This window comes from Pseudomonas lini (genome assembly GCF_030812475.1).
Taxonomy (GTDB): Bacteria; Pseudomonadota; Gammaproteobacteria; order Pseudomonadales; family Pseudomonadaceae; genus Aquipseudomonas; species Aquipseudomonas lini_A.
This window is the reverse complement of sequence record NZ_JAUSSR010000005.1, coordinates 1-56,293: the sequence shown is the minus strand read 5'-3', so window position 1 is coordinate 56,293 and position 56,293 is coordinate 1. Positions and strand designations below refer to the sequence as shown.

The following is a 56,293-nucleotide window of genomic DNA, read 5'->3' as shown; positions in this document are numbered from 1 at the left end:
GTTCGACGTCGGCCTCAGGCGCGGCGCTCAATGTTTTTATCTGGTGGCCGGGGACATTACCGCGCACAAACGCCGCGAGATCGCCTTGCAAGCCAGCCAGCGCAGCAGCATGAGCCTGCTGGACAGCATGCCCGGGCTGATCTACCGCGGCCGCAACAACCGCGACTGGACCATGGAATTCGTCAGTGCCGGTTGCCTGCAACTGACCGGCTATCCCCCGGAACGGCTGGTGGACAACCATGAGTTCACCTACAACAGCCTGATCCTGGCGCAGGATGCCGATTACGTCTGGCGCGAAGTGCAATATGCCTTGTCGCGACAGGAACCGTTCGAACTCGATTACCGGATTCGTTGCGCCGATCAGTCGATCAAGCATGTCTGGGAAAAAGGCGTCGGGATCTATGCCGACACCCGGGAAGTGCTGGGTATCGAAGGCGCGATTTTCGAACGCAGCCCCCGCCGCGAGTGACGAGGGCGGCTTGCCCCTGGTGACAGGGGGCCGCTGGCCTCAGGTTGCGTTGTGAGCATTGCACCCGGTGTGGTGGATGTTCAGGCAGTGATCACGACAGCTCGCCAACCCCCTGGGCGCGCTTACCGAGCTTCATCAGCCCGTAATAACTGATGGCCGGCACCAGCAATCCGACCACAATGCACCGGGGCATCGGAATCGACCCTGCACGTCAGTCAACCCCCTGGCTTCGCGTCCAGGGGGCCGGTGGCTGGACTCAGCGGAACGCCGGGACCACGTGTTTGATGAACAGCTCCAGGGATTTTTTCTTTTCCGCGTGGGGCAGGCTGTTATCGCACCAGAAGCTGAACTCGTCGACCCCCAGTTCCTGGTAGTACTTGATGCGCGGGATGATTTCTTCCGGGGTGCCGATCATCGCGGTCCTGTGCAGGCTGTCCAGCTGGAACTCCGGACGCTCGGCGAACTTCTCTTCCGGGCTCGGTTCCAGGAAGCCATTGACCGGCGTCGTCTTGTTGCCGAACCAGGCGTCGAAGGTGCGGTAGAAACGCGAGATGGCCTTGGCCCCGACTTTCCAGCCCTCTGGATCGTCGACCGCGTGGACGTGGGTGTGACGCAGCACCATCAATTGTGGGCGCGGCACGTCCGGGTTGTTGTCCAGGGCGGTCTGGAACTTGTTCTTCAGGTCGAGGACTTCTTCGTCGCCTTTCATCAGCGGCGTGACCATGACGTTGCAGCCGTTGGCCACCGCGAAGTTGTGCGAGTCCGGGTCGCGGGCGGCGATCCACATTGGCGGGTTGGGCTTCTGGATCGGCTTGGGCACGCTGGTGGACGTCGGGAATTTCCAGATATCGCCGTCGTGGGCGTAATCGCCTTGCCACAACGCGCGAACCACCGGAACCATTTCCCGCAGGGCCTGACCACCGGAGGACGCCGGCATGCCACCGGCCATGCGGTCGAACTCCACCTGGTAGGCGCCGCGGGCCAGGCCGACTTCCATGCGACCGTTACTGATCACGTCGAGCAGGGCGCATTCGCCGGCGACCCGTAGCGGGTGCCAGAACGGCGCGATAATGGTGCCGGCGCCAAGGTGAATGGTGGTGGTCTTGGCGGCCAGGTAGGCCAATAGCGGCATCGGGCTCGGCGAGATGGTGTATTCCATGGCGTGGTGTTCGCCGATCCAGACGGTGCTGAAACCACCGGCCTCGGCCATCAGGGTCAGTTCGGTCAAGTCTTCGAACAGCTGACGGTGGCTGACGCTTTCGTCCCAACGTTCCATGTGCACGAACAGGGAAAACTTCATGACGCTTACCTCGGATCTTTTGTTGTCGGCCGGTCGACTGCGGGCCTGTTGATTATTGGTATACCATAATACGAATTGACGGCAAAATGTTTCTTGCTAGAGGGAGCTTGCCTGTGGAAAGGGGGCCATAGTCAGGCCGGAACGGGCAGGGCGCCCATCTTGCCGTGGCAATACACCAGTGGCCCGGCGTTGTGCCGGGGCACCATCAGGTTCTTCACCGCGCCGACCATGATCGCGTGGTCGCCGCCTTCATATTCGCGCCACAGTTCGCACTCGATGACCGCCGTGGCGTTCGCCAGGATAGGGTTGCCCAGTTCGCTCAACGTCCATTCGATGCCCTGCGCCTTGTCCTTGCCTTTGCGCGCGAAGGCATAGGCTTCGCTCTGCTGGCCGCCGGACAGGACGTGGATGGCAAAGCGTTTGTTCTTGATCAATACGGGGTAGGAGTCGGAACTGTAGTTGGGGCAGAACAGCACCAGGGCCGGGTCCATGGACAGCGAACTGAAGGCGCTGGCGGTCAGGCCGACGATCTGGCCGTCGTCATCGAGCGTGGTGATCACGGTCACGCCGGACGGAAAAGAACCCATCACTTGTTTGTAGATGGCGGCATCGATCATGGGACGGTCCTCTGGCGGTGTGGTGCGGGTTTTTATGTGTTTGTAGGTATGATGGTATACCGTAATACATAGTTTGCAAGGGCTTTTTCGATGAGCCGATAAACGTGAGGATTAGGGCTTTAACCCAGTAAATACGGGCTTTGACGCCTGACGGAGCTTGCAGTCATCCGTCACAATGGCATATCAGATACTCGAGAAAAGTGCGGATCAGTCTTGTGCAAAGTTTGGAATACCATAATATGGTCGGCATCTGAGGGGTGGCCATGGAGCTCCCCCGGTTTGGCTTCGTACAACTATAAGATCAGACAAACTCGAGTTCATTCATATGTCCCAGACGTCCCGGCAAGACCCCTTGATCGAGAATCACACGGTCGATTACGTCCCACTCGCAGAGCGCCACGGGAAGGCCCGCGATCTATTCACCCTATGGTTCAGCACCAACATCGCACCGCTGCCCATCGTCACCGGCGCCATGGTGGTTCAGGTGTTTCACCTTGATCTGTTCTGGGGGCTGCTGGCGATTGCGCTGGGGCACATGATCGGCGGCCTGGTGATTGCCCTGGCGTCGGCCCAGGGACCGCGCATGGGGATTCCGCAGATGGTGCAGAGCCGCGGCCAGTTCGGTCGTTATGGCGCGCTGCTGATCGTGTTTTTTGCGGCGCTGATCTACATCGGTTTTTTCATCTCCAACATCGTCCTCGCGGGTAAATCGATCGTCGGTATCGCGCCGTCGGTGCCGGTGCCAGCGAGCATCCTCATCGGCGCCTTGAGCGCCACGGCGATCGGGGTGATCGGCTATCGTTTCATCCATACCCTCAACCGCATCGGCACCTGGGTCATGGGCAGCGCCTTGCTCGCCGGGTTCTTCTATATCTTCGCCCATGACCTGCCGGCGGACTTCTTCAGTCGCGGCGGTTTCAACCTGTCCGGCTGGCTGGCGACGGTGTCGTTGGGGATCATCTGGCAGATCAGTTTCTCGCCCTATGTGTCGGACTACTCGCGCTACCTGCCGGCGGATATCGGCATCGCCAAACCGTTCTGGGCCACTTACCTGGGCGCGACCCTGGGCACCATCCTGTCGTTCACCTTCGGTGCGGTAGCGGTATTGGCGACCCCGGAAGGCACCGAGGCGATGGCGGCGGTCAAGCAGTCCACCGGCTGGTTGGGTCCGATTCTGATGGTGCTGTTTTTGCTCAATATCATCAGCCACAACGCCTTGAATCTGTATGGCGCGGTGCTGTCGATCATCACTTCGATCCAGACCTTCGCCAGCCAATGGACGCCGAGCATCAAGGTGCGGGTGGTGTTGTCGAGCCTGGTACTGGCGGGCTGCTGCGTGGTGGCGCTGGGCGCTTCGGCGGACTTCATTTCGCAGTTCATCGGCTTGATTCTGGCGCTGTTGCTGGTGCTGGTGCCGTGGGCGTCGATCAACCTGATCGATTTTTACCTGATCAAGCGCGGCAGCTATGACATTGCCTCGATCTTCCGTGCAGATGGCGGGATTTACGGACGGTTCAATCTGCATGCGATTGTGGCGTACTTCATCGGGATTATCGTGCAGTTGCCGTTTGCCAACACCTCGTTGTATATCGGGCCGTATGCCAATTTGATCGAAGGGGCTGACTTGTCGTGGCTGGTGGGGTTGGTGGTGACTTGTCCGCTGTACTACTGCCTGGCGACGCGTGGGCAGACTCAAGATCTCAAGGCCGCCAGACTCGGTTATACCGACTGATCGAAGCTTGGCTGAAATGCTCTGGAACCATTAACCATCAACCATTAACCATTGTGGGAGCGAGCCTGCTCGCGAAGGCAGTCTGGCAGTCGACCTATGTTTTGCTGACCGAGTACATATCCGTTTCTGCGGGCATGGCGACTTAGGGTTCCGCCCTTACGGCGGGTCACTTGGAAAAGCCCCAAGTAACCAAGGGCTTGCCCCTGTCGTTCGGTGCCTCGCTAATGCTCGGCATGCCCTCGCTCCGGTCCTGCTCCGTGGGCCCGCCGCCATCGGCCATCCATGGCCGGGGGCGGCTAACCCGGCATCCATGCCGGGTTGCCCACTGCGCAGAACCTGCGCTCGGCCTCTCGATGGGGCGCACACCGCAAAAGCAAAAGCAAAAGCAAAAGCAAAAGCCAAAGCGAGGCGGCCTACGGGCCGACCCATCCCTCAAGCGCACACGTACCCCTGTAGGAGCCCGGCTTGCCGGCGAAGGCGCCCGTCCAGTGATAATTATGTCGACTGACCCACCGCTTTCGTTACGGTGCGGCGACCCGACAAGCCGGCTCCTACAGGTTTTGCATTTGCCTTGACGGTTTTTAAACCTTGGTAGAATCCATTTTGTAACCCGCCCCCGGCGCCCCTTCATGCAACGCCGACTGAATTTTTGAATACAAGGCATTGGCCTCGGCAGTCGTGATTGATCGCGAACAATCACGCAATACGACGCGTAGCAGCACATTTTCCTGTCCCGGCAGCAGTCCGAGGCGTTCAATGGCCTGCTCGGGTACTTCCGAGAATTCCCAACGTCCCTTGACTTGCATCTCCTCGATCCAGTCAGCACAGTCGCCAGCCGCTTGTAACATTCTTTCGGTCAACACTTCCTCGCTCAGCCCAGGCGTGACCGCCAACGAAATGTCACGGGCAATCGAAGGCAAGCGTGATACGGCGTTCCATGGGTTCAAATCATGCATCTGCGCCTGAACCCGTACGTTCTGATCGCGCAGCAAGCGAATATCCGGGATGCCTTTGCGTAGCATGGTCAGGCGGTCCAGACCCATTCCGAGCGCCAGCCCTCCATGCTGTAACGGGTCAATATCAAGTCGCTCCAGCAAAGACCGCGCTATACGACCGCACTCCAGGACTTCCACCGGTGCGCCGTCATTCAACACATTCACTTCAATTCCGCCTTCGGTGTAGTGATGCGGACTGTTGCTGTAGACCCAGGATTTATCCGGTACGGCTGATTCGAGGATATCGCTGACCAGGCGCAACAAGTGTTCATGCGTTGACGCCTCAGGATCACCGAGCACCCAGACGTCCATTTGATGCGGTTCTGCACAATGCCAACGATCCCGGCTATCCCGGCGAAAAGTGATGCCAGGCGCAGCCAGCAAAATCATCTCACCCGGCTGCCGTACACCCGCCGCACGCTGCAGCGCCGCCGGAATTTGACTGGTGGTTTGCGTTCGCAACAGAGAGTGCTCGTCGACCCAACGGGTGTGTTCACTGCCGAGGGTGATTTCTTTTGGGTCATAACCGAGCAAACCGTAGTTTTCTTCAGCGGAAACTATCCGCGGGCCTGTCTGGATTTTCGCCTGGGGCCAACCTTTCTCAGCGAGTCCCAGGAGAATTTCATTCAGCAATAGTCGGATGGCGTGATCGTGAGTGCTTGGCTCGGTAAGGTCATGCAGTAACAGGGCTTGATGGGCTGATGTATCTGTCAGATAGTTCTTTGGTGTTTGCACCCGCTAATCCTCTATTGACCGTTGGTTGTTGTTTTAAAGGGACTAAACGAACATAGCGACAACGGGTCAATGGTCACAACTCATAGTTGAGAAGTTTTGGATTTTCGGAAAAGTACTACAGACGCCACTTACAAAAGTGCTCGGCAGGGCTTTATCCAGCTCTATAAAATCTTCACTGCATAGATGCACCGACAAGCCTGGCTTACGCCAGGAACTGCTTAATACGACTTTGCATACAGGGCCCAGGTTTTTGTTGTCTGCCCTGTGAACAGGCACGTGGCGCAGGTCTTGGGTTGATCCAGCGGAATACAGCGAACGGTTACACCCAGTTCACCAATGGTTTTTTCAACTTTTTCATCCTCAACGAAAGGTGCCAAAACAAAAGCGTTGAGTTTGTTTTTCTCGTTGAAGGCCTGTTTGAAATCATTCAGCGTAGTGACCGCATGGGTGTTGTTCGACAGATTTGCTCTGGCGCTTTCAAGCATGTTTTTCTGCAAAGTCTGCAGGATCCTGGGTAGGTCTTTTACAAATGCGCCAATGTCAGCTTTCATCAGGTTCTTGCTGTCGTTTCGGCACGAGTACGAAACCACGTTCTGTTCCAGTTCCTTTATGCCGACTTCAACCCGAACGGGGACGCCACGCTTGATGTGATACCACTTCTTCTCGCCGCCATTCATGTCCCGCTTATCGACGTTGGCAGGAGAGTTTTCTGCCAGTTCAGAGTGGCTGATGACTTGTTGATACCATTCGGAAAAATTTTCATTTCTTGTCGGTGATATAGCGTTCTTCATAATGCCTCGGGGTTGAGAAGGCAGCGCTTACCTTTGAAATTGACGCTGTGCAGGTACCTGTATATTTATTGAGGTTTGAGATTTCAAGCGCTCATTGGTCTTGTGTTGTATTTCGGAAATTTCCTTCAGACAAAGCCGTTTTTATAAGGATAATTGGGTTATTCGATAAGCCAATTCCCACAGGTAATCGGGGTGCACACAAACCCCGAATCCGGCAAAGATCCAATGTGGGAAATCCAATGTGGGAGCGAGCCCGCTCGCGAAGGCGGTGTGTCATCCAAAGTGGATGTTGAATGTGCAGGCCTCTTCGCGAGCAGGCTCGCTCCCACAACGGATCGGCGTACAGCTTTTCGCTCTTCACCACTCAACAGGCCGAGCGTTAGCTCGCCTGCAGCTTTTGATCTTGATGCACCGCCCCCTCGAGAGGCCGAGTGGAGGTTCTGCGCAGTGGGCAACCCGGCATGGATGCCGGGTTAGCCGCCCCCGGCCATGGATGGCCGATGGCGGCGGGCCCACGGAGCAGGACCGGAGCGAGGGCATGCCGAGCCTAAGCGAGGCACCGAACGACAGGGGCAAGAGCGCTTTGGTTACTTTCGCGCTTTTCGAAAGTGACCCGCCGTAAGGGCGGAACCGCCAGCGGCCATCACCAAAAAAACGGATATGCCCACTAATCAAAAAGCAAAAAAAAGGCCGCCACAACCCGACGTTGCGGCGACCCGAGGGTGACACGTAGCGGCTGGCCCACTGGCATGGGCCAACGCTGAATCAATGAGCCCCGGCAGCCTTGTTCAAATCACTCTCAGCCCACTCGGTATAAACACAAGCATCCGCTGTAGCCCAACGCACACGCACCGGATCACCCGCTTTCAGCGGCATACCGGCCGCAGACAGCGCCTTGACCGTCATCGAAGTCCCCCCCGACGTCACCACGCTGCACGTCTGGCTCTCACCCAGGAACAACACCTCCACAACCTTGGCCGAGACCTCGTTCCAGCCCGCTGCCAAAGGTTCCTGAGCCGCTTGCTCGACACTCAATGCCAGGGCCTTTTCCGGACGCACCATCAGCAGCACATCCTGATCGGTTTGCAGCCCGGCGGTCAGGCGAATCGACAGCGACTGGCCTTCAAACGTAGCCACCGCATTGCCCTGGGCCTTGAGCTTGAGGAAGTTCGAGTTCCCCAGGAACGAAGCCACGAACGCATTCGGCGGATTCTGGTACAGGTCGAAGCCGCTGCCCAAACCGACGATCTTGCCATGGCTGAAAATCGCGATGCGCTGGGACAGGCGCATGGCTTCTTCCTGGTCGTGGGTCACGTAGACAATGGTGATGCCCAGCCGGCGATGCAGCTGGCGCAGTTCATCCTGCAGGTCTTCACGCAGTTTTTTGTCCAGCGCGCCGAGGGGTTCGTCCATCAGCAGGATGCGTGGTTCATAGACCAGCGCCCGGGCGATGGCGACCCGTTGCTGCTGGCCGCCGGAAAGCTGCGAGGGGCGGCGATGGGCAAACTGCTCCAACTGCACCAGCTTGAGCATGGCATCCACCCGCCGTTCGCGCTCGGCCGTGGCCAGTTTGCGAATCGCCAGGGGGAACGCAATGTTGTCGCGTACCGACAGGTGCGGGAATAGCGAGTAACGCTGGAACACCATGCCGATGTCGCGCTTGTGTGGCGGTACGTTGACCAGCGACTGGCCGTTGACCAGGATCTCGCCGCTGCTCGGAGTTTCGAAGCCGGCGAGCATCGACAGGGTGGTGCTTTTGCCGGAGCCGCTGGAGCCGAGGAAGGTGAGGAATTCACCGTCCTTGATGTCCAGCGAGATGTCGTCCACGGCGGCAAAGTCACCGTAGTATTTGTTCAGGTTACGCAGGCTGACCAGGGGCTTGTCGTTTTGCTGCGCGGCATCTTTGATCACGGCACTCATGTCGTACTCCTGGCGCTCAGGCGCTGATTGGGTTGCGCCGGCGAACGGCGGTGGCGATGACCATGACCAATATCGAGAGGCCGATCAGCAGCGTCGAAGCGACGGCGATCACAGGCGTCAGGTCCTGGCGCAGGGTGGTCCACATTTTCACGGGAAGGGTTTGCAGGGTCGGGCTGGCCATCATCACGCTCAGCACCACTTCATCCCAGGACACGAGGAAGGCGAACAGGGCACCGGCGACCATGCCCGGACGAATCGCCGGAAAGGTCACCTTGAACACCGCTTGCAGGCGCGAGGCTCCGCAGATCACCGCGGCATCCTCGATCGACTGATCGAACAGCTTCAGCGAGTTGATGATCGAAATGATGGTGAACGGCAGCGCGACGATCACGTGGCTGACCACGAAGGCGAACATGGTCCCGGTGTAGCCGAGCTTGAGAAACAGCGCGTACACCGCCACGGCGATGATCACCAGCGGCACGATCATCGGCAGGGTGAACAGGCCGTAGAGCATTTCCCGGCCGGGGAAGCGCCCGCGCACCAAGGCGAAAGCGGTCGGCAAGCCCAGGGCGACGGCACAGATCGTGGTCAGTACCGCGACCTTCAGGCTGGCCACCGCGGCGTTCATCCAGTCGGGGTTGGAGAAGAACTGGCCGTACCATTTCAGCGTCCAGCCCGGTGGCGGGAACACCAGCCACTGGGAGGAGCCGAAGGACAGCAACACGATGAACACGATCGGCAGCAGCAGGAACAGCGCAATCAGCCCGGTGGTGAAGTACAGGCCGAAGCGCATGCGCCGGCTCATGGCATTGGGGGTCAGGAGCATGACGGCTTACCTCGCGTTGCTGGCGCCGACCGGGGATTCCGGCTGGAGCTTCAGGTAGAAGTAGAACAACACCAGCGTGATGACGATCAGCAACGCGGCGCCGGCGCTGGCCAGGCCCCAGTTGAGGAACGACTGCACCTGCTGAATGATGAACTCGGGCAGCATCATGTTCTGCGCACCGCCCAGCAGTGCCGGGGTGACGTAGTAACCGAGGGACATCACGAACACCATCAGGCCGCCGGAGAACAGCCCCGGCCGGCACAGCGGCAGGAACACCCGGAAAAAGTTGGTCCAGGGACTGGCACCGCAGATCGAACCGGCCTGCAGGATCATCGGGTCGATGGCCTGCATGGTCGCCTGCAGCGGCAGCACGATGAACGGGATCATGATGTAGCTCATGCCGATCACCACGCCGGTGAGGTTATGCACCATCTCCAGCGGCTGATCGATGATGCCCATCGCCATCAGCGCCTTGTTGATCACCCCGGACGCCTGCAACAGCACCAGCCAGGAGTAGGTCCGGGCGAGGAGGCTGGTCCACATCGACAGCAGCACGATGTTGAGGATCCAGCGCCCCCAGCCTTTTGGCACCAGGGTGATGGCCCAGGCCAGCGGGAACCCCAGCAGCAGGCTGAACAGCGTCACCAGGCCCGCCACAGAGAAAGTGTTGAGCAAGACCCGGGCATAGGCCGAGTTGGCGAACAGTTGTTCGTAGTTGCCCAGCCCCGGCACCGGTTCCAGCACGCCTCGCAGCAACAGGCCGATCAACGGCGCGAGAAAGAACAGGCCAAGGAACAGCAGGGCGGGGATCAGGTTGCTCGAACCGCGCCAGCGCTGTGCCAGGGAAGGGGATTGGTTCATCGCAGCCGCCTTGTCGGCGGCGCCCATGGCGCCCCCGGTCTGGGTGGATGGACGGGACGTGGTTGCCGTCATTTTCATTTGACCAGCCATTCGTTCCACCGTGTCGCGATGGCCGGACCGTTTTTGGCCCAGTACGCGAAGTCAAGAGTGATCTGATCCTTGGCGTAGGCCGTCGGCAGGTTAGGTGCCAGCACCGAATCCAGGCGCGCCACGCTGTCGACGTTGACCGGTGCATAAGCGGTCAGGTTGGAGAAGTCGGCCTGTCCCTTGGCGCTGCTGGCGTTGGCCAGGAACTTCATCGCCGCGTCCTTGTTCTTGCTGCCCTTGGGGATGACCAGAATGTCGGCCATGACCAGGTTCTGTTTCCAGCTCACGCCGACCGGCGCGCCGTCTTCTTGCAGGGCGTGGATCCGGCCATTCCAGAACTGGCCCATGCTCGCTTCACCCGAGGCCAGCAACTGCTGCGACTGCGCGCCGCCGCCCCACCAGACGATGTCTTTCTTGATGGTGTCGAGCTTCTTGAAGGCGCGATCCAGGTCCAGCGGATAGAGCTTGTCGGCGGCTACGCCATCGGCCAGCAGCGCCAGTTCGAGCACGCCAGGGCTTGGCCATTTGTAAAGGGCGCGTTTGCCTGGGTAGGTCTTGGTATCGAACAGCGCGGACCAGTCCTGGGGTTTTTTCCCGCCGAGCTTGCCCTCGTTGTAGCCGAGGACGAAGGAGAAAAAGAACGAGCCGACGCCGTGATCGGTGACAAACCGCGGGTCGATCTTGTCGCGCTGGATGACAGAGAAATCGAGGGGTTCGAGCAGGCCTTCAGCGGCGGCGCGCAAGGCGAAATCGGCTTCGACATCGACCACGTCCCATTGCACGTTGCCGCTCTCGACCATGGCCTTGAGCTTGCCATAGTCGGTAGGGCCATCCTGGACCACGGTGATGCCGGTGGCCTTGCTGAACGGGTCGGCCCAGGCCTGCTTCTGCGCATCCTGGGTGCTGCCGCCCCAGCTGACGAAGTTGACGCTTTGAGCCGCCATTGCCACATGGCTGACCGTGGCCAGCAATCCCGCGAACAGTACAGCGGTTGCACCTTTGTTCAACACCATTTTCACGCCCTCATTTTGTTGTGTTTTTGAGCGGACTTGGTAATGCCCGCTTATCGGGAGCAGTAGGTCCATCTGGCCTCTAAAGGCGACCGTGCCAAGGACTGTTATTGGTGCTATCCCTGTCGGGGGCACTTGGCTGAAGCGACCGGTCTATGGAATATCATATTATGGTATTCCAAACTTTGTGCAAGCACTTTGCCTTACCGGCTATCCGCCAAAAGCGAGTTTTTTTGTGGCGCTCATGCCTTGCCCAGAGCAATCCGGTCAACGCAATCCCCTGTAGGAGCTGGCTTGCCAGCGAAGACGGCCTCGAGCCTTGCAGCGCTCACGCGAACGCCTTCGCCGGCAAGCCGGCTCCTACAGGGTTCAGCGTTGACCACAATTATCTGTACGCAGGTAATCGTGTAGGAGCTTGCTCGCGATGGACTCAAGAGTGCCGCGTTTAACCAGTCAACACGCGTTATCGTTAAAGACCATCGCGAGCAAGCTCGCTCCCACAGTGATTTGCGCCATCCCGGATGCTTGCGTATCACTGGGTGAAAGGAATGCTCTCCACCACCTCCAGGTCGTACCCGGTCAAGCCGGCATATTTCAACGGCGGACCGAGGTGACGCAGTTTGCCGACGCCAAGGTCCTGCAAAATCTGCGCGCCGGTACCCACTTCAGAATAGATGCGCGATTGCGACCGGCTGAATTGCCGCGGCGACTGGGTGAGCTGGGGTACCCGCTCCAGCAGCGCCTGCGACGACTCATGATTGGCCAGCACCACCACGACGCCGCGGCCTTCCTCGGCCACGCGCTGGAGTGCGGCCCACAGTGTCCAGTTCGCCGGCCCGCTGTATTCGGCACCGACCAGATCGCGTAACGGGTCGATCACGTGCACGCGCACCAGCGTCGGTTCGTCCCGGCGCAATTCACCCATCACCATTGCCATGTGGACACCGCCTTCGATGCGATCCTCAAAGGTGATCAGACGAAAGGTGCCATGCACCGTGGGCAATTCGCGTTCACCGATACGCACAACGGTGTGTTCGGTGCTGAGGCGGTAGTGGATCAGGTCGGCGATGGTGCCGATCTTGATCCCGTGCCGGCTGGCGAATACTTCCAGGTCCGGGCGACGGGCCATGGTGCCGTCATCGTTCATCACTTCGACGATCACCGAGGCCGGGGTGAAACCGGCAAGGCGGGCCAGATCGCAACCCGCTTCGGTATGCCCGGCACGGGTCAGCACGCCGCCTTCCCTGGCGCGCAAGGGGAAGATGTGGCCGGGTTGCACGATATCGGCTGGACCCGCCCCCTGGGCGACGGCGGCGGCGACTGTACGCGCCCGGTCCGCGGCGGAGATGCCGGTGGTCACGCCGACAGCGGCCTCGATGGACACGGTGAACGCAGTGCTGAACACGCTGCCGTTGCTCGGCACCATCTGCTCGAGACCGAGGCGCTGGCAGTGATCGTCGGTCAGGGTCAGGCAGATCAGCCCGCGGGCTTCCCGGGCCATGAAGCTGATGGCCTCGGCGGTGCAGCAGTCGGCGGCCAGCAGCAGGTCACCTTCGTTTTCCCTGTCTTCGTCGTCGACCAGCAGCACCATTTTGCCTTGGCGGTAGTCTTCGATGATTTCTTCGATGCTGTTGAAGGCCATATGAGGTTTCTCGGTGTTTGATGGAAATAAATTGTGGTATACCATAATACAAAATAAACCGAGAGGTCACTATGAAGGCGTACTGGATTGCTCATGTAGATGTCACCGATCCCGACCAATACAGCCAATACACCCAGCGGGCACCGAAGGCGTTTGCCGAATACGGTGGCCGGATATTGGCGCGTGGCGGGCGTAGCGAAGCGATGGAAGGTCGGCCGACGCCGCAACGCAGCGTGGTGATCGAGTTCGACTCGTATGAGCAGGCTGTTGCGTGTTATCGGTCCGATCTTTACCAGGAGGCAAAAGGGCACCGCGACGGCGTGGCGCGGGCCGAGGTGATCATTGTCGAGGGGGCGGCACCGGTGTGACAGGTACGCAGGTCCCCTGTAGGAGCTGGCTTGCCAGCGAAAGCGTCCGTTCAGGCGATGAATGTGTCGGCTGACCCACCGCCTTCGCTGGCAAGCCAGCTCCTACAGGGGGTTGGTGAGCGACGGGGAATCGCTAGCGAATGAAGTGAATCTTGCCGGTATCGTCGTTGCCGATGTAGATGCCATACACCCCGGCCTGCCGCTCCTCGATATAACGCTCGAGGATCTGCCGGATCGCCGGGTAGTAAATCTTGTCCCAGGGGATGTCCTCAGGCGCGAAGAATTTGTAGTCGAGGGTTTCCGGCCCGTACTGGCCGGTGATCTCCAGGGCGATGGCGCGGAAGATGATGTAGACCTCGCTGATCTTCGGCACGCTGAAGATCGAGTAGGGCGAGAGTATTTCCGCGCGCACGCCGCTCTCTTCCCAGACTTCACGCAGCGCCGCCTGCTCGGTGGTCTCGCCGCCTTCCATAAATCCCGCCGGCAGGGTCCAGGTGCCGGGGCGCGGCGGGATGGCGCGCTGGCACAGCAAGTACTTGCCGTCCTGCTCGATGATGCAGCCGGCGATGATTTTCGGATTGATGTAATGGATGTAGCCGCACCCGCGGCACATCAGGCGCTCGTGCGTATCGCCCGGTGGCAGCTGGGACCTGAGGTCATTGCCGCCGCACTTTGGACAAAAGCTCGGGCTGAACATGATCAGCGACCTATGCGCGGTTCTTTCAGCGCGATCGGCAGGGTGATCTCGGGGATCGCCCCGGTCTCTTCCTGCTTGCGCTTGAGGTATTCCAGGGCAACGGAGGCGGCGGCGCGGACGTGGTCGACGCAAGCCTGATGGGCCGCCAGCGGATCGCCGCTCTTGATCGCCTCGACCATGCGCTCCATCTCCTGATTGCTCGAGCCGCGACGGTTTTCCTGGGACACCGAGGTCGCGCGCAAGTAGCTGATACGGGCCTGCAACTGACGCAATTGCAGCGCCGCGACATGGTTGCCGGAGCCTTCGAGCAGCACGTCATAAAAGCCTTGTACCGAATCGATGACCTGTTGCAACTCGCCTTCCTTGAGGGCCTGGCGGTTTTCCTCGAGGGCTTTTTCCAGGGCCTTGATGTCCTTGGCCTTGGCCCGCAGGGTGAACAGCTGGACGATAAGGCCTTCGAGCACGCAACGCAGCTCATAGATATCGACGGCATCGGCCAGGGTGATGATCGCGACCCGTGGGCCCTTGGCGTCGGCGAACTCCACCAGGCCCTCGGATTCCAGGTGACGCAAGGCTTCGCGTACGGACGTGCGGCTGACGCCCAGGCGATCGCACAGATCGCGCTCGACCAGACGGTCTCCCGGCAGAAGCTGGAAGTTCATGATGGCGCTTCGCAGTTTATCCAGCACGATTTCGCGCAGGGTAACGGGGTTGCGATTGACCTTGAAGCTGTCGTCGAGTGGCAGGCGTTTCATGGGGTCCGCTCTGAGTGTGGCTGTCCATGCAAAAAGAGCACTGCGATCCGTGGACCAGCGGTGCTCGATCACAACAGCCAAGGGTTAACTGGAGGCCTCGGCGTCGGCTTCTGCGAAGGCTTCACGGGCGAGCCGGAAACTGTCCACGGCTGCGGGGACACCGCAATAAATACCGACCTGAAGCAGAATTTCGCGTATTTGTTCACGACTCAGCCCGTTACGCAAGGCGCCGCGTACATGCAGCTTGAGTTCGTGCGGCCGGTTGAGGGCCGAAATCATCGCCAAGTTTATCATGCTGCGTTCTTTAAGCGACAAACCCTCACGGCCCCAGACGTGGCCCCAGCAGTACTCGGTGACCATTTCCTGGAGGGGGCGGGTGAAGTCGTCGGCGTTCTCGATGGAGCGCTTCACATAGGCCTCGCCCAGTACCTGGGTGCGGATTTTCAGGCCTTGTTCGTACTTGTCATTACTCATATTCGTCCTCTCACCGCAGTTCCCCTGTAGGAGCGAGCTTGCTCGCGATGGTCGTAAACGATAACGCGTGTTTACTGGCAAAACGCGGCGCTCTCAAGTCCATCGCGAGCAAGCTCGCTCCTACAGGGGGTTTTGTGTTGTCCCGTCAGGCCAGTGTGGGCAGCGGGCCCAGCTTGCCTTTGTGGTAGATCATCGGCGTCACCGGCTGCTCGGGCAGGATCAGGTTCTTCACCGCGCCGACGATGATCGCGTGATCACCGCCGTCGTATTCGCGCCACAGTTCGCACTCGATGATCGCCGTCGCCTTGCCCAGCAACGGATTGCCCAGGGCGCTGAGGTGCCACTCGATATCCTTGGCCTTGTCCTTGCCTTTACTGGCAAAGGCATAGGCTTCGGCGGTCTGGTCGGCAGACAGCAGGTGGATTGCGAACTGCTTGCTGTCGCGCAGGATCGGGTACGTGTCGGAGGCGTAATTGGGGCAGAACAGCACCAGTGCCGGATCGATCGACAGCGCACTGAATGCACTGGCGGTAATGCCGACGATACCGCCGTCCGGGTCCAGGGTAGTCACCACCGTGACCCCGGAAGGGAACGAGCTCATGACGTCTTTGTAAATGCCGGGTTCGATCATTTCGCAAGTCTCCTAGCGCATCACAAACGGATCAGGCATGGGTGCCTGGGACAGGTTGATCCACACCGTCTTGAGCTCGGTGTAGGCCAGCACCGAATCGATGCCGCTTTCGCGTCCATAGCCGCTGTTCTTGAAACCGCCGATCGGCGCCATGGCCGATACCGCGCGGTAGGTGTTGACCCAGATGATCCCGGAGCGCACGTCCCGGGCCAGACGATGGGCGCGGCCCAGGTCGCGGGTCCAGATGCCGGCGGCGAGGCCGAACTGCGAGTCGTTGGCGATCGCCAACGCTTCGGCTTCGTCCTTGAAACGAATGACCGAGGCCACCGGACCGAAGACTTCTTCCTGCATGATCTTCATCGAGTTGCGGTCGCACTCGAACAGGGTCGGCTCGTAGAACCAGCCTTCGCCCAGATTCTCTGGGCGCTTGCCGCCCAGGCGCAGGCGCGCACCTTCGGCGATGGCATCGGCCACCAGGCCTTCGACCACCGCCAGTTGCTGCGCGGTCGCCATCGGCCCCATTTCGCTGCTGTCTTCCTGGGGGTTGCCGATGCGGATGCGTTTGGCGCGTTCGACCAGGCGCTCGACGAACTCATCGTAGATCTCGTCCTGTACCAGCAGCCGTGAGCCGGACACACAGCTCTGACCGGAAGCGGCATAAATCCCGGCGATGGCGCCGTTGATCGCGCTGTCGAGGTCGGCGTCGGCAAAGATAATGTTCGGTGATTTGCCGCCCAGTTCCAGGGACAACTTGGCGAAGTTTTCAGCGCTGCTGCGCACCACATGCCGGGCCGTGGCCGCGCCGCCGGTGAAGGCAATCTTGCGCACCAGCGGGTGACGGGTGAGGGCCGCGCCGGTGCTTGGGCCGTAGCCGGTGACCACGTTGACCACACCCGGCGGGATGCCGGCTTCCAGTGCCAGGCGCGCCAGCTCGAGAATGGTTGCCGAGGCGTGCTCCGACGGTTTGATCACGATGGTATTGCCCGCGGCTAAAGCCGGGGCCAGTTTGATCGCGGTCAGGTACAGCGGACTGTTCCAGGGAATGATCGCGGCGACCACGCCCATGGCTTCGTGCACGGTGTAGGCAAACAGGTCCGGCTTGTCCAGGGGCAGAGTGCCGCCTTCAAGCTTGTCGGCCAGCCCGGCGGTGTAGTGGAAGAATTCCGGCAGGTAGCCGACCTGTCCGCGGGTTTCGCGGATCAGCTTGCCGTTGTCACGGCTTTCCAGCTGCGCCAGTTGTTCCTTGTTTTCAGCGATCAGGTCACCCAGGCGCCGCAGCAGTTTGCCCCGGGCGGTGGCGGTCAGGCCTCGCCAGGCCGGGCTGTCGAAAGCGCTCTGCGCAGCCTGCACGGCGCGCTCGACATCGGCTTCGTCGGCATCGGGCAGTTGCGCCCAGGGTTCGGCCAGGGCCGGGTTCAGGCTGTCAAAGGTCTTGCCGGACAGGGCATCGACCCATTCACCGCCGATGCACATCTGGAAGGAGGCGAGTGTCATGCAACGATCCCCTTAATCTGGTTTTGTCGGGCGTGCGCGTTGTCGAGGAATTCCAGCAGCAGCTGGTTGACCAGGCGCGGCGATTCTACCGGCATCATATGCCGCTGCTCGGCGAGCACGGCAACCGTGGCCCCGGGAATTCGCTCGGCCAGTTGCCGGGCCATTTCCGGTGTCGAGCCTGGATCCAGTTCACCAGTGGCGACCAGGGTCGGCACCTGGATGCTCGCCAGGTCCTCGGCGCGGTACATGTCCTGGGTGGCGAACAGCTCGTAGGTGGTCAGGTAACCCTGCGGGTCATTGTCGGCCAGGGTCTGGCGCAAGGCGGCGATCTGCGCCGGGTTGGCCGCCTGGTATTCGCGGCTGAACCAGCGCGATAGCGCGGCTTCGGCGTTGGCATCCGGGCCGTGCTCGGCGGCCTGGGCGGTGCGGGCGATGACGCCGGCACGCTGTTCGGCGCTGCGATTGAAAACGCTATTGAGCACCACCAGGCCTTGCAGGCGTTGCGGGTAATGCAAGGCAAACGCCCGTGCCACCAGCCCGCCCATGGAAAAGCCGATCACTGTCGCCTGGGGCAACTGCAGGTGGTCGAGCAGCTCCAGCAACTGGTCGGCATAGCCGAGCAGGGGCGTGCCGCTGGCCGGACGCGGGCTGGCGCCATGGCCGAGCATGTCGTAGGCGATCACGCGGTATTGGGTGGCCAGGCCAACGACCTGGCCGCCCCACATTTCTTTGTTCAGGCCCACGCCGTGGATCAAGACCACGGGCTGGCCTTGGCCGGTCGCCAGGTAACTGGTGCCAGCCGGGGTACGTTCAGCGGTGAGCCGAATCATGGAGCGCTCCTGCATGCCTTTTTGTTGTAGTTAGGCTGACCGGGATTACCGGGCCTTTTCGGCCGCCAGTTCTTCCAGGTCGATGTAACGGTTGCCGATGCGCGGGTGCAGGCGGCCGCCGTCGGCGCAACCCAGGACCACGACGATTTCGTCGGCGCGCGGTGCATCTTCGATTTTCATTTCCAGGGTGATGTAGTGCGAACGCAGGCCTTCGTCGTCCTTGTGCATCATCGGAATCTGGATCGAGGTGCCCGGGCCGCCGCGCTTGTTGGTAAAGCTCAGGTAGCTCTTGGCTTTCACCGCTTCGCGGTAATGGTTGCCGAAGCGCAGGGTGTGAATGACCGCCGAGGCATGCTCGATTTCGCCGTCGGCGCCGACCACGGCCGCCTTGCCATAGGCTTCGATCTTCTCCGCGCCACCGATGATGCCGACCAGACGCTCGACCATCATCGCGCCGAGGTCGGAGCAGTTCTCGCGGATCTGTGGCTTCAGGTCTTCGACAAAACCGTTGCCCACCCAAGGGTTCTTCATGACGACGGCCAGGCCGACCATGGTCACCGGTTTGTCAGCGGCCTTGCCGCCTTCGATGAAGGTTTCTTCGACGTAGCTGACGATCTTGCGGATTTCGAAACTCATGAGCTGCTCCGTAGGAGGTTTTGGGTGTCTGTGCGTCTGATGGTATACCATAATACCGGAAGCACAAGTCCCTCGAATGAGTTTCTGGTCGAACGGTTTGAAAAAAGGGGATTTCAATGAACGCCAGGCCGGCGAACGCCACCGACCCCATGTAGGAGCAGGCTTGCCGGCGAAGAGGGCGGCACATTCAGCAGAGGTGTTGGCTGACAGGCCGCTTTCGCCGGCAAGCCGGCTCCTACAGGGGATCTTTGGCGAACACCCGATCGACGTATGGCCGGAGTTACTGTGGGAGCGGCGGTGCGGCGTCCCGACTTGCCGGCGAAGAGGGCGGCACATTCAGCAGAGGTGTTGGCTGACAGGCCGCTTTCGCTGGCAAGTTGCTCCTATAGGGATATTCAGTGGACGCCAGATCGGTGTATGACACCGATCAACTGTGGGAGCGTGCTTGCCCGCGAAGGCGTTGTATCAGGATTCGCTTCCTTGTTTACCAGCACATTGCGGATGCTGTCCGCTACATTGCTGTCCTTGATCACGTCGTTCGGCCAGCCTCAAGCGGCAGGTTGCCACATTTGATTGAACCTGGAAAATCTTCGCATCGATCTTGCCTTCGTCGAGGGGCAAGCCAGTGATTTTTTTATAAATAAGCCGAGATTAAGTTAGTCATATATCACCTCGACGCAACTTAAGTTGTGGTCAATTTTGTCGGGGTTTGAAATCTCTTTTCTTTTTAGTACAACGCCCGGCTGAATCGGGGTGTTCAATGGCTGATCTTTAAGTGTGCTCAGGTCGATGAGCGCTGTGCTGGTTTGCGCGTTGACGGTTCTCAGGTACATTGTAAAATTATGAGCATAGGTAGGATGGCAACCGCCCGGTCTGCCGCTTCGTAAGTAACTCCAGAGTCTGATAGTAGCGGCTGAGCGCACGCCGTCAAGTTTAATGTAGCGAATCTTGCTGACGGGGCAAGGACGAACCCCAGGCCCTCCACCGGCGTAATAACTAATTTCAAACATTTGTTCTGTTGCGTTGACGCCGCAAAGACTAATTTTATCATCGAAAACGAATGATATTCTTCCAGCATTTGTCTCGGCTTTGCTTTCTTCACCCGCCAATGATGGCATTGCCTGCAACAGCAGAGTGGATAAAAATGTATTGAAAGCAAATGATCTTAAATAATTCATGAGTGGCCTCGATAACAGGAATGTACAGGTCTAGCGAGTTGGCTGAGTCGTGATGCCGGCCGCGACTTGACGCGAGCGGCATCATTGGTTGTGCGAATCAAGTACAATTGGAGTGGGCGGTGGGCGATCGATGTTTCTTTTACAAACATTCATAAGTGAGCGTGGTTATTTATCCAGCTCTATCCTGATTTTCCAGATCCAATGACTATAGGGCGTATTTCCCACACCGTCATACCTAAGCCCGGGAAAGTAGGGCTTTCCGACCGCGGCACCCATCAGTTCCCTGTACGTCATGATTTCGGTGCTGACCTTGTCCTTGATGGTTCTGAGGTTAATGGCCCACGGGGCGTCGAGATTACTATGTGTGGTAATTCTAATCGAAACGGCTGAGCGAACCCCCACAAACCTGAAGGGGGTATCGATTGAAAATTCTTTGCAGTTTTTGTCGACGTGTCCATCCCTCATATTATATATGGTTTCTTTAATTGCGAGATGACACTTTCCATCACTGAAAAGCTCCAGGTGTCCAGCGTCAGGGTCGGAGCTGATATCTGGAGAGGCTAGTACTTGTCCTGCCATCAACAGACTCCATGCGAATATCACGCTGTGACCCCAGGCCTTGGTGATCTTCATCGGCTGCTCTCCTTGATAAATTGCACATGCGGCTCGTAATTCGAGCCCAATTGAAGACAACCATAGTGTGTTTTTCATGGTTGTAAACCTAGCAGTTCTGCTAGGTAGGCAAAGCCAGAATTCAGGCGTAAAAATGCTTCGGTTAAGGCATTTTATTTAGGGGGAATGAATAATTTCTTTGCTGTGGCACCGGGATCGGATTATCAAAGCAAGTATCAAGAACCTCCACGCGTTTTTTCTATAATTGTATGGGTGAATGTCATTTCTTTCTGGCTCGCTCTGTAGATCAGAGTTCACGTTAATTACGAATACGATCCGCTGAGCAACCTGGCCACCGGCCAGTCCGCCGAGAATCTCTACCGCGAAATAATCCCGTGATCGATCGCATACTTCACCAGTGCCGCCGGTTTATCGATGTTGAGTTTGCGCCGGATGCTCAGGCGATGGGTTTCCACGGTGCGCACACTGATATCCAGCTCGCGAGCCATTTCCTTGTTGTTCAGGCCTTGGGCCATTTTGTACAGCACCTGACTTTCGCGGGGCGTCAGTTCGTTGTCGGTGCTTTTATCTGCGATCAGTCGTTGGGCGATTTCGGCGCTGTAGAAGGTGCCGCCACTGGCGATGGCTTCGATTGCCGCGATGATTTCCCTGGACGGCGAGTTCTTCAGCACATAGCCGCTGGCCCCGGCGCGCACGGACTCGCTCACGTACTCGTTGTTGTCGTACATGCTCAGCATCAGCACCTTGAGCGACGGGTATTGGTTGCGCAGTACCCGGGTCAGTTCCAGCCCGTTCATGTCCTTGAGGCCGATGTCGACCAGCAACAGGTCCGGCTGGCAGCGGCCGACCATCTCGATCGCGTCCGCGCCGTTCTCGGCTTCGCCCACCACTTCCAAGGGGGCCATCACCGCCAGTAGCGCCTTGATCCCGTCGCGGACCAGGGCGTGATCGTCGACCAGGGCGACGCGGATCGGGTAAGGCAGGTTCATTGCAGGCATTCACTCTTGTTGTTGGGACGACTCAGCGTTGTGCGCCGGGCATTTTCATCGGCAGCAGCACGTCCAGTTCACTTCTTCCCGGCATCGAGGTCAGGGCGAACTGGCCGCCGAAATGTTCGACGCGTTCGCGGATATTACGCAGGCCGATGCCGGCGTGGCGACGTTCGACCTGGGTGACGTTGAAGCCGATACCGTCATCGACCACCGTCAGGCGCACGCCGTCTTCGGAGCCGTGCAGGGTAATGGAAACGTTGCGGGCCCGGGCGTGGCGTTCGATGTTGGTCAGGCCTTCCTGGACGATGCGAAACAGCGAGACCGCGGCGCCGTCGACCAGGTTGCAGGCGAATTCGTTGTCGTCGTAGGTGACCACCAGGCCGCTGCGCTGCTCGAATTCGGCGGCCAGTTGACCAATCGCGGCCGGCAGACCGAGGGTGTCGAGCAAGGATGAGCGCAGGTCGTGGGACAGGCTGCGAACTTCGCCGATTGCATCCCCCAGGCGTTGCGTGGCTTCTCTGAGGATGTCCAGGCCCTTGTCTTGTCCCTGGCCGTTCTCGAGCACATGGCTGGCCAGTTCGAACTGGAACTTGATGGAGACCAGGACCTGGCTGATGCCGTCGTGCAGTTCACGGGAGACCCGGGATCGCTCTTCTTCCTGCAGGCTGACGATGCGCTGGGTCAGGCGCTGCAGTTTCTTGTCGGCCAGCCGGTGTTCGCTGACGTTGAGGGTCATGCCGCTGGCGAACACGAACAGCACCGCCACCAGGGCCACGGCGGCAATCGCCAGCATGGTCTTGCGGATGCCCATGGCCACTTCGTCTCGTGCCTGTTGGGTGGCGCGTTCGACGTCTTCCAGATAGATGCCGGTGCCGAGCATCCAGCCCCAGCGATCCAGCATGACCACGTAGGCGAGCTTGTCGGTGACCTGGCCTGAGGAGGGTTTGTTCCAGGCGTAGCGCTGGAAGCCTTCGCCCGATTGCGCCGTGGTGAGCAAGGCCTGGATCACCGGCAGGCCGTGGGGATCTTTCATGTCCCACAAGTCTTTGCCGACCAGATCGGACTGGCGCGCGTGCATCAGGCTGCGGCCTTCGCGGTCGTAAACGAAGAAATAGCCGTTGACGCCAAAGCTGAGCTTGCGCAGTTCTTCCAGCACTTGCTGCTGGGCGCGCGCGTCACCGTGGCCGTCGTCGTAGAGCGGGTCGATCAGGCTTTGCGCCATGTCGACGTAGTTTTTCAGTTCGGCGCGCTTGCTGGCCAGGATGCTGTCTTCGATCAGCTGCGCCTGTTGATCGCCCAGTTGACGGTTCAGGGAGATGACCAGGACGCAGATGACGGCGATCGCCAGTACCAGCGGCAGGATGCCAAGCGCGACGATTTTGTGTTTGAGCTGCATCTGGGCTCCTGACCGGGCCGAAGGCGGGCGATGACGCTGATACTGTAGGAGCGAGCCTGCTCGCGATGGTCGTCAACGAAAACGCGTGCTTACCGGGTATACGCGGTGTTCTGAAGTCCATCGCGAGCGAGCTCGCTCCTACAGTTCCTGGGCGGGCATCATATGCCAAGGAGTGCGGGTCCAGTAGCGGTGGTGGACGGAATGACCTGCTGGTGGGATGTCAGTCAGTTGGAATGCTGAACCCTCAGTAGGAGCTGGCTTGCCAGCGAAAGCGGTGTGTCAGTCGCCATTGGTGTCGAATGTGCCGCCGTCTTCGCTGGCAAGCCAGCTCCTACAGGGGATTTGTGTTTCTCCGATAGATCGGGGTGTCTACGTAGAACTACGTAGAGGGCGCGTACGTAGTAACGCGGATTTATTTGTGGACGGCATGCGCGGATATTGGGCCAGCTCCGCTTCGCGGACACAATTATAAAAATTACCGCCGCAGCCACTGGCTGTCGGCAGGAGACACGCTATGCCCCGTCTGGCTAAACACCTCGCCTGGTTTGCCGTGGCTGTCCTGGGAGCGTTCGCGCTGAGTGTCGTGGCCCTGCGCCGCGGCGAAGCGATCAACGCCCTCTGGATCGTAGTCGCAGCAGTCGCCATCTACCTCGTTGCCTACCGCTACTACAGCCTGTTCATCGCCAATAAAGTGATGCAGCTCGACCCCAATCGCGCTACGCCCGCCGTGCTCAACAATGACGGCCTGGACTTCGTGCCGACCAACAAACACGTGCTCTTCGGTCACCATTTCGCGGCGATTGCCGGCGCAGGTCCCCTGGTCGGTCCGGTCCTGGCCGCACAGATGGGCTATCTGCCCGGCACGCTGTGGCTGATCGCCGGGGTGGTGCTGGCTGGCGCGGTGCAGGACTTCATGGTCCTGTTCCTGTCGACCCGGCGCAACGGTCGTTCCCTGGGCGACATGGTCCGCGAAGAAATGGGCCGCATCCCCGGCACCATCGCCTTGTTCGGCTGCTTCCTGATCATGATCATCATCCTCGCGGTGCTGGCGCTGATCGTGGTCAAGGCCCTGGCCGAAAGCCCGTGGGGCATGTTCACGGTGATGGCAACCATCCCGATCGCGATGTTCATGGGCATCTACATGCGCTACATCCGTCCGGGCCGCATCGGTGAAATCTCGGTGATCGGTGTCGCGCTGCTGCTCGGTTCGATCTGGCTCGGCGGGCAGATTGCCGCCGATCCGGTCTGGGCCAAGGCCTTCAGCTTCACCGGTGTGCAGATCACCTGGATGCTGATCGGCTACGGTTTCGTCGCGGCGGTGTTGCCGGTGTGGCTGATCCTGGCACCGCGTGACTACCTGTCGACCTTCCTCAAGATCGGTACCATCGTCGCCCTGGCGATCGGCATCCTGGTCACCATGCCCGAGCTGAAAATGCCGGCCCTGACCCAGTTCATCGACGGCACGGGCCCGGTGTGGAAGGGCGGTCTGTTCCCGTTCCTGTTCATCACCATTGCCTGTGGCGCGGTGTCGGGTTTCCACGCGCTGATCGCTTCGGGCACCACGCCCAAGTTGCTGGCCAGTGAAGGCCATGCCCGTTACATCGGTTATGGCGGCATGTTGATGGAGTCCTTCGTGGCGATTATGGCGATGGTGGCCGCTTCGGTGATCGAGCCGGGTGTGTACTTCGCCATGAACAGCCCGGCGGCGATCGTTGGCTCCGATGCTGTAACGGTGGCGCAGACCGTCAGCAGCTGGGGTTTTGCGATTACTCCGGAAGCCCTGCAAGCGGTGGCCAAGGACATCGGTGAAACCACCATCCTGGCCCGTGCCGGTGGTGCGCCGACCCTGGCGGTGGGTATTGCACAGATCCTGCACAGTGTCCTGCCGGGTGAAAACACCATGGCGTTCTGGTACCACTTCGCGATCCTGTTCGAAGCATTGTTCATCCTCACCGCAGTGGACGCCGGTACCCGTGCCGGTCGCTTCATGCTCCAGGATTTGCTCGGCTCCTTCGTGCCAGCGCTGAAACGCACCGAGTCCTGGACCGCCAACCTGATCGCCACCGCCGGTTGCGTGGCGATGTGGGGTTACCTGCTGTACCAAGGGGTGATCGATCCGCTGGGGGGCATCAACACCTTGTGGCCGCTGTTCGGTATCTCCAACCAGATGCTGGCCGGGATCGCGCTGATGCTGGCGACCGTGGTGCTGATCAAGATGAAGCGTCAACGCTACGTCTGGGTCACCATGTTGCCCGCGGTGTGGCTGCTGATCTGCACCACCACCGCCGGCTTCATCAAGCTGTTCGACGCCAACCCGGCGATCGGCTTCCTGGCGCTGGCGAAGAAATACAGCGATGCCCTGGCCAACGGTCAGGTGCTGGCACCGGCCAAGAACATCGACCAGATGCAGCACGTGATCTACAACGCCTACACCAATGCCACGCTGACGGCGTTGTTCCTGTTGGTGGTGTTCAGCATCCTGTTCTTTGCGCTCAAGGTCGGTATTGCCGCCTGGGGCACCAAGGAACGCACGGATAAAGAAGCACCGTTCCAGGCCGTGCCGGATGCGTGATCGAGGAGTGCAGCATGTTCAATGACCTGAGTCGCCTGGGTAAATACCTCGGTCAGGCCGCGCGCCTGATGGTTGGCATGCCCGACTACGACAACTACGTCGAGCACATGCAGAACAAACACCCGGACAAACCGGTGATGGACTACGAAATGTTTTTTCGCGAACGGCAGGAAGCCCGATACGGCAGCAAGAGCGGGCCGAAGTGTTGTTGATGGTCGACAAGGTTCTTTATTGAACTTGTTTTAATACGCTGCATCGAAAACGCCGCTCATTGAGCGGCGTTTTTCGTTTGCGCCAGATAAAAAAGTTCGCAACTAAACATATAGCCGCTCTATATCTCTCGTCATTGTCGACATCCTGTTGACGCCAAATATTTGTGCTGTTCGATTGCATCTAAAAGCGATTGACCCTAGTGCAAAACAGTTGTGCACGTCATTGAAGTGTCAGCCATAAATAAAAGCGAGTTCAGTCAAATCAATCGCTAAGCGGTTCTGCGAGCCAGCGGATAAGGAAGCGACAGAAAACTGACAATCATTAAGGCAGTCCTATCCCCCTATAAGTCGGTGATACATCATGATCAAGATCATGGCGTGCTTTCTCATAGGAGCTCTAACTGCAGGATGCAACGGTATCGTTAAGCCCGACCTTTCAAGGGCTACCAGCGATTCATACTTTCTAGTCTTCTCAGGCTTCCCTCTGCCCTATGTCTATATGGCTTCGGCGGTGCAATGGAACGAGGACTACGCCGTCACCACCCGCCACACTCCGTTGCTCTCCAACGTGAAGTACAGCTGCAGCACAGGTTGCGATCTGGTGTTCTTCCAGCACAAGGCTAATGGTCGCTACCCGTCCTGGCGTGCGCCGCGAGTGGGCGAGCACATCACGGCCGTAGGGGGCAGTCCTTATATGATGACCACTGTCGGTAAGGGCAAGGTGTATCAAACGCCTTTTATCAATACCAGTGAACACAGCGGCGATCTGTACGCTATCCATGATGCCCCGTTGATCAAGGGCATGTCGGGTGGGCCGGTGGTCGCCAGCGACGGCAGTGTCATCGGCATCAATGTCGGCTTCTATTCCACCACATTGAACGATGTAAGCGCCCATCCCGGGGTCAATACCGCCGAGAGGATGAGCATCTTCGTGCCTTACTCGATCATTCTGCGCGAGTGGGGGATGTTGCAGGCGAAGCTTGATAATCCGCACGGCACGAAATACGTCTCGAAGTAGGGGGTAACGCTGCTCATTGTAGGAGCGAGCTTGCTCCGGGCGGCGTTCCGACGATGGTCGCCAACGATAACGCGTGTTTGCTGAATAACACGCGGTGTTTTGTAATCCATCGCGAGCAAGCTCGCTCCTACAAAAGCCACCTGTCACCAGTGTCGACTGAGGCCTGATCGCGTCGCGGGGATGAATTCGAGCGTTTGCAGATTCAGCAAGGTGAAGTGTCCGCGCTCCTGCAGCCAGCCGCCGGTGTCGATGTGGTAGACATTGCCCAGGATGACGGGTTGAGGCAGGGGTGTATGACCTGCAACCACAGCGCGCACTCCGGACACGCCGCAGGGGTTGCTGTCGGTGATGCGCCGGCGTGACCACTGCAAGGTCGTGGCGATCTGTGCCACCTCCATTGCGGAGCCGGACAGTGCGTCAGTCATGTCTTGCCAACTGCCTGGTGGGATATCCGCATGCACGATGCCGATCAGGCCTTGTGACGTTTCGACTTCAATCACCAAAGGCAACTCAGCGAGGATGTCCGCGTAACGGGCTTGCTCGGCGCCCGACAGGCCGTAGAACCAGGCGCCACCATTGGCAACGTGCAGGCCGCGTTCAACGCCGGTGCGGCCGGCGGCGTGAGAATCGATGGTCATCTGCTCATGGTTGCCCCGCACGGCATGGAACCAGGGCTTGCGCAGCAGCCATTGATCGACGTCCAGTGTTTGCGGTCCGCGGTCGACCAGATCGCCTACGCTGAACAGGCGGTCGATAGACGGGTTGAATCCGGCAGCATCGAGTGCCGTCTGCAGTCGGGCGAAGTGGCCGTGAATGTCGCCCACGGCCAGGTCGCGGCCGACAGGATTGGCGGCGAAGCGCTGCACCTCTCGGGTTTCGAACATGGGAATGCCTTGCCCACCCTCATACCGGCGGGCTGGTAGTCCGTTGAGTTCAGGCCAGGAAGCGGTGGTCGACAGCGCAGGGTGTCGATGCCGGTCTGGCTGGCGAACAGCAAGCCATCAGGTTACCCGACACCGATCACGCAGAGTCAGAAGCTGATGGCTTGTCCGGGATTGTTGTCCTGCGCGCCAGCGATGAGGTGCAAGGGAATGTGTTGCTGTTCATCGATGGATGAGACTTCAAAACCTCCCACCACCTGGGGCTGTCGCTCGCACACTTCGGTCGACTCTCCTGCCAGTATTTTAGCCATTCTTGCGTGATTCGCGGCGATTTCATTGAGAGTTGACATGGTACATCCCCCGGGTGACTGACCAAGCGTATCGCTGGAGTCCTTGAACATTGATTTTAGTGCTGCCGCGTCAGAATTACGTCGATCTGGGGCTGCTACGACCGGCCTTTGCAATCCTTGAGCCAGAGAGGGTTAGGTAATTGACGCTAAACCTAGCATAGGCGACGAATGGTGAGTTTGCGTTGAAAAGTGCCTTCTAGAACCGATACTCGGCTGGAACCTGGCGGGCGATGAAGGCCTGCATGTGTTCAAAAAAGCGGGTCTGCAGTTTCGACGTCGGCCCCTGGACCGGCAGCAGCATGCTGAAATCCATTTCAATCGCCGGCTCGAACGCCCTGAACACCACGCCACTGCCGCGGTACTCCACCGCGCTGATGGCGTCGACCAGCGCGACCCCCAGCCCTTGTTCGACGAAGGTGCACATCGGCAGCGACAGTTGGGTTTCCAGGCGCAGTTCGCGTTCGACCCCGTACGCGGCAAATATCGAGTCAATGTGCTGGCGCGAGCCGATGGATTGCGGATAGGAAATGAACGTCTCGCCTTGCAGATCCTCGGGATGGATCGTGGCCTTTCCCTGCAACCGATGGTTCGCCGGCAGGGCGCAGAGCATGCGGGTGGCCAGGAGTTTTTCTGCACGGGGGCTGGGGTAGGTGTTGGGCAGGACAATGATGCCCAGGTCGCAGCGCTGGCCGACCACCAGGTCGACGATCTCGCGCGATGAATGCACCACCAGCGAAATCTGCACTTGATCATGCTCAGCCATGAACGCCGCAATGGCTCGCGGCAGGAAGGAAAGGCCCATGGCCGGGGCGCAGGCGATGTGCAGAGAACCGCGCTTGAGGCTGCGAATCTCCTGCGCCGTTCGGGCAATGCGTTCGACCCCGAGCAACGAGCGCTGTACTTCCTGGTACAGCGTCATGGCTTCGGCGGTGGGTTGCAGGCGGCCCTTGATCCGGTCGAACAAACTGAAGCCGATGTCCTCCTCGAGGCTGGCAATCAGTCGGGTCGCTGCCGGTTGCGAGATGTGCAGCATCTCGGCGGCACGGGTGACGGTCTGGCCGAGGATGACCGCGCGAAAGGCCTCCAGCTGACGAAGATTCATGGCGGGGATCCCTGGTTTATATCCATAACGAAAAGACATGACCTTGCCAAAATAAAGCATTTTTCAAGCCGCTGTCAGCTCTCTAGGATCACCTGCATCAAGATCATTCAGGCGTAGTGCCTGCGCTGCAGACGATTGCGCGGCGTTGAAAGAGCGGCAGTGCAACTCATGCATAAAACTGATGTGATGATCGTAGGGGGTGGTTTGGTGGGGCTGTCCATCGCCTATGGCCTGGCCCTGCTCGGTCACCAGGTCAGCGTCCTGGACGAGGGCGATGACGCCCATCGGGCGGCGCGTGGCAACTTCGGCCTGCTGTGGGTTCAGGGTAAAGGCTATGGGATGAGTCGCTATGCGCAGTGGACCCGGGATTCGGTGGCGCTGTGGCCACGTTTCGCCGCTGCGTTGCACGCCGACAGCGGCATTGACCTGCATCTGCGTCAGCCTGGCGGATTCCAGCTGTGCCTGAGCGAACAGGAGATGGCCGAGGAAAGCCGTCGATTGCTCTGGTTGCGCGACGCGATGCACGGTGACTATCCGTTCGAACTGCTGGATGCGGCGCAACTGCGCGCTCGCTTGCCGGGTGTGGGGCCGACGGTAGTGGGCGGCTGTTACTCGCCCATGGACGGCCAGGTCAATCCGTTGAAATTGTTGCGTTCGCTGTACGCCGCCTGTCAGGCGCGCGGGGTCAGGATCATCAATGGCCAGCGGGTCAGCGCCATTGGCCAGCGCGGCCCGGGCTTCGAACTGGATACCGGTGAGCAGCGCTGGTACGCCGGGCAGCTGGTGTTGGCCGCCGGGCTCGGCAATCGCGAACTGGGTGCGCAATTGGGCATGGACGTGCCGGTGAGCCCCAATCGTGGGCAGATTCTGGTGACCGAGCGCCTCAAGCCCTTCCTGCATTACCCCACCACCTATGTGCGCCAGACCGACGAAGGCACGGTGCAACTGGGCGATTCCCATGAGTCGGCGGGGTTCGACGACGGTACCAGCAGCGAAGTGATGGCTGGCATCGCCCGGCGCGCCGTGCAGTGCTTTCCCCGGCTGGGGCAGGTCCGTCTGGTTCGGGCCTGGGGCGCGCTGCGGGTGCTGAGCGCCGACGGCTTTCCGATTTACGAAGCTTCGCAGGCCTGCCCGGGGGCGGTGGTGGTCAGTTGCCACAGCGGCGTGACCCTGGCGGCGATTCACGCCTTGCGCCTGGCGCCATGGATTGCCGGTGAATATGACGAGCCGGCCGTGGCGCCTTTCAGTCTGCAGCGCTTCAAGCGCAAACCTGAGGTGCGCCATGCCGGCTGACAGCTTGTTCCGGGCGCTGGGCCCGGCGGAAAAAACCGTGCGGATCGAATTCGAAGGCGCGTCGTTTTCGGTGCCCGCAGGCATTTCCCTGGCCGCGGCCTTGCTGCTCAGCGGCGTTACTCACACCCGCGACAGTGCAGTCAGCGGCAGGCCCGGCGCGCCGTTCTGCATGATGGGCGTGTGTTTCGAGTGTCTGGTCGAGGTGGACGGGCTGGCCAACTGTCAGGCGTGCCTGCTGCCCGTTCGCGCGGGTATGCGTGTGCTGCGCCAGCGCGGGGCCCGGGATCTTCTGGACAGTGGCCACGACGAGGAGGGCGCTGATGAATAAGCCAACAGTCGATCTGATTGTGCTCGGCGCCGGCCCTGCTGGCATGAGCGCCGCGCTTGAGGCCACACGCCACGGCCTGTCGGTGGTGGTGCTGGATGAACAGGGCAGCCCCGGTGGGCAAATCTATCGCAACATCCAGCAGGCCGATGCCCGCAGCCGCCGCGTATTGGGCGATGACTATGGGGCGGGTGCGGAGCTTGTCGACAGATTCCTGCGCTGCGGGGCCCGTTACCTGGGCAACGCTGCCATCTGGCAGGTCACGCCACAGCGACAGGTGCATTACCTGATCGATGGCCGCGCTGAAGTCCTGCAAGGGCATCATGTGTTGATCGCCACCGGTGCGTTCGAACGGCCGATGCCCATTCCGGGCTGGACCTTGCCTGGGGTCATGACCGCCGGCGCCGGGCAGATCCTGCTCAAAAGCGCCGCAATGGTGCCGCAAGGGCCAGTAGTGCTGGCTGGCTGCGGCCCCTTGTTGTATCTGCTGGCGGTGCAGTACCTGCGAGCCGGCATCGCCATCGAAGCGCTGGTGGACACCAGTGGCCGCGGCGATCTTGCGCGAGCCTGGCGCAAAATTCCTGGCGCCTTGCGCGGCTGGCGAGACCTGCTCAAGGGCGTGCACTTGCTGGTCGAATTGAAACGCGCCGGGGTCAGGCATTTCCGTGATGCCCGGGATTTGCGGATCGAAGGCCCGGTGCAGGCGAGCGCCTTGAGTTTCGACAGTGACGATCGACGCTGGACTATTCCCGCCTCGCTGATTCTGCTGCATCAAGGCGTGGTACCGAACACCCAGATCAGTTGGTCGTTGCGCCTGGAACATGACTGGAGCGAACAGCAACTGTGCTGGAGCGCGCGCCGCGACAGCCAGGGCGAATCCAGTCTGCCGGGCATTTTTATCGCCGGCGACAGTGGCGCTATCGGCGGTGCGCAGGTGGCGCTGCTCGAAGGCCGACTGGCCGGGCTGGGGATTGCTGCCCGCTCGAAAAGACTCGATGCACAACGGTTGCAGCAACTCGCCGACCCTTACCGAAAGGCCCTGCGGCGCCAGCGTGCTGCGCGGCCGCTGATCGACGCGTTATACCGCCCCCGACAGCAAAACCGCGTTCCCGCCGACGAGGTGATTGTCTGTCGCTGCGAAGACGTCAGCGCCGGCGCGATTCGCCAACACGTCGCCCTTGGTTGCCTGGGGCCCAATCAGACCAAGGCGTTCGGTCGCTGCGGCATGGGGCCTTGCCAGGGGCGCCTGTGTGGCTTGAGCGTCACTGAAATCATTGCCGAGCAGCGCAATGTCTCGCCCGCGGAGGTCGGGTACTACCGCATTCGCTCGCCACTCAAACCCATCACCCTTGCCCAATTGTCCACTGAGACACCTCTCACCCAGGAGCCTGTATGAGCCTTATTCAACGCATCGAAAGCAATCCACGCCTGAGCCGCAGCGTCGTGCACAACGGCGTGGCCTGGCTCAGCGGCATCGTCGCCGCCGACTGCAGCCAGGACATCCGTGGCCAGACGCGCCAGGTGCTGCAACGGCTCGATGAGCTGCTGGAAGTCTCCGGCAGCGACAAGAGCCGGCTGCTCAGCGTGCAGATCTGGATGAAAGACATGGGGGCCGACTTCGCCGGCATGAACGAAACCTGGAGCGCCTGGGTCGATGCCGGGCAAACGCCGGCACGGGCCACCGCGCAAGTGATGTTCGATGATCCGCAGATCCTGTTGGAGTTAATCGTCACTGCCGCCGTCTGAGGTACCCCATAGCGCCGGGTGGATGCCGGGCGCTACGACGGAGCAGGCGGCCGACAGAGCCGTCATCTCCTTGTTCACATTGCCGCTGCCATAACGGACGCCTTCTTTTTGGAGCGCCCGACATAAACAACATCGCATCTGGAGCCATGAATGAACGTAAAAAACACCGTATTGAAAATGGGCCTGATCTCGTTGCTGGCGTTCGGCGCCAACCTGCAGGCGGCAGAGCAACCTCTGCGCCTGGGCATTGAGGCGGCTTACCCGCCATTCGCATCGAAAACGCCGGACAACACCATCGTCGGCTTCGACTACGACATCGGCCAGGCACTGTGCGCCGAGATGAAAGTCCAGTGCGTGTGGCAGGAACAGGAGTTCGACGGACTGATTCCCGCGCTCAAGGTGAAAAAAGTCGATGCGGTGATTTCATCGATGTCCATGACCCCGGAGCGGATGAAATCGGTCGATTTCAGCAATCGCTATTACCGCATTCCGGCGCGCCTGGTGTTCAAGAAAGGCAGCGGCATCAGTGAGATTCCGGCCCAGCTCAAAGGCAAGCGCATCGGGGTGCAGCGCGCGACCAACTTCGATCGCTACGTCACAGAGAAATTCGCCCCGGCCGGTGCCGAAGTGGTGCGCTACGGCTCGCAGAATGAAATTTTCCTCGACCTGCTTGGCGGACGTCTCGATGCGACCATGGCCAGTTCGGTGGTGATCGATGAAAGCCTGTTGAAACGGCCGCAAGGGCAAGACTTCGAGTTCGTCGGCCCGAATTTCACCGAAGAGCAGTTCTTCGGCAGCGGCATCGGCATCGCCGTGCGCAAGAACGATCCGCTGGCGGGTCGCTTCAATCAGGCACTGGCGACCATTCGGGCCAACGGCACCTACGACACCATTCGCCAGAAGTACTTTGATTTCGATATCTACGGCGAGTAAGCGGCGAGGTCATCACGGCACGCATGCTTGGGCATGCGGCCGTTTTCCAGTCGCGGGGAGTCGAGCTGCATACCAGGGCGGGTCAGATGCAGCCATCACCATTGATCTGGTCCATCGGGTCGATCACCTGGGCGCTCTGGTTGCGAACGTTGCCAATCGCGCGGTCCACCTTGAACCACTCGAAGGCCACGGTCGGCTCGCCTTGAAACAGCGCCATGTGCTCGGCGCGCTCCATGGGCGTGGTGGGCTCCAGCCATTCCCGGGCCAGTTCCGGCGATAAGGTCACGGGCCGCCGGTCGTGGATGTCCACCATGCCGCCGGCGCTGTCGGCGGTGATGATGACGAAGCCGTCGTGCTCGCCCGGCTCATGCTCGGCGTTGGGGTACTGGCCGATCGCGGCGCAGAGGATCGGCGTCCGGTCACGGTGACGGATCAGGTAGGGCTGCTTCTTCGGCCCGCCTTCATCGACCCATTCAAACCAGTTGTCGATGGCGATGATCGCCCGGCGCGGCCAGATCGCTTTGAAGAACGGACCATGGGCGACCTTCTCGACCCGGGCGTTGATTGGCGCGGCGCGGTCCTTGGCCCAGTGCGGACGCCAGCCCCAGCGCACCATATCGGCGCGCAAAAACTGGCCTTCCTGGTGAAAGAGGGCGAGTTGAGTGGTCGGCGCGGCGTTATAACGCGCCAACGGCTGGTCGCCGGCATAGTTGATCAGGGCGTTGGGAATGGCGAGCGCCGCGACGAAATCGTGAATGCCTCGATACTGGGAAAGACGTCCGCACATGGTGTGTTCTCCGGCTATGACTTCAGCGTAGCCGAGGCGAGAGACTCGAGGCGTGACGATCGGGCGAGGGTGGGGCGACGGGCTGCAGATTCAGGAAATGAAGCGTCGCCCGCCGCTGAAACTGTCAGGACGCAGTGTCCACCGCTAGGCCACCCTTCCTCGTCGGCACATCATGCAGGGATATCCTTGAAGTCTCCGGCAACGCCAAACCACCGGCCAGGGCGAGCAACGCGACCGCCATCAGGTAGAACGCCGGCGACAGGTTGCTGCCGGTGCTGCTGATCAGCCACGTCGCCACGAGCGGCGCGGTGCCGCCGAACAGGGTGTAGGCCATGTTGTAGGTGATCGCCGACGCGGTATAGCGAGTACGGGTGGGGAACGTTTCCGAGAGCAGAGCCGCGGTGACCACGCCACACAACACCGCGCCGATCGCCAACAGCATCACGCCGACAATGGAAGCGGCGAACGATCCGGAACTGGCCATCAGGAATGAGGGATACACCGCCACGATCAACAGCGCGCAGGCGGTCATCACCGTTGCCCGACGCCCGACCCGGTCCGAATACAGCCCGGCCAGCGGGCAGATCGCCGCGGCGAAGATCAAGGCAATCAGCGACACCAGCAATGCCGCGGCGCGACTCAGGCCGCCCGCGACTTGCAGGTAGGTGGCAAAGTAGGTGGTGAACATATAGAACGATAGCGCCGTCAGCGACACGAAGGCCCCCAGGCAGCAGATCGCCGCGCCATGGTTGCGCAAGGTCTCCTTGAGCGGGGAGTGTGCCACCGCATGTTCCTCGGTCACCGCCTGGAAAGCGGGGGTTTCATCCAGCTTCCAGCGCAGGTAAAGACCCACCAGTCCCAGCGGCGCGGCAATCAGGAACGGCAGGCGCCAGCCCCAGCTACCCATGGCGTCGGCCGATAATGAGGCCTCGAGTGCGTAAGCCACCACGGCGGCTGCGGCGAAGGCGGAAAAGGTCGAGACCGGAATGAAGCTGCCATACCAGGCCCTTTTATCATGGGGCGCATGCTCCATCAGATAGGCGCACGCACCGGCGTATTCGCCCCCGGCAGAAAAACCCTGGGCGCAACGGATGACGGTCAAAAGGATCGGCGCCATGACCCCGATGGCGGCATAAGTGGGCAACACCCCGATCAAGGTCGTCGCACCGGCCATCAGCAGGATGGTCATGGCCAGGGTTCTCTTGCGCCCGATCCTGTCGCCGAGCATGCCGAAGAAAATCCCGCCCAGCGGCCGGAAGGCAAAAGCCACGGCGAATACCGCGAAGGTCTTCAGCAAGGCTACGCTGGCGTCGCCGCTGGGAAAAAATTGCTGGGCAATGGTGGTCGCGAGAAAACCGTAGACGGCGAAGTCGAACCACTCGACGAAATTACCGATGCCGGCGGCGACAATGACTTTTCTCAGTGTTTGCGGGCTGACCTGAGCTGCGCTTGTCATGCTGGACCCCTCGACATTCCATTAGTAGGCTTTTGATTATCGGGGCAGCGATTGGAACGGCTCACTTCAAAAGTGTCATCCGCGTAGTCATGACCGACTCATTGCGGTTGGGATACGCATGATTTGTGCCAAGGGAAGCCCCGATTGCGCGGTCGACTTCGTGTCCTCGCAGGGGTTACGAGACGGTCGCAGCGTGACGATAGGCCGTTCTGGACGCATGGTGCGCGGTGCGCACCAGCAACAGCACAGCGCCAATCACCGGCAGGCTCACCAGCATCAGTGCGTAACGCAGCGATTCCTGGCCAAACAGCGGCAACAGCATGTCGCTGAACAACCCGGTTATCAGTGGCCCGATGCCGACCCCGAGCAGGGTACTGACGATGGTCTGCAGGGCCATGGCGGTGCCGCGCCGATTTACCGGCACCAGTTGGGTGACGAGGTTATAGGACGGGGCGATCCACCACACGGCAAAGAAGGAATAGAGCGCGGCCCAGAGCATTGCGGTCGGAACAGGTACATCGCCCACGCGCACCAGCAGGGCATCGGACCAAAGCAGATAAGGGGTCAGCGCGGCAAGGGCCGCCAGATGGCCCAACACGGGAATGGAAATCTGCCAGTGTGGATGGCGGCGGCACAGGCGGTCACTCAACCAGCCACTCAACAGGCCACCGATCCCGGCCGAGATACCGCAGATCACCCCGACCAGCAGCCCGGCGTGTTGCAGTGACAGGCCGTGGGAGCGCACCAGGAAGCTGGTGTTCCACATGCCGATGGCGTAGGAGCTGAGCGTGACCAGGCCGCCCGCGAGGATCAGGCACCGGTAAGCCGGCAACGCCCACAGCTTGCGGGCTTCGGCACCCATGCCCAGCAGTGGAGAGGGCGAGTGGGCGTGGGGCGCGAGGTCCCAACGGCCACGCTGCGGGTCGCGCACGAAAAAGGTCAGGACCGCGCAAAACACCAGGGCCGGCATGCCAATGGCGATAAACCCGCTGCGCCAGCCGTAGTGTTCCACCACCCAGGCCCCGAGACTCAAACCGATGATCGAGGAAAACGTCGGTGCCGCGGTAAAACAACTGATTGCGAATGAGCGTCGTTGTGGGGGATACAGGTCCGCGATCAACGACAGCGAGGCCGAGGTCGTCGGCGATTCACTGACCGCCACCAGCATGCGCGCGACGGCCAGCGCAAGGAAGCTGCCGGCCAGGCCGCAGGCCATTGTCGCCACGGCCCAGAGCAGGCACGACATGGCCAGCAGACGGGTGCGCGGCAGGCGGTCTACCAGCCGTCCCGCCGGCAGGCCCAAGAGTGCGTACACCGCCGCGAACGCCAGGCCGGAGATCAACCCGATGGCGGTATCGCTGACCCCGAATTCGGCTTTGATCGGTTCGATCATCACCGCGAGTATCTGTCGTCCGACGAAGTTGTCGGCAAACACCATGGCCAGCAGCATCAGCAAACCGTGGCTCCCCCATCCAACCCTGGCCGGGGGCAGCATGCCCGAGGCCACGTTCATCGCGGTGCCCAGAGATCCGGCAAGCCGGGGTCACTCACGACAATCAGGCGCTTGAGCAATACCTTCAAGGCTTGTGCATCGGCGGCGCCGAGCTTGGCCGAGAGGTCCTCTTCCACCGCCTTGGCCAGCGCCAGCTGATGCAACGACACCTCGCGACCCTGGGCGGTGAGGACGAAACGCAGTGACTCTGGCGAGCCCTCGAACGCCACCAGGCGCTGGTTTTCGAGAAAACGCATGCTGGCCAGCGTGACTTCACGACCGGTGTAGTTGACGAAGGTATTGATTTCCTCAAGGTTCAGGTTGTCGCGGATACACAAGATCGACAGGATAAAAAACGCCTGTTCGTCCAGGTGCTGGTTACTCAGCATCTGCCGCAAGGCATTGAGGACCTGGTAGTGTCCGCGCCCCAAAAGGTAGCCGAGCAGGTCCTCGGTGTAACTGCACTCGGGGGGCGGCGGCGTGGTGGCCAGGCGCAGTTCGCTGCGTGGCTTGCGGGTCGCCAATGCGTATTGGCCACTCTGGAATGCCAGCGGCGCGCGGTCGCTGTGATCGAAGGCGAGGACTTCACCGACAAAAATCACGTGGTCGCCGCCTTCATACTGGAAGGCGGTGCGGCATTGAAAACGTGCCGTGCAGTCTTGCAGCAGCGGCGCCCCGCTGACGCCATTGTCCAGCTTGATTTCAGAAAACTTGTCCTCGCCCTGGGTGGCGAAACGTCCCGACAGTGCTTCCTGTTCGGTGGACAACACGTGCACGTTCCAGTGTTTGCCGCTGGTGAAGACTGGCAAGCTGCGAGCCTGCTTGGACAGGCTCCAGAGCACCATCGGCGGATTGAGCGACACCGAGTTGAAACTGTTGGCCGTGATACCCACGGGTGAGCCGTCTTCGGTCTGGGTGGTAATGATGGTGACCCCGGTGGTAAAGGTGCCGAGTGCGGCACGAAAAGCCTGGGGATCGAAACTGACGTTTTGCATTGCCATGACTGGCCTCATGGGGTGGGATTTTCGTAGGGCCAGTATTGGTCGCATCATGCGGTTCAACATCGTCTCAACGGACTAACAGATTTGCTCGCTACTCGTCCGATCGGACGAGGCGTCGCGCGGGGTGTAAGGCTAGGGTGGCGGCAAGCGCATCGGGCGCTTCCCGGCCATTGGGCCAGTACCAGCAAGGGGACACGAATGAGTTCAGTCATATCATCCGTCCAAGGGCTCACCAATCTGTTATCCCGGCAAAAAAGCGCATTCGCCAGCGCCGGTGCGGTGAGCGCCGACACCCGCCGACGCCGACTCCAGCAAGTCATCGATCTGTTGGTGCGCCACCATGGCGTGTTGACCGAGGCGATCGACCTGGATTTCGGCGGTCGGCCTGCCGGTTTCTCGTTGATGAATGACGTGCTCGGCGCCCTGGCCTCGCTCAAATATGCGCGTGACCATCTGCAGGACTGGATGCAGGATGATCCACGTGCGCCTTTTGCGCCCTACGATCAGCTCGGCGCCAAGGCGTGGGTGATGCACCAGCCCAAGGGCACGGTGGGCATTCTCGGTACATGGAACGCGCCTTTGTTCACCTTGTTCAGCCCCTTGGCCTCGGTGCTGGCCGCGGGCAACCGGGCCATCCTCAAGCCGTCGGACGTGGTACCGCGGACGGCCGAGTTGGTGGCGCAGCTGTTCGCTGAGCACCTCGACCCGCTGGAGATCGGCGTCGTCACCGGCGACGTGGAACTGGCCGAAGCCTTCAGCGCCCAACCGTTTGACCACTTGGTGTACACCGGCAGTACCGCGACGGGGCGGCTGGTCATGCGCAACGCCGCACTCAACCTGGTACCGGTGACGCTGGAGCTGGGCGGCAAGTCGCCGGTCATCGTCTCCGCCAGCGCCGACCTTAAAAAAGCCGCTTTCAGCATCGCCGTGGGTAAAGCCTGCAATGGCGGGCAAATCTGCATCAGTCCGGATCTGGTGTACGTGCCCAAGGCGCTGCTGGAACCCTTCCTTGAAGCCCTGCGCGCCATCTATAGCGAACTCAATCCTGCGGTGGCCGGCAACCCGGACGTGGTGGCGGTGGTCAACCAGCGGCACCTGGACCGGGTCGAAGATTACGTACTGGACGCCCAGGCCCGCGGCGCACGCGTCGAGTGCCTGCCCGAACCCTTGGCGCCGAATGCCGAGGACCGACGCCGGCCCCTGCGCGTGGTGGTCGACCCGGCGCCGGACAGTGTGATCATGCGTGAAGAAATCTTCGGCCCCGCCATGGTCGTGCTCACCTATGAACACCTCGACCAGGTCATTGACGATATCAATGGTCGTCCCCGCCCGCTGGCGCTGTATTACTTCGGCAAAGACCCCGAACAGCAGCGCTACGTGCTGGAACGTACCGTGTCCGGCGGGGTGACCGTCAACGATGTGATGATGCACGCGGCGATGCACGATGCGCCGTTTGGCGGAGTCGGCGCTTCGGGCATGGGCCATTACCATGGTCACGAAGGGTTTCTCGAGTTCAGCCACCAGCGCACGGTGTTCAAGGCGCCGGAGCATGACCCGCGCCGCGAATGGGGGCTCTTGCCGCCGTATGGCGAACACTTTTTGGCGGCCATGCTGGCCAATGTGACCTCATAAAAATAATCGACAGGGCGCAACAATCGCTATGAAAACCAACGAACACCAACCGATGACTGCCTCGACAACCACCTTGTCCAACGCGCCGCCGACCGGCTGGCCGCGGCGCAGTGTGCTCAAGGCAGGCGCCCTGGTCGCGGGTATCGGATTGCTGGGACGTTTTGCCGATGCCCGTGCGGCGGGTCTGTCGGCCAGTGACTACCAAGGGCTGGACGCCTGGGCCATGAGTCAGGCCATTCGCAGCGGCGAGCTGCAGGCCGAAGACCTGCTGGCGGCGGCGCTGGCTCGTTGCCAGGCGGTGAATCCCAGGGTCAAGGCCGTGAACATGCTGCACGAGGCCTACGCCCGCACGCTGTTAGCCCAGCGCCGTTCCGCCGGTACCGAAACCCAAGGGGCACTGGCCGGCGTGCCGGTGTTGATCAAAGACCTCAATACCTACCTGGAGGGCACCTCGACCAGCAATGGTTGCCGGCTGTTCAAGGACGCCCCGCCAGCGGCCCGGACCAGCACCCTGATCAGCCGCTACGAGCGAGCTGGCGCCGTGCCCTTCGGCAAGACGACCTGCCCCGAGTTCGGCTTGACCACCACCACTGAATCCATGCTGTGGGGGCAGACGTGCAACCCGTGGAACCTGGCCATGAGCGCGGGTGGTTCCTCTGGCGGCGCGGCAGCGGCCGTGGCTGCCGGGATCGTGCCTGTGGCCCATGCCACCGACGGTGGCGGCTCGATCCGCATTCCTGCCTCGTATTGCGGGTTGGTGGGGCTCAAGCCCAGCCGTTATCGCACGCCAAGTGGGCCGGCGCATTTCGAGGGCTGGTTTGGCGCCAGCGTCGGCAATGTGGTCTCGCGCACGGTGCGCGATACCGCGCTGTTTCTCGATGCCGGTCAAGGCCATGAAGCGGGCAGTGCGTACTGGATTCCGCCGCTGATACGGCCGTATGTTGAAGAATTGCAGCGCGAGCCGGGCAAGTTGCGTGTCGCCGTGGTTCGCCAGTCATTGACCGGCGCGGCGTTGGAACCGGCGATTGCCGCCACGCTGGAACAGACCATCAAGCAGTTGCTGGGACTGGGGCATGAAGTCGAAGAGCTGACGCTGAACATCGATCCACGCCAGCTGTTCGGTGCGCATGGCACAGTGATCGGCACCGCATTGCGCACCGCGATTCACGACCGCGAACAGGTGCTGGGGCGGGCCGCCACGGCGCAGGACCTGGAGAAAATCACCCTGGTCAACCTGGAACGCGCCCAGGCCACCACGGGTGAAGACCTGTATCGCGCCCGTCAGTCGTTCGAAAGTATTGGCGCAACCATGGAGCAGCCGTTCGAACGCTTCGACGTGATCCTGTCGCCGGTCACCGCCAACCTGACCCCGCAACTGGGCCTGCTGACGCTGGATCAATCCTGGGACAGCTATGCCCATCACGCCATGGGCAGCGCCGGCTTCACCGTGCTGGCCAACGTCAGTGGCCAACCGGCCATCTCGCTGCCGTTGGGCCAAAGCGATAGCGGTCTGCCGGTGGGCATGATGTTCACCGCCCGCCTGGGAGGTGAGGACGGTCTGCTGCGCCTGGCCAGTCAACTGGAGCAGGATCGTCCCTGGGCCGCCAGACGCGCCGTCCTCTGACAGCACTGCCTGGCACTTTCGGCCGGTTGTTCGCAGCTTTCATGAGCAACCGGCATCGGGCCGGCTTCCTAGTCCGCTTTGACGATGAGCCCGGCCAGTGCAGCCCCGATCATGGGATGCACTCCGCCAGCGCTCCCACAGCGTCGTCGGCGGTTATCTCTGACCTCAGCTAATGGCATAACAACAATGACGGCTCAAGTTCAGTCTCAGACCCACTACGATGTGATTGTCGTTGGTTCGGGTGCAGGTGCAATGACGTCGGCGGTGTTCCTCGCCGATCACGGCTTCAGTGTGCTGATCGTGGAAAAAAGCGACAAGTACGGCGGCACCTCGGCGATCTCCGGCGGCGGTATCTGGATCCCCAACAACCACTATTTCGCCAAGCTGAACGGCAATGACACTTACGCAACAGCCTTGCGTTATCTGCAAGCCGCGGCGGGCGAACATGTCGATGAAACCCGGCTGCGCAGCTATCTGGACAATGCGCCGAAGATGATCGAAGAGCTTGCCCAGACCAGTCGGGTACGCTACGCGGTGGCCGCCAAATACCCCGACTATTACCCGCACCTGCCGGGCGCGCTGCCCGGCGGCAGAACCCTGGATCCGGAGTTCTTCGATACCAGCCTGTTGGGCGACGAACTGGACAACCTGCGTAAACCTTCGCCGTCGACATTGCTCATGGGCTGCATCGCCTGGACCGCCCGGGATGCGCACAAGGTCATGGCGCGTGGTTTTGGCTGGCGCCTGCTGATCATGGGCCTGATGCTGCGTTACAAACTCGATTTCAAATGGCGCCGCAAAAGCAAGATCGACCGCCGGGCGTCGCTGGGCAGCTCGCTGGTGGCATCGCTGCGGCGCTCGTTGATGGACCGCAACGTGCCGCTCTGGCTCAACACCGATTTTGCCGGCTTGCTCACCAAGGACGGCCGGGTCAGCGGCGTCAGCGTGCGGCGTAACGGTGCCGAGGTGCAACTGCACGCGCGTCACGGGGTGATCCTGGCGTCCGGTGGTTTTGAACAGAACCAGGCACTGCGTGAAAAATACTTGCCGCAACCGACCCGCATGGCCTGGAGTGCGACACCGCCGGGCAACAACACCGGTGCCGCGCTGGAAGCCGGGCTGGCTCAGGGCGCGGCCACCGCATTGATGGATTGGGCCTGGTGGGCGCCGACCATCGCCGTACCGGGCGAGGAAAAACCCCGGGGGATCTTTGCCGAGCGCGCGTTCCCTGGCGCCATCGTGGTCAACAGCCTGGGCCGGCGCTTCGTCAACGAGGCCGCGCCGTATCTGGAGTTCGTCAATGCGATGTACAACGACAACGGGCTCACGGGTGGCAAGTCGGTACCGGCCTGGGTGATTTTCGATGGCCATTTCCGTTTTAACTACGCGATGGGGCCGCTGATGCCGGGCCAGATCATGCCCGACAGCCGCTTGCGCAAGGAATGGCTGAACAACCTGTACTGGAAGGACGACTCCCTGGCCGGACTGGCCAGACAGATCGGCGTCGATGCCGCCGGTCTCGAAGCCACCGTGGTCAAGGTCAACGACTATGCGCGCACGGGTAAGGATCCGGACTTCGGGCGCGGCGGCAATGTCTTCGACCGTTATTACGGCGACAGCAATATCAAGCCCAACCCGTGTCTGGCGCCATTGCGCAAAGGCCCGTACTACGCCATGCGTCTTGATGCCGGGGACATCGGCACCAAGGGCGGCCTGCTGACCAACGAACATGCGCAAGTGGTCCGCGAGGACGGCGCCGCCATCGCAGGCCTGTACGCGATCGGCAACTGCTCGGCGTCGGTGATGGGCACCAGCTATCCAGGCGCGGGCGGCACACTGGGGCCGGCGATGACCTTCGCTTATGTCGCCGCCAACCACTTGGCCAGCCAGCGATAGGAGGATGTATGGCGACGTTCGATGACAGTTTCTGCACGCCGATCCAGACACCTTTGCAGGTCGCCGACAGCAGCGCGTTGCTGTGGGACGAGCACTGCGATGTATTGATTATCGGGTGGGGCGCGGCCGGGGCCTGCTCGGCGCTGGAGGCCCGCGCCCTGGGTGCCGATGTCCTGATTGCCGACCGATTCACAGGTGGCGGTGCCAGTGCCAAGAGTGGCGGGGTGGTCTACGCCGGTGGCGGTACCCGCCATCAGCAGGCGGCAGGGTTCAGCGACACGCCCGAAGCCATGTTTGACTACCTCAAGCATGAAACCCGAAACGTGGTCAGCGACGACACCCTGCGGCGCTTCTGCGCCGACAGCGTCAGCAACCTCGACTGGCTGGAAAGCCACGGTGCGCCCTATGGCCACCAGATGCCGCCGGGCGGCAAGACTTCGTACCCGCCTGACGGTTACTTTCTCTATTACTCCGGCAACGAACTGGTCCCGCAGCATGGCGGACCACTGCCACCGGCACCACGGGGTCATCGCACCGTGGGCAAAGGCCAGTGCGGCGCGGTGCTATATGCGCACCTCAAGGACGCGTGCCTGCGCGCCGGGGCCCGGCCATTGCTGCAAGCGGCAGCCAAACGCCTGGTGGTTGATGCGCAGGGGCGGGTGGTGGGTGCCGAGATGTGGTGCATTACGCCCGGCACCCCGCAAGCGCAGTTGCATGCGCGCCTGGCCGCTCGTGCCGAGCGGTTACAGAATTTCGCCGCGGGTTACTGCAAGAAGCTGCGTCAGCGGATCGGCCAGCTCGAACGGGACTTCGCCCGGCCACGGCTGGTTCACGCCCGCAACGGCGTCATCCTCAGTACCGGCGGTTTCATTTTCAATCGCGAACTGATCAAACGGCATGCGCCGAAATTCGAGCGTAACTTCAAAGTCGGTGCCACAGGCTGTGACGGCAGCGGCCTGCGCCTGGGAACCAGCGTCGGTGGTCAGGGCGCCGGACTGGAGCGGGTTTCGGCCTGGCGGTTTATCAACCCGCCGTACAGTTGGCACAAGGGCATCGTGGTCAATCGCGAAGGCCGACGTTTCTGCAACGAAGAAGTCTATGGCGCGACCCTGGGTCAACCCTTGATGGAGGAGCAGGGCGGCAAAGCCTGGCTGGTGCTGGATGCACCGCTGCGCAAGAAAGCCATCCGCGAGGCATTGTTTGGCGGCTATTGGTGGTTTCAAAGCTTGCCCGCCCTGGTGCTGATGCTGTTCAAGGTGCGCACGGGCCAGCACCTGAGCCAGTTGGCCACCAACACCGGGATGAATCCGGCGGCGCTGCGCGAATCGCTACTGGCGGCCAACGCAGCAGCCCGTGGCGAGGCGCCCGAGCCTTTCGGCAAGTCGCCGGGCGGGCGTCAAGTGCTCGATCAGGGGCCGTTTTATGCCTGCGACATTTCCGTGACCAATCCGGTCTTTCCACTGGGTGCCTTGACCCTCGGCGGGTTACGCGTGGACGAAAGCAACGGCGCGGTGCTCGACGGGCAGGGCCAGGCAATACCTGGCCTGTACGCTGCGGGGCGCACGGCGCTGGGCATTCCTTCGCACCTCTACATAAGCGGATTATCCCTGGCAGACTGCGTGTTCTCCGGGCGTCGTGCCGGAGCGGCCGCCGCCCGGTTCATGGATCCACAGCTGCAGCCGACCCTCGCACAAGAGACGACATGATGACGCTCAATCAAAACAACAAGAACGGCCGGGTTCACGGCAAGGTCGCGCTGGTCACCGGCGGCGCCAAGGGGATCGGCGCTGCCAGCGTGCGGGTGCTGGCGGCCGAAGGTGCCCAGGTGCTGATCAGCGACCTGGACGTCGAGACAGGCCAGGCCCTGGCGGCTGAAATCGGACTGGCTGCAGCCTTTTTCCGCCACGACGTCAGCAGTGAAGACGGGTGGCGCCAGGTCATCGACCATGTGCGCGAGCGCTATGGGCGTCTGGATATTCTGGTCAACAATGCCGGCATTCTGATCGCCGGCTCGATTGAAGAAACCAGTCTGCAGGCGTGGCAAAAGGTGATGCGGGTGAATGCCGACAGTGTGTTTCTGGGCTGTCGCGAAGGCATCGCGTTGATGAAGGACAGCGGTGGTTCGATCATCAACCTGTCGTCCGTCGCGGCCCTGGCCGGGCGTGACGATTACCTGGCTTACAGCGCCTCCAAGGGCGCGGTGGCGGCATTGTCGCGTTCGGTAGCGGCGCTGTGCCGGCGACGCAAATACCGCATCCGCTGCAACACCCTGCATCCGGACGGCGTGCTCACCGACATGACCCGTGGCAGCCTTCCCACAGGCGTCGACCCGGACCGCATGACCATCGACAGCGACCCGATGAACCGCATGTGCCGGCCTGAGGACGTGGCGGCCAGCGTGCTGTTCCTGGCCAGCGATGAAGCCCGGGCGATCAATGGAGTCGAGTTGCGCATTGATAGCGGGCAGATGGTGATGAGTATCTAGCGGCCGTTGCCACCCAATCCACCGCGCCCCACCCTGTAGGAGCCAGGCTTGCCGGCGAAGAACGATAACGCGGTCACACAGACAGACCGCAGCGTGCAAATGCTCGCAAGCTTTTACGAAGTCGGTCGAGGTGGAAATAGGGCGTTCTGATGGATGTGTAGGACGCTTCCGTAGGAGCGAGGCTTGCCCGCGAAGAACGATAACGCGGTCACACAGACAGACCGCAGCGTCTGGTTCGCCGGCAAGCCTGGCTCCTACAGCGAAGAACGATAACGCGGTCATACAGACAGACCGCAGCGTGCAAACGCTCGCAAGCTTTACGAAGTCGGTCGAGGTGGAAATAGGGCGTTTCTGATGGATGTGTAGGACGCTTCCGAGTGTTTGTAAGAAAGCTCTCACGTCACTTCCCGAAAGCCACAGCACCTTGCGTCGTTGCCTACGGTTACGCCAGAATCCGCCGGCTTGTGCGCCCAGGGGCTACTCGGTAACTTGATTCGCGTCACTGATGGTCAGTGATCGGGTTTAGTAGCCCGGCCAAGGTTAAAGCGGTCGCATGAGCATCATCAGTCAGGTATCCGCCTGCACTTGATGGCAGCTGTGCGCATGGCGTCCTCGGGCGCGCCGGTTTTTGCTTACCCTTGCCGGTCTACTAACTTGCGCACAGCTGCCACCCTTTCGTGTAGTAGCGAGATGGTGCGGCCCAGCTAATTAAGGGAAGCACTCATGATTAAGCCAACACCAAACCCGCCGGACACCGATCCGGCAACGCCCTCAGAAACCATCGATTCAAACAATTCCCACCCACCATCCGAACGCATTTCCTCTGCCGCCGACATCCAGGCGACCCCGCGCAAACTCTGCACCATGTTCATCGTCAACCCGGAACTCGATACCGAAACCCTGCTGGCCCACGCCTGTGAGTCGCTGGCTTCTGCCAATGTCATGGCGCTGGATCTGGCTGATCATATGGAGGGGACGAGTCGCAACGCCCTGTTGGGGATTGCCCAGGTCATCATGCTGGGCGAACTGGCGGTGAACCGGGCGCTGGATCGGATTGATCGGGCTGAATAGAAGATCAAAAGATCCCCGTAGGAGCCAGGCTTGCCGGCGAAGGCGATTTCAAATATGCCTTCGCCGGCAAGCCTGGCTCCTACGGGGATCAACGTTTTCGTTCGGGAGATGTTAATAACCTTCGAACTGCGCCGGGCGTTTGTCGATGAACGCCTGCATGCCTTCCTTCTGATCCCGTGAGGCGAACAACAATGCATTGGCCTTGCGCTCCAGGGCCAGGCCGGCTTCCAGTGGCGCGTCCATGCCCGCCAGGATCACCTCCTTGATCTGCTCGGCGGCCAGGGCTGGCATGGCGGCGATGACGCGCGCCAGCTCCAGTGCGTGGGCTTGCACCTGGTCATCGTCGACCAGGTCGCTGATCAGTCCGGCGACCCAGGCTTCCTCGGCGCTGATCGGTTGGCCGGTGAGCGCCATGCGCATCGCCTTGACCTTGCCCACCGCCCGCACCAGCCGTTGGGTGCCGCCGATACCGGGCATGATGCCGATGCGGATTTCCGGTTGGCAGAAGCGCGCGCTGCGGCCGGCGACAATCAGGTCGGCATGCATCGCCAGCTCACAGCCTCCGCCATAGGCATAACCGCAGATTGCCGCGATCACCGGTTTCGGGCAGTGCTGGATCGGCCCCCAGACCCGCTCGGTGTGGCGCTTGTAGATATCGATGGCGCCGACCCCGGCCATGCTGTTGATGTCGCCGCCGGCGGCGAACACCTTGTCACCGCCGGTCAGCACGATGCAACGCACCTCGGGATCAATCGCCAACTCACTGAAATAACGCGACAGCAGCGCCTGCAATTCCAGGCTCAAGGCGTTGGTCGCCTGGGGGCGGTTGAGCCGCAGCAGGGCCACGCCGGGCAGTGGACGTTCGAGCAGAACCGGTGCAGCGGATGAGTCGGACATGAGCATTCTCGAAGACCTGACAACGTGTAAATGGCCACCAGTGTCCTGTTCAGGCGGTTGAATTTTCATCGTCCGTTCAGACGTAGTTTGGCCTGCGGTTCGTCCCTAGAGTGACCCTTGTCAGTAGAAAAGGAGCACATGATGGAGCTGCATTCGGGTCTTGATTACAGCGGCAAGGTGGTGCTGGTCACCGGTGGTACCAAGGGCATCGGCGCCGGTATCGCGCTGGGGTTTCTGGCCGCGAACGCACGGGTGATCGTCTGTGCCCGGCGCGAACCTGAACAGGTGCCGGCGCAGGGTGGCAAGCGCGCGACTTTCATCGCCGCCGATGTGCGTGACCACGATTCCCTGCAACGCCTGTTCGCTACCATCGAGCGCGACTTCGGGCGCCTCGACGTGGTGGTCAACAACGCCGGCGGCAGCCCTTCCGCCGACGCCGCCACGGCGTCGCCCAGGTTTCATGAAAGCATCATCGGTCTGAACCTGATCGCGCCGCTCAACGTCGCCCAGCACGCCAACCGGCTGATGCAGGCACAGGTGCAGGGCGGTTGCATCGTCTTTATCGGCAGCATCAGTGCGCTGCGCTCCTCGCCAGGCACCGCCGCTTACGGCGCGGCCAAGGCCGGGGTGCTGGCGCTGGTGCAATCGCTGGCGGTGGAGTGGGGGCCCAAGGTGCGGGTGGTCACGGTCAGCCCGGGGCTGGTACAGACCGAGCAGTCGCATCTGCACTACGGCTCCGAGGCCGGTATCGCCGCCGTCGCGGCCGGCATTCCGGCCGCGCGCATGGCGGTGGCCGAAGACATCGCCAACGCCTGTCTCTACATCGCATCGCCGCTGGCCAGTTACGCCAGCGGTTGCAACCTGTTGCTGCATGGCGGTGGTGAACGCCCGGCATTTCTCGGTGCCGCGCAGGTTCTGCCCACCTGATCGACCTATTGCGGCGACCGGGTTCGGTGGCCGCCTTCAATGTGAAGGAGACGACTTTGGCTGATCCACAATTGCTATCCAATGTGCGCGCCCTGGTGGGGCGCCAGTACGGCCGCGTGTATGCCTGGGACGAAGTCAATGCCCCGATGATTCGCCAGTGGTGCGAAGTCATGGGCGTGGACAATCCGTTGTACACCGACGCGGGCTTTGCCTTGGGCACCGTCCACGAGGGCCTGATCGCTCCGCCTGCGATGTTGCAGGTGTGGACCATGGAAGGCCTGCACGCCAACAACTATCCACCTGGCTCCACCGACGAGAACCCTTACGAGGTGCTCAAGGACATGGAAGCCTACGGCTATGCCTCCACCGTGGCGGTGAACTCCGAGCTGAGCTTCACCCGCCCGGTGCGCCTGGGCGAAAAGCTCTACTACACCACGCGCCTGGACTCGGTTGGCGATGAAAAAACCACCGCCCTGGGCACGGGTTTCTTCGTCACCCTGGTCATGAGCCATTTCGTCGAAAAGCCTGGAGGAAAAGAGCCCGGCGACGACGAGCCAGTGGGCCAGTTGCTGTTTCGCGTGTTCAAGTTCCGCGCGGCCAATGCCCAGGCGCCTGCCAAAGTCGAGTCGGCACCGGTCAAGCCCAAGCGTCCGTTGCCGGGCATCAGCGACGACACGCGGTTCTTCTGGGAAGGCTGCGAGAAGGGCCAGTTGCTGATCCAGCGCTGCACCGCGTGCCAATCCCTGCGCCATCCACCGGCTCCGGTGTGCATCCAGTGCCACAGCTTCGACTGGGACACCTTGCAGGCCAGCGGCCGCGCCAGCCTGTACTCGTTCGTGGTGATGCACTACCCCGAGGTGCCGCCGTTCGATTACCCCAACCCGATCGGCCTGATCGAGCTGGAGGAGGGCGTACGCCTGATTGCCGGCCTGGTCGGTATCGAGCGCGAGCAACTCCAGATCGGCCAGCGCTTGCAGGTCGAGTTCCAGACCTTCGATGACCAGTTGACGTTGCCTTTGTTCCGGCCGGTAGACGCGTAGGAGCCATTCACCATGGATTTTGAATTAAGTGAAGACCAGCGCGCCATTGCGCAAATGGCCGACAGCCTGTTTGTCGACCATTGCCATGACGACTACATGCGCCAATGGGACACCAGTGGCGAGCCGATGATGGCGCCGTTGTGGGCGCTGTGCATCGAGACCGGGCTGCAGGCCTTGGCCATTCCCGAGGAGCACGGCGGCAGCGGCCTGGGCATGACCGAGCTGATGCTGGTGTTACAGGCCCAGGGCAAGGCCCTGGCCCAGGTGCCGTTGTGGCGCCATCAACTGGCGGCCGCGACCCTGGCCCGTTTTGACGCCAGCGACAGTGCGGGATGGGTCGCCAAGGCGGCGTCCGGCGAGGCGCTGTTGAGTCTGTCCATCGATGCCTTGAGCAGTGCGCTGGGCATTGAGCTGCAGGCGCAGGCGAATGATGGGGGCTGGTCGATCAATGGCCGGGTCGCGGCCCTGTCCCTGGGTGACCAAGCCCAGGCCGCACTGGTATTGGCGCAGGTCGACGGCCAACCGCGCTTGCTTCTGTTGGACCTGTCGGCGCCCGAAATCCAACGGGTGTCGGCGGTGTTGACCCACGGCGAAGCGGTGGCTGACCTGCACATCGAGGGCTTGACCGTGAGCGGCGCAGCGCTGTTGCCAGCTGAGGCCGTCGCCTGGCTGGAACTGCGCAGCATGGCGGCGCTGGCTGCCCTGCAACTGGGGGTCAGCGAAGAGCAGATCCGCCGCACCGTGGCCTACGTCAGCGAGCGCCGACAGTTCGAACGCAGCATCGGCAGCTTCCAGGCGGTGCAGATGAGCATGGCCGACACCCATATCGCCGTCGAAGCCTTGCGCACGGCGCTGTGGCAACTGGCTTACCGCATCGATGCCGGCTTGCCGGCGCCTTCCGAAGCGTTGGCCACCGCCTGGCTGGCCTGTGAAGCGGGGCACCGCATCGGCCATGTCGCACAGCACGTGCATGGCGGGATCGGCGTTGACCTGACGTACCCGATCCACCGTTTTCTCTATTGGAGCCGTGGCCTCTGCCTTGCCCTGGGTGGTTCGGCGGCAAACCTGGAACGCCTGGGCGACTGGCTCAACGATAACGACAAGCTGGGATGGAAATATGACCTCGAAGAACACCAAGCGCTTTGAAGACGTGCGCCCCGGCGAAGTACTGCCGGAGTTTGCCGTCCCAATCACGGTGACCCTGATCAACGGCGGCGCGATTGCCACCCGTGATTACTTCCCCGGTCACCACGACGCAGAGGCGGCCCGTGCCTTGGGTTCGCCCCACGTGTTCATGAACATCCTCACCACCAATGGGTTGGTGCAGCGGTTCATCGAGCAGTGGGCCGGGCCGCTGGCGCAATTCACCGCGCTGAAAATCAAGCTCGGAGCACCGAACTACCCCGGCGACTGCATGACCTTCAGTGGCAGCGTCACCGGCGTCGATGCGCACACCCGCTCGGTGGAAATCACCTTGAGCGGCAAAAATTCCATGGGCAACCACGTGACCGGCACGGTCGCGCTGGTCCTGCCCTGACAGCCGGAGAGACACAGATGACTGATTCATCGATTTCCGGGCGTGCCGCGATCGTTGGTCTAGGCGCAACCGAATTTTCCAAGAACTCCGGACGCACCGAATTGCGCCTGGCCCTGGAGGCCACCTTGAGTGCCCTCAAGGACGCCGGCATCGACCCGAGCGAGGTCGAGGGTTTCAGTTCCTATTCCGTGGACAAGGTCCCGGAATACGAAATTGCCCGTTTGCTCGGTTGCAAGGACGTGAAGTTTTTCTCTCAAGTACCCCACGGTGGCGGCGCGGCTTGCGGGCCGGTGATGCACGCAGCCATGGCAGTGGCGACCGGTATGGCGAAAGTGGTGGTGGTGTATCGCGCCATGAACGAACGCTCCTGGTATCGCTTTGGTACCGGTAACTACGGCTTCGCTTCGGCGCCGACCTTCGACAACGTCAACTACGGCTGGTACATGCCCCACGGCTTCCATACGCCGGCAGCCTGGGTCGGCATGTTTGCCCAGCGCTACATGCACACCTATGGCGCCACCAGCGAAGACTTCGGCCGGATCGCAGTGGCCGCGCGGGATTTTGCCGCCACCAACCCCCAGGCGTTTTTCCACGGTAAGCCGATCACCCTGGAAGAACACCAGGCCTCGCGCTGGATCTGCGAACCGCTGCACCTGCTCGATTGCTGCCAGGAATCCGATGGCGCCGTGGCGATGGTCATCACCTCGGCCGAGCGCGCCCGTGACCTGCGGCAGAAACCGGTGACCATCAAGGCCGGTTCCCAAGGCATCAGCCACGGCCAGCAGAGCATGACCTCGTTCTACCGCGACGACATCACCGGGCTGCCGGAGATGGGCGTGGTCGCCCGCGAGCTGTATCGCCAGTCGGGCCTGGGCCCGGAGTCTTTCCAGACCGCCGTGATCTACGACCATTTCACCCCGTTCGTATTGCCGCAGCTGGAAGAGTTCGGTTTCGCCAAACGCGGCGAAGCCAAGGAATTCATCCGTGCCGGACACCACGCCCGTGGCGGCAAACTGCCGATCAACACCCATGGCGGGCAACTGGGCGAAGCCTACATCCACGGCATGAACGGCATCGCCGAAGCGGTACGCCAGGTGCGTGGCACGGCGGTCAACCAGGTGGCGGATGTGCAAAACGTGCTGGTCACCGCCGGCACCGGCGTACCCACCAGCGGCCTGATTCTCGGCGCAGCTTAAGGAGCAGCCTATGTTCGTCGACCTCACTCCCGAACAACATGCCCTGCGCCTCAAGGTGCGGGATTATTTCCAGGCCCTGATGACCCCGGACCTGCGCGACCATTTGCGCGGCAAGGAAGGCGGCGAGCTGTTTCGCCAGACCATCCGCCAGATGGGCCGCGACGGCTGGTTGGCAGTCGGCTGGCCGAAGGCCCATGGCGGTCAGGGCTACGCCGCCACCGAACAGTTGATCTTCTTCGAAGAAGCCAACATCGCCGGGGCGCCGCTGCCGTTCGTGACCATCAGCACCGTGGGCCCGGCCTTGATGGCCCATGGCAGCGAGCTGCAGAAAGAGCGTTTTCTGCCAGGGATCGCCGCGGGCGACATCATGTTTGCCATCGGTTATTCCGAACCCGACGCCGGCAGCGATCTGGCCGTGCTGAAAACCAGTGCCCGCCAGGACGACCAGGGCTTCGTGGTCAATGGCAACAAGCTGTGGACGTCGGGTGCGGAATCGGCCGATTTCGTCTGGCTGGCGGCCCGTACCGACCCGACCCAGGCGCGGCACAAAGGCATTTCGCTGCTGATCGTCGACACCACGACGCCGGGTTTCTCCCACACTCTGATTCCCACCACCAGCATTCCAACCACGGCCACCTACTACGACAACGTTCGGGTGCCCAACGAGATGCTGGTGGGCGAGTTGCACGGTGGCTGGAAGCTGATCACCTCGCAACTGAACCACGAACGCCTCGGCCTGGGCACCTGGTCGGACAAGGTGGTGGCGCTGTTCCGCCGGGTTTACCTGTGGTCACGGGCCCGCGACGAGCAGGGCCGTCGGGCGATGGACAAAGCCTGGGTGCGCAGTTCTTTGGCCGAGTGTTATGCGCGTCTGGAAGCGATGCGCCTGATCAACATGCGCATCGCCGCCGACCTGGAGCTCGAACGCATGAACGTCGCGCTGAGTTCGACCACCAAGGTCTTCGGCTCGGAGTCGGCCATCGAGATCCTGCGCAAACTGGCGGCGATCGTCGGCGCCAATGGTTCGATGCGCAGCGGCTCGGCGGCGACGCTGTTGCAGGGTGAACTGGAATTTGAATTGCGCTCTGCCCCGACCCTGACCTTTGGCGGCGGCACCAATGAAATCCAGCGCGAGCTGATCGCCCAGTTTGGCCTCGGCATGCCGCGTACCCAACGCTGAAGCTCGTCCATCAAAAACAAAAACCGTACTCGCCCCGAATCCGGGGCGGGTCGAAGGGGACTTTCATGAGCACTATCGAGCAATTTCGGCAGGACACCCGTGCCTGGCTGGAGGCCAATTGCCCGCTGTCGATGCGCACCGGCATGGCTGAAGGCGATGTGGTATGGGGCAGTCAGAACCCGCAATTTCCCTGTGAAGACGCACGCCTGTGGTTCGAACGCATGCGCGACAAGCGCTGGTTCTGTCCCGAGTGGCCTGAGGAATATGGCGGCGCGGGCCTGAGTGACGAACAACTGTCGGTGCTGGAAAGCGAGATGCGTCGCATCAAGTGCCGCCCACCGCAAATCAACCTGGGCATCTGGATGCTCGGGCCGGTGTTGCTGGCGTTCGGCAGCGATGAGCAGAAACGCGATCTTTTGCCGCCGATCGCCCGCGGTGAAGTGCGCTGGTGCCAGGGCTTTTCCGAGCCGAACGCCGGTTCGGACCTGGCCAGCCTGAAGATGGCCGCGCGTGATGCCGGCGATCACTTCGTGGTCGATGGCAGCAAGATCTGGACCTCCTACGGCGACAAATCCGACTGGATGTATGCCTTGGTGCGCACCGACTTCAGCGCGCCTAAACACGAAGGCATCAGCCTGATCGTGCTGGACATGCGCAGCCCTGGCGTCACGCCACAGCCGATCGATTTGATCAGCGGCAAATCGGCGTTCTGCCAGGTGTTCTTCGACGGTGTGAAGGTGCCCAAGAGCCAGTTGATCGGACCGTTGAATGGTGGCTGGGACCTGGCCAAATACCTTTTGCAGCACGAACGCAAGGCGATGTCGAAATTCGGCGAGTTCAGCCTGCCGTCGCACTTCGATCTGTTGGCCTTGATGCGTGAATACGTGCCGGCGCCACAGACCATGAGTGAACACGCATTGCAGGCGCGGGCCACGGCCTGTGCGATGAACGAGCATGCCTACAACCTGACCGTGCAGCGCATGGGGGAAGAGGCGCGGGCCGGTGATGACATCGGCGGCCTGATGTCGATCATGAAGCTGGTGCACACCGAACAGGAGCGCGACAAGTTCGAAGTACTGCTCGACGCCATGGCCGGGCATGCCTTCGGCTGGGAGAGTACGGCATTCAGCGAACAGCAACTGGCGGTGACCCGTTCCTGGTTGAACAGTTATGCGCTGACCATTTCCGGCGGGGCCTCGGAGATCCAACTGAATGTCATCGCCAAGCGCGTACTGGGCTTGCCCGACGCTAAAAAAGGAGTCACCCCATGAGCCTGCGTTATAGCGATGAACAGCGTTTGCTGGCCGACAGCGCGCGGGACTTTCTCGCCGCCCGCAGCCCGGTCAGCGCCCAGCGTCGACTGCGCGATGACGCGGTGGACCTGGGCTTCGATGCGCCGCTGTGGCACGACGCGGTCGAGCTGGGCTGGAGCGCGATTCCGTTTCCCGAAGACTTCGGCGGCCTGGATTTCGGCTGCAAGGGCCTGGGGCCGATCTTTGAATCCATGGGCCGCAACCTGTCGGCCTCGCCGTTGCTATCGAGTGTAGTGCTCGGCGGTTCGCTGCTGCACCTGGCAGGCAATCCGGCGCAACAGACGCACTGGTTGCAAGCGGTGATCGGGGGTAAACAGCGCCTGGCCCTGGCCGTGGACGAACGCTCGCGCCACGATCCGAGTCGCATTGTCCTTGAGGCGAAGGCTGAGGTGCAGGGCTATCGCTTGCACGGTGACAAATTCTGGGTGGTCGACGGCCTCGGTGCCGATGCCTATGTGGTGGCGGCGCGCACCTCCGGGCAGCCGGGCGACACGCAAGGCATCAGCCTGTTCCTGGTGCCGGCCGATACCCGGGGTTTGACCGTCAGCGCCTTGTCGCTGATCGATTCGCGCAACAGCGCACGCCTGCAACTGGATCAGGTGCTATTGGGCAGCGACGCGCTGCTGGGCACCCTGGGCGAGGGCTGGACGGCGCTGGAAACCGCGCTGGACCGGGGTCGCACCTGCCTGGCCGCGGAGCTGCTGGGGATGGCCGAGCAACTGTTCGAGACCACCCTGGAATACCTCAAGACCCGCGTGCAGTTCGACACGCCGATTGGCACCTTCCAGGTCCTGCAGCATCGCGCCGCACAGATGTACATCGACCTGGCGCTGAGCCGCAGCGCCCTGATGGCCGCGTTGGCGACCCTGGACGACGCCAGTCACGATGCCCGCGCGCGCGCTCGACTGGTCAGCCTCGCCAAATGGAAGACTGGCGACACGGCGATCAAGGTCGCCAACGAAGCGGTGCAGATGCACGGCGGTATTGGCGTCACCGACGAGCTGGATGTCGGCCTGTACCTCAAGCGTGTCCGCGTTGCACAGGGCTGCCTGGGCGACCGGGATTTCCATTGCGAACGCTATTTGGCCCACGCGTAGGAGCCAGGCTTGCCGGCGAACGGGACGCCACGGTGTGTCTGTTGAACCGCGTCATCGTTCTTCGCTGTAGGAGCCAGGCTTGCCGGCGAACGGGACGCCACGGTGTGTCTGTTGAACCGCGTCATCGTTCTTCGCTGTAGGAGCCAGGCTTGCCGGCGAAC

At 61.4% G+C, this 56,293-nt stretch carries 53 protein-coding genes (1 of these 53 cut by a window edge); 25 read left to right on the top strand and 28 right to left on the bottom strand.

What is annotated here, in order from left to right:
- On the top strand, positions 1 to 469 hold the 3' portion of the coding sequence (locus J2W17_RS10995) for a PAS domain-containing protein (protein WP_307333467.1). The gene continues 284 nt to the left of window position 1, outside the view; 469 of the gene's 753 nt are visible here — the last part of the coding sequence; the start codon falls outside the window, past its left edge; it ends in the stop codon at positions 467 to 469.
- Positions 470 to 725: 256 nt separating this feature from the next.
- Here J2W17_RS10995 and J2W17_RS10990 read toward each other — a convergent pair whose 3' ends face one another.
- Positions 726 to 1,769 (bottom strand): LLM class flavin-dependent oxidoreductase, encoded by a 1,044-nt coding sequence (locus J2W17_RS10990; RefSeq protein ID WP_064677207.1) that lies wholly within the window; start codon positions 1,767 to 1,769, stop codon positions 726 to 728.
- 131 nt (positions 1,770 to 1,900) lie between these two features.
- Complete coding sequence (locus tag J2W17_RS10985) at positions 1,901 to 2,386, bottom strand: flavin reductase family protein (protein ID WP_307333464.1); 486 nt, start codon at positions 2,384 to 2,386, stop codon at positions 1,901 to 1,903.
- A gap of 325 nt (positions 2,387 to 2,711) precedes the next feature.
- Here J2W17_RS10985 and J2W17_RS10980 point away from each other — a divergent pair, with 325 nt between their 5' ends.
- Entirely contained in the window at positions 2,712 to 4,118 is a 1,407-nt protein-coding gene (locus tag J2W17_RS10980; RefSeq protein WP_307333462.1) for a purine-cytosine permease family protein, read from the top strand.
- A 581-nt stretch (positions 4,119 to 4,699) separates the two neighbouring features.
- On the opposite strand, the gene srmL is transcribed toward J2W17_RS10980, so the two are convergent.
- The 7 genes from srmL to ribBA all read right to left on the bottom strand — a co-directional run bounded on the left by srmL (position 4,700) and on the right by ribBA (position 12,985).
- Entirely contained in the window at positions 4,700 to 5,848 is a 1,149-nt protein-coding gene (gene srmL, locus J2W17_RS10975; protein ID WP_307333460.1) for a PheS-related mystery ligase SrmL, read from the bottom strand.
- A 218-nt stretch (positions 5,849 to 6,066) separates the two neighbouring features.
- Positions 6,067 to 6,639, bottom strand: coding sequence for a His/Gly/Thr/Pro-type tRNA ligase C-terminal domain-containing protein (locus tag J2W17_RS10970; RefSeq protein ID WP_307333458.1), 573 nt, complete (start codon positions 6,637 to 6,639; stop codon positions 6,067 to 6,069).
- Between the two features lie 765 nt (positions 6,640 to 7,404).
- On the bottom strand, positions 7,405 to 8,559 hold the full coding sequence (locus tag J2W17_RS10965) for an ABC transporter ATP-binding protein (protein ID WP_307333456.1): 1,155 nt from the start codon (positions 8,557 to 8,559) through the stop codon (positions 7,405 to 7,407).
- A gap of 16 nt (positions 8,560 to 8,575) precedes the next feature.
- A complete protein-coding gene (locus J2W17_RS10960; RefSeq protein WP_064677212.1) occupies positions 8,576 to 9,385 on the bottom strand; it encodes an ABC transporter permease in 810 nt (269 codons plus the stop codon).
- Positions 9,386 to 9,391: 6 nt separating this feature from the next.
- Positions 9,392 to 10,324, bottom strand: coding sequence for an ABC transporter permease (locus J2W17_RS10955; RefSeq protein ID WP_307333453.1), 933 nt, complete (start codon positions 10,322 to 10,324; stop codon positions 9,392 to 9,394).
- Positions 10,321 to 11,346: an ABC transporter substrate-binding protein gene (locus J2W17_RS10950; protein WP_307333451.1), complete on the bottom strand. Its 1,026-nt coding sequence runs from the start codon at positions 11,344 to 11,346 to the stop codon at positions 10,321 to 10,323. Before J2W17_RS10950 ends, J2W17_RS10955 begins: the two co-directional genes overlap by 4 nt.
- A 529-nt stretch (positions 11,347 to 11,875) precedes the next feature.
- On the bottom strand, positions 11,876 to 12,985 hold the full coding sequence (gene ribBA / locus J2W17_RS10945) for a bifunctional 3,4-dihydroxy-2-butanone-4-phosphate synthase/GTP cyclohydrolase II (RefSeq protein ID WP_307333449.1): 1,110 nt from the start codon (positions 12,983 to 12,985) through the stop codon (positions 11,876 to 11,878).
- Positions 12,986 to 13,056: 71 nt separating this feature from the next.
- On the opposite strand from ribBA, the gene J2W17_RS10940 reads away from it, so the two are divergent.
- Positions 13,057 to 13,353, top strand: coding sequence for a DUF1330 domain-containing protein (locus J2W17_RS10940; protein ID WP_307333447.1), 297 nt, complete (start codon positions 13,057 to 13,059; stop codon positions 13,351 to 13,353).
- A gap of 133 nt (positions 13,354 to 13,486) precedes the next feature.
- On the opposite strand, the gene J2W17_RS10935 is transcribed toward J2W17_RS10940, so the two are convergent.
- From J2W17_RS10935 to J2W17_RS10885, 11 genes are all read right to left on the bottom strand, one after another.
- A complete protein-coding gene (locus tag J2W17_RS10935; protein ID WP_307333445.1) occupies positions 13,487 to 14,050 on the bottom strand; it encodes an NUDIX hydrolase in 564 nt (187 codons plus the stop codon).
- A 2-nt stretch (positions 14,051 to 14,052) separates the two neighbouring features.
- Positions 14,053 to 14,805, bottom strand: a complete 753-nt coding sequence (locus J2W17_RS10930) for a GntR family transcriptional regulator (protein ID WP_307333444.1) — start codon at positions 14,803 to 14,805, stop codon at positions 14,053 to 14,055.
- An 84-nt stretch (positions 14,806 to 14,889) separates the two neighbouring features.
- Entirely contained in the window at positions 14,890 to 15,279 is a 390-nt protein-coding gene (locus tag J2W17_RS10925) for a carboxymuconolactone decarboxylase family protein (RefSeq protein ID WP_064677219.1), read from the bottom strand.
- Between the two features lie 145 nt (positions 15,280 to 15,424).
- Positions 15,425 to 15,910, bottom strand: coding sequence for a flavin reductase family protein (locus tag J2W17_RS10920; protein WP_154996903.1), 486 nt, complete (start codon positions 15,908 to 15,910; stop codon positions 15,425 to 15,427).
- A gap of 12 nt (positions 15,911 to 15,922) precedes the next feature.
- Positions 15,923 to 17,404, bottom strand: a complete 1,482-nt coding sequence (locus J2W17_RS10915; protein ID WP_307333432.1) for an aldehyde dehydrogenase — start codon at positions 17,402 to 17,404, stop codon at positions 15,923 to 15,925.
- A complete protein-coding gene (locus tag J2W17_RS10910) occupies positions 17,401 to 18,234 on the bottom strand; it encodes an alpha/beta fold hydrolase (RefSeq protein WP_307333430.1) in 834 nt (277 codons plus the stop codon). The genes J2W17_RS10915 and J2W17_RS10910 overlap by 4 nt, the downstream gene beginning before the upstream one ends.
- Positions 18,235 to 18,279: 45 nt before the next feature.
- Positions 18,280 to 18,870 (bottom strand): amino acid synthesis family protein, encoded by a 591-nt coding sequence (locus J2W17_RS10905; protein WP_307333428.1) that lies wholly within the window; start codon positions 18,868 to 18,870, stop codon positions 18,280 to 18,282.
- A gap of 656 nt (positions 18,871 to 19,526) precedes the next feature.
- Entirely contained in the window at positions 19,527 to 20,048 is a 522-nt protein-coding gene (locus J2W17_RS10900; RefSeq protein WP_307333427.1) for a hypothetical protein, read from the bottom strand.
- A 165-nt stretch (positions 20,049 to 20,213) separates the two neighbouring features.
- On the bottom strand, positions 20,214 to 20,681 hold the full coding sequence (locus J2W17_RS10895) for a hypothetical protein (RefSeq protein WP_307333425.1): 468 nt from the start codon (positions 20,679 to 20,681) through the stop codon (positions 20,214 to 20,216).
- A 356-nt stretch (positions 20,682 to 21,037) separates the two neighbouring features.
- Positions 21,038 to 21,670: a response regulator gene (locus J2W17_RS10890; RefSeq protein ID WP_307333423.1), complete on the bottom strand. Its 633-nt coding sequence runs from the start codon at positions 21,668 to 21,670 to the stop codon at positions 21,038 to 21,040.
- Positions 21,671 to 21,701: 31 nt separating this feature from the next.
- Positions 21,702 to 23,069 carry a cache domain-containing protein gene (locus J2W17_RS10885; protein ID WP_307333420.1) on the bottom strand — a complete coding sequence of 456 codons (1,368 nt, stop codon included), beginning with the start codon at positions 23,067 to 23,069 and terminating at the stop codon, positions 21,702 to 21,704.
- 514 nt (positions 23,070 to 23,583) lie between these two features.
- Here J2W17_RS10885 and J2W17_RS10880 point away from each other — a divergent pair.
- From J2W17_RS10880 to J2W17_RS10870, 3 genes are all read left to right on the top strand, one after another.
- Positions 23,584 to 25,641: a carbon starvation CstA family protein gene (locus tag J2W17_RS10880; protein WP_307333418.1), complete on the top strand. Its 2,058-nt coding sequence runs from the start codon at positions 23,584 to 23,586 to the stop codon at positions 25,639 to 25,641.
- Positions 25,642 to 25,655: 14 nt separating this feature from the next.
- Complete coding sequence (locus tag J2W17_RS10875; RefSeq protein WP_064677253.1) at positions 25,656 to 25,853, top strand: YbdD/YjiX family protein; 198 nt, start codon at positions 25,656 to 25,658, stop codon at positions 25,851 to 25,853.
- Positions 25,854 to 26,214: 361 nt separating this feature from the next.
- Positions 26,215 to 26,871 carry a trypsin-like peptidase domain-containing protein gene (locus J2W17_RS10870; RefSeq protein WP_307333415.1) on the top strand — a complete coding sequence of 219 codons (657 nt, stop codon included), beginning with the start codon at positions 26,215 to 26,217 and terminating at the stop codon, positions 26,869 to 26,871.
- 143 nt (positions 26,872 to 27,014) lie between these two features.
- On the opposite strand, the gene J2W17_RS10865 is transcribed toward J2W17_RS10870, so the two are convergent.
- The 3 genes from J2W17_RS10865 to J2W17_RS10855 form a co-directional block, all read right to left on the bottom strand.
- Positions 27,015 to 27,755 carry a metallophosphoesterase gene (locus tag J2W17_RS10865; protein ID WP_307333413.1) on the bottom strand — a complete coding sequence of 247 codons (741 nt, stop codon included), beginning with the start codon at positions 27,753 to 27,755 and terminating at the stop codon, positions 27,015 to 27,017.
- Positions 27,756 to 27,901: 146 nt separating this feature from the next.
- On the bottom strand, positions 27,902 to 28,102 hold the full coding sequence (locus tag J2W17_RS10860; RefSeq protein ID WP_307333411.1) for a hypothetical protein: 201 nt from the start codon (positions 28,100 to 28,102) through the stop codon (positions 27,902 to 27,904).
- Between the two features lie 196 nt (positions 28,103 to 28,298).
- The gene (locus tag J2W17_RS10855; RefSeq protein WP_307333409.1) at positions 28,299 to 29,204 is read right to left on the bottom strand and encodes a LysR substrate-binding domain-containing protein; all 906 of its coding nucleotides are present in this window, start codon (positions 29,202 to 29,204) and stop codon (positions 28,299 to 28,301) included.
- A 168-nt stretch (positions 29,205 to 29,372) separates the two neighbouring features.
- Between J2W17_RS10855 and J2W17_RS10850 the strand changes: the two genes are divergently transcribed.
- From J2W17_RS10850 to J2W17_RS10830, 5 genes are all read left to right on the top strand, one after another.
- The gene (locus tag J2W17_RS10850) at positions 29,373 to 30,497 is read left to right on the top strand and encodes an NAD(P)/FAD-dependent oxidoreductase (RefSeq protein WP_307333407.1); all 1,125 of its coding nucleotides are present in this window, start codon (positions 29,373 to 29,375) and stop codon (positions 30,495 to 30,497) included.
- Complete coding sequence (locus J2W17_RS10845) at positions 30,487 to 30,825, top strand: (2Fe-2S)-binding protein (protein WP_307333405.1); 339 nt, start codon at positions 30,487 to 30,489, stop codon at positions 30,823 to 30,825. The genes J2W17_RS10850 and J2W17_RS10845 overlap by 11 nt, the downstream gene beginning before the upstream one ends.
- On the top strand, positions 30,818 to 32,218 hold the full coding sequence (locus J2W17_RS10840; protein WP_307333403.1) for an NAD(P)/FAD-dependent oxidoreductase: 1,401 nt from the start codon (positions 30,818 to 30,820) through the stop codon (positions 32,216 to 32,218). The genes J2W17_RS10845 and J2W17_RS10840 overlap by 8 nt, the downstream gene beginning before the upstream one ends.
- Positions 32,215 to 32,568, top strand: a complete 354-nt coding sequence (locus J2W17_RS10835; RefSeq protein WP_307333401.1) for a RidA family protein — start codon at positions 32,215 to 32,217, stop codon at positions 32,566 to 32,568. Before J2W17_RS10840 ends, J2W17_RS10835 begins: the two co-directional genes overlap by 4 nt.
- Before the next feature lie 150 nt (positions 32,569 to 32,718).
- Positions 32,719 to 33,501, top strand: a complete 783-nt coding sequence (locus J2W17_RS10830; RefSeq protein WP_373459974.1) for an ABC transporter substrate-binding protein — start codon at positions 32,719 to 32,721, stop codon at positions 33,499 to 33,501.
- 82 nt (positions 33,502 to 33,583) lie between these two features.
- Here J2W17_RS10830 and J2W17_RS10825 read toward each other — a convergent pair whose 3' ends face one another.
- The 4 genes from J2W17_RS10825 to J2W17_RS10810 form a co-directional block, all read right to left on the bottom strand.
- Entirely contained in the window at positions 33,584 to 34,288 is a 705-nt protein-coding gene (locus J2W17_RS10825; RefSeq protein ID WP_307333400.1) for an SOS response-associated peptidase family protein, read from the bottom strand.
- 124 nt (positions 34,289 to 34,412) lie between these two features.
- Complete coding sequence (locus J2W17_RS10820) at positions 34,413 to 35,744, bottom strand: MFS transporter (RefSeq protein WP_307333398.1); 1,332 nt, start codon at positions 35,742 to 35,744, stop codon at positions 34,413 to 34,415.
- 175 nt (positions 35,745 to 35,919) lie between these two features.
- Positions 35,920 to 37,257 (bottom strand): spinster family MFS transporter, encoded by a 1,338-nt coding sequence (locus tag J2W17_RS10815; RefSeq protein WP_307333396.1) that lies wholly within the window; start codon positions 37,255 to 37,257, stop codon positions 35,920 to 35,922.
- Complete coding sequence (locus tag J2W17_RS10810; RefSeq protein WP_307333394.1) at positions 37,254 to 38,237, bottom strand: flavin reductase family protein; 984 nt, start codon at positions 38,235 to 38,237, stop codon at positions 37,254 to 37,256. The genes J2W17_RS10815 and J2W17_RS10810 overlap by 4 nt, the downstream gene beginning before the upstream one ends.
- Before the next feature lie 198 nt (positions 38,238 to 38,435).
- On the opposite strand from J2W17_RS10810, the gene J2W17_RS10805 reads away from it, so the two are divergent.
- The 6 genes from J2W17_RS10805 (at position 38,436) to J2W17_RS10780 (ending at position 46,945) form a co-directional block, all read left to right on the top strand.
- Positions 38,436 to 39,869: a coniferyl aldehyde dehydrogenase gene (locus tag J2W17_RS10805; RefSeq protein WP_307333392.1), complete on the top strand. Its 1,434-nt coding sequence runs from the start codon at positions 38,436 to 38,438 to the stop codon at positions 39,867 to 39,869.
- A gap of 52 nt (positions 39,870 to 39,921) precedes the next feature.
- Positions 39,922 to 41,493 (top strand): amidase, encoded by a 1,572-nt coding sequence (locus J2W17_RS10800; protein WP_307333389.1) that lies wholly within the window; start codon positions 39,922 to 39,924, stop codon positions 41,491 to 41,493.
- A gap of 186 nt (positions 41,494 to 41,679) precedes the next feature.
- The gene (locus J2W17_RS10795; protein ID WP_307333388.1) at positions 41,680 to 43,389 is read left to right on the top strand and encodes an FAD-binding protein; all 1,710 of its coding nucleotides are present in this window, start codon (positions 41,680 to 41,682) and stop codon (positions 43,387 to 43,389) included.
- Between the two features lie 8 nt (positions 43,390 to 43,397).
- A complete protein-coding gene (locus J2W17_RS10790; protein ID WP_307333386.1) occupies positions 43,398 to 45,095 on the top strand; it encodes an FAD-binding protein in 1,698 nt (565 codons plus the stop codon).
- Positions 45,092 to 45,874 carry an SDR family oxidoreductase gene (locus tag J2W17_RS10785; RefSeq protein WP_307333384.1) on the top strand — a complete coding sequence of 261 codons (783 nt, stop codon included), beginning with the start codon at positions 45,092 to 45,094 and terminating at the stop codon, positions 45,872 to 45,874. The genes J2W17_RS10790 and J2W17_RS10785 overlap by 4 nt, the downstream gene beginning before the upstream one ends.
- Before the next feature lie 723 nt (positions 45,875 to 46,597).
- On the top strand, positions 46,598 to 46,945 hold the full coding sequence (locus J2W17_RS10780) for a DUF6124 family protein (RefSeq protein WP_307333382.1): 348 nt from the start codon (positions 46,598 to 46,600) through the stop codon (positions 46,943 to 46,945).
- Between the two features lie 111 nt (positions 46,946 to 47,056).
- On the opposite strand, the gene J2W17_RS10775 is transcribed toward J2W17_RS10780, so the two are convergent.
- Complete coding sequence (locus J2W17_RS10775; protein WP_128872442.1) at positions 47,057 to 47,842, bottom strand: enoyl-CoA hydratase; 786 nt, start codon at positions 47,840 to 47,842, stop codon at positions 47,057 to 47,059.
- Between the two features lie 141 nt (positions 47,843 to 47,983).
- On the opposite strand from J2W17_RS10775, the gene J2W17_RS10770 reads away from it, so the two are divergent.
- The 8 genes from J2W17_RS10770 (at position 47,984) to J2W17_RS10735 (ending at position 56,132) form a co-directional block, all read left to right on the top strand.
- Positions 47,984 to 48,769 (top strand): SDR family oxidoreductase, encoded by a 786-nt coding sequence (locus J2W17_RS10770; protein ID WP_064677287.1) that lies wholly within the window; start codon positions 47,984 to 47,986, stop codon positions 48,767 to 48,769.
- Positions 48,770 to 48,825: 56 nt separating this feature from the next.
- On the top strand, positions 48,826 to 49,809 hold the full coding sequence (locus J2W17_RS10765) for a bifunctional MaoC family dehydratase N-terminal/OB-fold nucleic acid binding domain-containing protein (protein WP_307333379.1): 984 nt from the start codon (positions 48,826 to 48,828) through the stop codon (positions 49,807 to 49,809).
- 12 nt (positions 49,810 to 49,821) lie between these two features.
- Positions 49,822 to 50,955, top strand: a complete 1,134-nt coding sequence (locus J2W17_RS10760) for an acyl-CoA dehydrogenase family protein (RefSeq protein WP_307333376.1) — start codon at positions 49,822 to 49,824, stop codon at positions 50,953 to 50,955.
- Positions 50,927 to 51,346: a MaoC family dehydratase gene (locus J2W17_RS10755; RefSeq protein WP_307333374.1), complete on the top strand. Its 420-nt coding sequence runs from the start codon at positions 50,927 to 50,929 to the stop codon at positions 51,344 to 51,346. The genes J2W17_RS10760 and J2W17_RS10755 overlap by 29 nt, the downstream gene beginning before the upstream one ends.
- A gap of 17 nt (positions 51,347 to 51,363) precedes the next feature.
- Positions 51,364 to 52,542 carry a lipid-transfer protein gene (locus tag J2W17_RS10750; protein WP_064677291.1) on the top strand — a complete coding sequence of 393 codons (1,179 nt, stop codon included), beginning with the start codon at positions 51,364 to 51,366 and terminating at the stop codon, positions 52,540 to 52,542.
- A 10-nt stretch (positions 52,543 to 52,552) separates the two neighbouring features.
- The gene (locus J2W17_RS10745; RefSeq protein ID WP_307333369.1) at positions 52,553 to 53,722 is read left to right on the top strand and encodes an acyl-CoA dehydrogenase family protein; all 1,170 of its coding nucleotides are present in this window, start codon (positions 52,553 to 52,555) and stop codon (positions 53,720 to 53,722) included.
- Positions 53,723 to 53,787: 65 nt separating this feature from the next.
- Complete coding sequence (locus J2W17_RS10740; protein ID WP_307333367.1) at positions 53,788 to 54,993, top strand: acyl-CoA dehydrogenase family protein; 1,206 nt, start codon at positions 53,788 to 53,790, stop codon at positions 54,991 to 54,993.
- A complete protein-coding gene (locus J2W17_RS10735) occupies positions 54,990 to 56,132 on the top strand; it encodes an acyl-CoA dehydrogenase family protein (protein WP_307333364.1) in 1,143 nt (380 codons plus the stop codon). Before J2W17_RS10740 ends, J2W17_RS10735 begins: the two co-directional genes overlap by 4 nt.
- Positions 56,133 to 56,293 lie beyond the last annotated feature (161 nt).

Excerpts from the sequence above, each read along its gene's own strand:
- J2W17_RS10990 (WP_064677207.1), bottom strand. The coding sequence starts at position 1,769 with ATGAAGTTTTCCCTGTTCGTGCACATGGAACGTTGGGACGAAAGCGTC.
- J2W17_RS10985 (WP_307333464.1), bottom strand. The coding sequence starts at position 2,386 with ATGATCGATGCCGCCATCTACAAACAAGTGATGGGTTCTTTTCCGTCC.
- J2W17_RS10980 (WP_307333462.1), top strand. The coding sequence starts at position 2,712 with ATGTCCCAGACGTCCCGGCAAGACCCCTTGATCGAGAATCACACGGTC.
- J2W17_RS10970 (WP_307333458.1), bottom strand. The coding sequence starts at position 6,639 with ATGAAGAACGCTATATCACCGACAAGAAATGAAAATTTTTCCGAATGG.
- J2W17_RS10965 (WP_307333456.1), bottom strand. The coding sequence starts at position 8,559 with ATGAGTGCCGTGATCAAAGATGCCGCGCAGCAAAACGACAAGCCCCTG.
- J2W17_RS10960 (WP_064677212.1), bottom strand. The coding sequence starts at position 9,385 with ATGCTCCTGACCCCCAATGCCATGAGCCGGCGCATGCGCTTCGGCCTG.
- J2W17_RS10955 (WP_307333453.1), bottom strand. The coding sequence starts at position 10,324 with ATGAAAATGACGGCAACCACGTCCCGTCCATCCACCCAGACCGGGGGC.
- J2W17_RS10950 (WP_307333451.1), bottom strand. The coding sequence starts at position 11,346 with ATGGTGTTGAACAAAGGTGCAACCGCTGTACTGTTCGCGGGATTGCTG.
- ribBA (WP_307333449.1), bottom strand. The coding sequence starts at position 12,985 with ATGGCCTTCAACAGCATCGAAGAAATCATCGAAGACTACCGCCAAGGC.
- J2W17_RS10940 (WP_307333447.1), top strand. The coding sequence starts at position 13,057 with ATGAAGGCGTACTGGATTGCTCATGTAGATGTCACCGATCCCGACCAA.
- J2W17_RS10935 (WP_307333445.1), bottom strand. The coding sequence starts at position 14,050 with ATGTTCAGCCCGAGCTTTTGTCCAAAGTGCGGCGGCAATGACCTCAGG.
- J2W17_RS10930 (WP_307333444.1), bottom strand. The coding sequence starts at position 14,805 with ATGAAACGCCTGCCACTCGACGACAGCTTCAAGGTCAATCGCAACCCC.
- J2W17_RS10925 (WP_064677219.1), bottom strand. The coding sequence starts at position 15,279 with ATGAGTAATGACAAGTACGAACAAGGCCTGAAAATCCGCACCCAGGTA.
- J2W17_RS10920 (WP_154996903.1), bottom strand. The coding sequence starts at position 15,910 with ATGATCGAACCCGGCATTTACAAAGACGTCATGAGCTCGTTCCCTTCC.
- J2W17_RS10915 (WP_307333432.1), bottom strand. The coding sequence starts at position 17,404 with ATGACACTCGCCTCCTTCCAGATGTGCATCGGCGGTGAATGGGTCGAT.
- J2W17_RS10910 (WP_307333430.1), bottom strand. The coding sequence starts at position 18,234 with ATGATTCGGCTCACCGCTGAACGTACCCCGGCTGGCACCAGTTACCTG.
- J2W17_RS10905 (WP_307333428.1), bottom strand. The coding sequence starts at position 18,870 with ATGAGTTTCGAAATCCGCAAGATCGTCAGCTACGTCGAAGAAACCTTC.
- J2W17_RS10900 (WP_307333427.1), bottom strand. The coding sequence starts at position 20,048 with ATGAATTATTTAAGATCATTTGCTTTCAATACATTTTTATCCACTCTG.
- J2W17_RS10895 (WP_307333425.1), bottom strand. The coding sequence starts at position 20,681 with ATGAAGATCACCAAGGCCTGGGGTCACAGCGTGATATTCGCATGGAGT.
- J2W17_RS10890 (WP_307333423.1), bottom strand. The coding sequence starts at position 21,670 with ATGAACCTGCCTTACCCGATCCGCGTCGCCCTGGTCGACGATCACGCC.
- J2W17_RS10885 (WP_307333420.1), bottom strand. The coding sequence starts at position 23,069 with ATGCAGCTCAAACACAAAATCGTCGCGCTTGGCATCCTGCCGCTGGTA.
- J2W17_RS10880 (WP_307333418.1), top strand. The coding sequence starts at position 23,584 with ATGCCCCGTCTGGCTAAACACCTCGCCTGGTTTGCCGTGGCTGTCCTG.
- J2W17_RS10875 (WP_064677253.1), top strand. The coding sequence starts at position 25,656 with ATGTTCAATGACCTGAGTCGCCTGGGTAAATACCTCGGTCAGGCCGCG.
- J2W17_RS10870 (WP_307333415.1), top strand. The coding sequence starts at position 26,215 with ATGATCAAGATCATGGCGTGCTTTCTCATAGGAGCTCTAACTGCAGGA.
- J2W17_RS10865 (WP_307333413.1), bottom strand. The coding sequence starts at position 27,755 with ATGTTCGAAACCCGAGAGGTGCAGCGCTTCGCCGCCAATCCTGTCGGC.
- J2W17_RS10860 (WP_307333411.1), bottom strand. The coding sequence starts at position 28,102 with ATGTCAACTCTCAATGAAATCGCCGCGAATCACGCAAGAATGGCTAAA.
- J2W17_RS10855 (WP_307333409.1), bottom strand. The coding sequence starts at position 29,204 with ATGAATCTTCGTCAGCTGGAGGCCTTTCGCGCGGTCATCCTCGGCCAG.
- J2W17_RS10850 (WP_307333407.1), top strand. The coding sequence starts at position 29,373 with ATGCATAAAACTGATGTGATGATCGTAGGGGGTGGTTTGGTGGGGCTG.
- J2W17_RS10845 (WP_307333405.1), top strand. The coding sequence starts at position 30,487 with ATGCCGGCTGACAGCTTGTTCCGGGCGCTGGGCCCGGCGGAAAAAACC.
- J2W17_RS10840 (WP_307333403.1), top strand. The coding sequence starts at position 30,818 with ATGAATAAGCCAACAGTCGATCTGATTGTGCTCGGCGCCGGCCCTGCT.
- J2W17_RS10835 (WP_307333401.1), top strand. The coding sequence starts at position 32,215 with ATGAGCCTTATTCAACGCATCGAAAGCAATCCACGCCTGAGCCGCAGC.
- J2W17_RS10830 (WP_373459974.1), top strand. The coding sequence starts at position 32,719 with ATGAACGTAAAAAACACCGTATTGAAAATGGGCCTGATCTCGTTGCTG.
- J2W17_RS10825 (WP_307333400.1), bottom strand. The coding sequence starts at position 34,288 with ATGTGCGGACGTCTTTCCCAGTATCGAGGCATTCACGATTTCGTCGCG.
- J2W17_RS10820 (WP_307333398.1), bottom strand. The coding sequence starts at position 35,744 with ATGACAAGCGCAGCTCAGGTCAGCCCGCAAACACTGAGAAAAGTCATT.
- J2W17_RS10815 (WP_307333396.1), bottom strand. The coding sequence starts at position 37,257 with ATGAACGTGGCCTCGGGCATGCTGCCCCCGGCCAGGGTTGGATGGGGG.
- J2W17_RS10810 (WP_307333394.1), bottom strand. The coding sequence starts at position 38,237 with ATGGCAATGCAAAACGTCAGTTTCGATCCCCAGGCTTTTCGTGCCGCA.
- J2W17_RS10805 (WP_307333392.1), top strand. The coding sequence starts at position 38,436 with ATGAGTTCAGTCATATCATCCGTCCAAGGGCTCACCAATCTGTTATCC.
- J2W17_RS10800 (WP_307333389.1), top strand. The coding sequence starts at position 39,922 with ATGACTGCCTCGACAACCACCTTGTCCAACGCGCCGCCGACCGGCTGG.
- J2W17_RS10795 (WP_307333388.1), top strand. The coding sequence starts at position 41,680 with ATGACGGCTCAAGTTCAGTCTCAGACCCACTACGATGTGATTGTCGTT.
- J2W17_RS10790 (WP_307333386.1), top strand. The coding sequence starts at position 43,398 with ATGGCGACGTTCGATGACAGTTTCTGCACGCCGATCCAGACACCTTTG.
- J2W17_RS10785 (WP_307333384.1), top strand. The coding sequence starts at position 45,092 with ATGATGACGCTCAATCAAAACAACAAGAACGGCCGGGTTCACGGCAAG.
- J2W17_RS10780 (WP_307333382.1), top strand. The coding sequence starts at position 46,598 with ATGATTAAGCCAACACCAAACCCGCCGGACACCGATCCGGCAACGCCC.
- J2W17_RS10775 (WP_128872442.1), bottom strand. The coding sequence starts at position 47,842 with ATGTCCGACTCATCCGCTGCACCGGTTCTGCTCGAACGTCCACTGCCC.
- J2W17_RS10770 (WP_064677287.1), top strand. The coding sequence starts at position 47,984 with ATGGAGCTGCATTCGGGTCTTGATTACAGCGGCAAGGTGGTGCTGGTC.
- J2W17_RS10760 (WP_307333376.1), top strand. The coding sequence starts at position 49,822 with ATGGATTTTGAATTAAGTGAAGACCAGCGCGCCATTGCGCAAATGGCC.
- J2W17_RS10755 (WP_307333374.1), top strand. The coding sequence starts at position 50,927 with ATGACCTCGAAGAACACCAAGCGCTTTGAAGACGTGCGCCCCGGCGAA.
- J2W17_RS10750 (WP_064677291.1), top strand. The coding sequence starts at position 51,364 with ATGACTGATTCATCGATTTCCGGGCGTGCCGCGATCGTTGGTCTAGGC.
- J2W17_RS10745 (WP_307333369.1), top strand. The coding sequence starts at position 52,553 with ATGTTCGTCGACCTCACTCCCGAACAACATGCCCTGCGCCTCAAGGTG.
- J2W17_RS10740 (WP_307333367.1), top strand. The coding sequence starts at position 53,788 with ATGAGCACTATCGAGCAATTTCGGCAGGACACCCGTGCCTGGCTGGAG.
- J2W17_RS10735 (WP_307333364.1), top strand. The coding sequence starts at position 54,990 with ATGAGCCTGCGTTATAGCGATGAACAGCGTTTGCTGGCCGACAGCGCG.